We start from the raw sequence: 57,671 nt of genomic DNA on the forward strand, positions 1-57,671 counted from the left end.
CTGGGGGGGGGCGGCCCCCGGGGGGGGGCCCGGGCCCCCCCCCCCCGGGGGCCCCGGGCGCCCCGGGGGGGGGGGGGGGGGCCCCCCCCGCGGGGGGGGGGGGGCCCCCCGCCCCCCCCCCGCCCGGGCCGTTCGGCCCGAGCCGCCCCCGACACCCGCGCCCTAAGCTGGCGGTATGGACGGCGACCGGCGACCACCGATGCACCTCACACCGCGGACCACTCCCGACCGGGACGCGCCGCCCCCGCACACCGCGCCGCCGGCCGCCGGCCGCGCCGACATCGAAACCCGCGCCGACATCGACGCCCTGCTCCGCCGCTTCTACGGCGCGGCCTTCGCCGACCCGGTGATCGGCGCCTACTTCACCGAGATCGCCGGCACCGATCTGGACGCACACCTGCCCCGGATCACCGACTTCTGGGAACGCGCCCTGCTGCGCACCGCCGACTACCGCGGCGACGCGTTCGCCGTGCACCACGCACTGCACCGCGCCGAACCGCTGACCGCCCGACACTTCGGCCGCTGGGTTCAGCTCTGGCGGGCCTGCGTCGACGGCGGCTACGCCGGACCACGCGCGGAACGCGCCAAGGCCCAGGGCGAACGCATCGCCCTGGCCATGCTGCGCCGACTCGCCGGCCCCGACGCCCCCGCCGAGCCCGGCCCCGGCGGCTTCATCCCACTCGCGACGCTGGAACTGCGCCGCCGCTCGGCCTGAACACCCGCAGGGCCGCGCCCCGAGGCCGACAGGGCAGGGGAAGGCCCGGCCGGCGGCACCGCAGGCCGGCGACGGCCCACGCACCCCGCCCCGCGACCACCGGACCGGCGCCCCGCGCCTCCTCGCGCCGGGTGATCAGCCCTCCGGCTGATCACCCTTGCGCTTGAGATACCGCTCGAACTCGGCCGCGATCGCATCGCCGGACGCCTCGGGCAGGTCCTCGGTGTCGCGCGCGGCCTCCAGCGAGCGCACGTACTCGGCGACCTCGGTGTCCTCGGCCGCGAGCTGATCCACCCCCACCTGCCACGCCCGCGCGTCCTCGGCCAGCTCGCCCATCGGCACGGTCAGGTCCAGGAAGTCCTCCAGCCTGCGCAACAGCGCCAGCGTGGCCTTCGGCGAGGGCGGCTGCGCCACGTAGTGCGGCACCGACGCCCAGAACGTCAACGCGGGCATCCCCGCATGCGCGCAGGCCTCCTGGAACACGCCCACGATGCCCGTGGGCCCCTCGTACCGGGACTGCTCCAGGCCCACGTTCGCGGCCACCACCGGGTCCGACGTGGTGCCGTTCACCGGGACCGGCCGCGAGTGCGGCGCGTCGCCCAGCATCGCACCCAGCACCACCACCGTCTCCACGCCCAACTCGTGCGCGAAGCCCAACAGTTCGTTGCAGAACGAGCGCCAGCGCAGATTCGGCTCGATGCCGTGCACCAGCACCAGGTCCCGGCGCGGCTCGGCCAGCCGGACCACCGAGAGCCGGGTCGTGGGCCAGGTGATCCGCCGGGTGTCCCCATCCAGCCATATCGTCGGACGATTCACCTGGAAGTCGTAGTAGTCCTCGGCATCCAGGGCCGCGAACACCTCGCCCTTCCAGACCCGGTCGAGGTGCTCGATCGCGGCGGAAGCGGCATCGCCCGCGTCGTTCCACCCCTCGAATGCGGCCACCATGACCGGGTCGATCAGCTCGGGCAGGTCGTCGAGCTCGATCACCCAGTGCCTCCTTCCGGCCGGGGCCGGGATCCGTGCGCCGCGGGCACCCGTCCCCGGGGCCGCGAGAGCTGTACGGTCCCCACATTACGGGTTGAGGCACCCTCGGCCAGACCCGCCCGCGTCGACTTCGCCCACAGTGAAATCCGGGCGCCGCCGGGCAACCGAACCGCAAACACACCCCGAACGCACGGGTGAGCACGAGTGAGCATTCCGTGATCAGTGGGCGACGTCACCCGCGCGCCACCGGGCTCCGCGCGCGGATCGCATTAAGCTGGCGCTCTGGCCCGAGCCGTCTCGGCGGCCCCGGGCAAGCCGACAGCCGTCGCACCCATCGGAGACGCATTCTCATGACAGCCACCCCGCAGCAGCTTCGCGAAGCACTCGCCACCCGCGTCGTCGTCGCCGATGGAGCAATGGGAACCATGCTCCAGGCTCAGGACCCGAGCCTGGACGACTTCCAGGGCCACGAAGGCTGCAACGAAATCCTCAACGTCACGCGTCCCGACATCGTGCGCAACGTGCACAAGGAATACTTCGACGTCGGCGTCGACTGCGTCGAAACCAACACTTTCGGCGCCAACCTCGGCAACCTGGGCGAGTACGACATCCAGGACCGCATCTACGAGCTCGCCGAAGCCGGCGCGCGGATCGCCCGTGAAGTGGCCGACGGCTACTCCACCCCCGACCGCCCGCGCTGGGTGCTCGGCTCGATCGGCCCCGGCACCAAGCTGCCCAGCCTGGGCCACGTGCCCTTCGCCACCCTGCGCGACGCCTTCGAGGTCAACGCGGCCGGCCTGATCGACGGCGGCGCACACGCCCTGCTCATCGAGACCAGCCAGGACCTGCTGCAGACCAAGGCCTCGATCATCGGCTCGCAGCGCGCGCTGAAGAAGGCCGGCGTCGACCTGCCGATCTTCGCCCAGGTCACCGTCGAGACCACCGGCGCGATGCTGATGGGCTCCGAGATCGGCGCCGCGCTGACCGCCCTGGAACCGCTGGGCATCGACTTCATCGGACTCAACTGCGCCACCGGCCCGGTCGAGATGAGCGAGCACCTGCGCCACCTGGCCAAGCACGCCGGCATCGGCGTCACCGCCATGCCCAACGCCGGCCTGCCGATCCTGACCAAGGACGGTGCGCACTACCCGCTCAGCCCCGAGGAACTCGCCGACGCGCACGACAGCTTCACCCGCGAATACGGCCTCGCCCTGGTCGGCGGCTGCTGCGGCACCACGCCCGCGCACCTGAAGGCCGTGGTCGAGCGCGTGCACGGCCGCGAACTCACCCCCCGCAACCCCCGGCACGAACCCGCCGCCGCATCGCTCTACCAGTCGGTGCCCTTCCGCCAGGACCTGTCCTACCTCTCCATCGGCGAGCGCACCAACGCCAACGGCTCCAAGGCGTTCCGCGAGGCCATGCTCGAAGGCCGCTACGACGACTGCCTCGACATCGCCCGCGACCAGACCCGCGACGGCGCACACATGCTCGACCTGAACATCGACTACGTCGGCCGGGACGGCGTCGCCGACATGAAGGCCCTGGCCGGCCGCCTGGCCACCGCCTCCACGCTGCCGATCATGCTCGACTCCACCGAGCCCGAAGTGCTCGAAGCGGGCCTGGAACTGCTCGGCGGACGCGCCGTGGTCAACTCGGTCAACTACGAGGACGGCGACGGACCCACCTCGCGTTTCCGCCGGATCATGCCGCTGGTCAAGGAACACGGCGCCGCCGTCGTCGCACTGACCATCGACGAGGAGGGCCAGGCCCGCACCGCCGAATGGAAGGTCCGCGTCGCCGAACGGCTGATCACCGCCCTCACCGGCGAGTGGGGGATCAAGGTCTCCGACATCATCATCGACGCGCTCACCTTCCCGATCGGCACCGGCCAGGAAGAGACCCGGCGCGACGGCATCGAGACCATCGAGGCCATCCGCGAGATCAAGCGCCGCCACCCCGACGTACAGACCACCCTGGGCCTGTCCAACGTCTCCTTCGGCCTCAACCCGGCCGCGCGCATCGTGCTCAACTCGGTCTTCCTCAACGAATGCATCGAAGCCGGCCTGGACTCGGCGATCGTGCACGCCAGCAAGATCCTGCCGATGGCGCGCATCCCCGAGGAACAGCGCGAGGTCGCCCTCGACATGGTCTACGACCGCCGCCGCGAGGGCTACGACCCGCTCCAGCGCTTCCTGGAACTGTTCGAGGGCGTCGACGCCAAGTCGGTGCGCGCCACCCGCGCCCAGGAACTCGCCGCGCTGCCGCTGAACGAGCGGCTGGAGCGCCGGATCATCGACGGCGAGCGAGCCGGCCTCGAAGAGGACCTGGACGAGGCACTGCGCGAGCGCAGCGCCCTGGTGATCATCAACGACACGCTCCTGGCCGGCATGAAGGTCGTCGGCGAACTGTTCGGCTCCGGCCAGATGCAGCTGCCCTTCGTACTCCAGTCCGCCGAAGTGATGAAGTCCGCCGTCGCCCACCTGGAACCGCACATCGAAAAGGTCGAAGGCGAGGACGGCAAGGGCACCATCGTGCTGGCCACCGTCAAGGGCGACGTGCACGACATCGGCAAGAACCTGGTCGACATCATCCTGTCCAACAACGGCTACAACGTGGTCAACATCGGCATCAAGCAGCCGGTCTCGGCCATCCTGGAAGCCGCCGAGGAACACCGCGCCGACGTGATCGGGATGTCCGGCCTCCTGGTCAAGTCCACCGTGATCATGAAGGAAAACCTCCAGGAACTGAACACCCGCGGCCTCGCCGCCGGCTACCCGGTCATCCTCGGCGGCGCCGCCCTCACCCGCGCCTACGTCGAAGAAGACCTCTACGACATCTACGCCGGCGAGGTCCGCTACGCCCGCGACGCCTTCGAGGGCCTGCGCCTGATGGACGCCCTGATGGGCGTCAAGCGCGGCGTGCCCGGCGTGGAACTGCCCGCGCTGCGCCGGCGCAAGGTGGCCGCCGCCAAGGTGATCGAAACCGAACCCGAGGAAATGCCCGCCCGCTCGGACGTGGCGATCGACAACCCCGTGCCCACCCCGCCGTTCTGGGGCGACCGCGTGGTCAAGGGCATCCAGCTCAACGACTACGCCTCCTGGCTGGACGAACGCGCCACCTTCATGGGCCAGTGGGGCCTCAAGCCCACCCGAGGCGGCGACGGACCCTCCTACGAAGAACTCGTCGAGACCGAGGGCCGCCCGCGGCTGCGCTACTGGCTGGACCGGATCGTCACCGACAACCTGCTCGACGCCGGCGTGGTCTACGGCTACTTCCCGTGCGTGTCCAAGGGCGACGACCTGATCGTGCTCGACGACGCCGGCAACGAGCGCACCCGGTTCAGCTTCCCGCGCCAGCGCCGCGACCGGCACCTGTGCCTCGCCGACTTCTTCCGCCCGGAGGAATCCGGCGAGATCGACGTGGTCGGCTTCCAGATCGCCACCATGGGCCCGCGCCTGTCCGACGCCACCGCCAAGCTCTTCGCCGACAACGCCTACCGCGACTACCTCGAACTGCACGGCCTGTCCGTGCAACTCGCCGAAGCACTGGCCGAATACTGGCACGCCCGGGTACGCGCCGAACTCGGCTTCGCCGGCGAGGACCCGAACGACCTGGACGGCATGCTCAAGCTGCACTACCGCGGCGCGCGCTTCTCGCTCGGCTACGGCGCCTGTCCCGACCTGGAGGACCGGGCCAAGATCACCGAGCTGCTGAAGCCGGAGCGGATCGGCGTCGAGCTGTCCGAGGAGTTCCAGCTGCACCCGGAACAATCCACCGACGCGATCGTGTTGCACCACCCCGAGGCGAACTACTTCAACGCCCGCTGACCCACCCCACCCATCCGAACCGGCCACGGCCGGGGCCACACCCGCCCCGGCCGCACCGGCGGCACGAACGAGGCACATGCTCGGCGACGTCGTGGAAACCCTCGCCTGCCCGCACTGCGGCGCGGACCTGGCGGGAGACACAGCCGGCCTGCGCTGCGCCGCCGGACACACCTTCGACATCGCCCGCCAGGGCTACGTCAACCTGCTCACCGGGACGGGCTCGGTGGGCACCGCCGACACCGCCGCCATGGTCGCCGCCCGCGTCGACTTCCTCGGCGCGGGCCACTACGACCCGATCGCCGACGCGCTGACCGCCGCCTGCGCCGACGCCGCCCCCGGAACCCTCGTCGACGTCGGCGCCGGCACCGGACACCACCTCGCGCGCGTGCTCGACGCACTGCCGGGCCGATACGGACTGGCCCTGGACATCTCCAAATACGCGCTGCGCCGGGCCGCCCGCGCCCACCCGCGGATGGGCGCCGCCGTATGCGACGCGTGGCGCCCCCTGCCGGTGCGCACCGGCGCCGCGGCCCGAGTGCTCAACGTGTTCGCCCCGCGCAACCCGCCCGAACTGCACCGGATCCTGGCCCCCGAAGGCACCCTCGTGGTCGCCGCACCCACCACGGGCCACCTGGCCGAGCTGGTGCCCGCACTCGACCTCCTCCAGGTCGACGCCGACAAGCAGACACGCATCGACGCCAAGCTCGCGCCGTGGTTCACCCTGCGCGCACGGCAGAGCGTCACCTTCACCATGGCCCTCGACCACACCGCGATCGCCGGCGTGGTGGCGATGGGCCCCAGCGCCTGGCACACCGACCCCGACCGGCTGCGCTCCGCCATCGCGGACCTGGCCGACCCACTCGCCGTGACCGCTTCGGTCACCGTTTCCGCATACGACCCCGTTCGGCGGTTGCCCAATCCCTGACGGCGCCGCACAATCGAGGACCCGCCGGAGCCAACCGGCGGATCCGACCCCATGGAGAACCCGCGTGAGGAGATTCACCCACCCCATCCACACCACGATTTCCCGTACCGGGGGAGAGGCGGCCACACGATGACGGCAGCGCTCACGACCACGACCGGATCACGCCCGGGCCACGGCCTCGCGGCGGTCCTGTTCGACATGGACGGCACCCTGGTCGACACCGAACGCAACTGGTTCGCCACCGAGACCGCCGTCATGGCCGACCTCGGCTTCACCCTCACCGCGCAGCACGCCGAACACCTCCTCGGCAGCCCGATGGAGACCGCCGTCGCATACCTGCTCGCGGTCTCCGGCCTCGACGTCGCCCCCGCCGAACTCGAACGCCGGATCAACGCCGGCATGGTCGCCGCGCTGCGCGACGGCGTGGACCTGCGCCCCGGCGCCAAGCGGCTGCTCGCCGAGGTCGACGAGGCAGGCGTGCCCTGCGCACTGGTCACCGCCTCCCAGCGGGTGATCGTGGACGCGGTGCTGCCCTCCATCGGCGCCCACCACTTCCGCTTCACCCTGGCCGGCGACGAGATCGCCCGCACCAAGCCACACCCCGACCCGTACCTGACCGCGGCCCGCCGGCTCGGCGCGCAGCCGTGGGCCTGCGTGGTCGTCGAGGACTCGCCCACCGGCATCGCCTCCGGCGAGGCGGCCGGCTGCGCCGTACTCGCGGTGCCCAGCATGACGCCGATCCCGGCCGCGCCGACGCGCACCGTCGTCGAATCCCTCGAAGAGGTCGACCTGGACTTCCTGGGCGACCTGGTCCGGGCCCGCGTGGCACGCTGAGCCCGCGCCCCCCGGGGCCACCCGCCGCCGGTCGACCGGCACAAACGGGTGGGAGCGGACGGGCCCGAAGGCCCGCCCGCTCCCACATCCCCGTGCTTCCCCCGTACTGCGTTTTCCCCGTGTACTGCGTTACCGCGTTTCCCCCGTGCCGGAGCCCCCGTGCTCCGACCCGTACTGCATCCCCGTCGGTCCTGCTCGACCTCCCGGCGGCGGTTTCCCCCGTCCCCGTGACCGCCGAGAGGTCGGCCGTGCTCCGCCCGAACCCCGAAGGGCTCGGACCCCCGTACTACCCCCGTAGTACATCCCCGGGATTCCCGTTTCCGGGTTCCCCGTGTGTTGTCCAGTGTTGGCGATCGGGAAGACCAGGGCTTCAGGGAAGTCCCTCGTGTTCTCCGCACCCCCTCGCCCCTCCCGCCAGACCGTTGAGTACGGACCGCGGCTCCGCCCGCAGGAGGAGATCGGCCCACCGCTCCTCCCAGGGGACGAGACCGGGCCCCCAGGGGGTCAAAACCCCCGGCCGGGGGCCCTACCGTAAGGGTGTGCGCGCAGTGACCCCCGACCCGGACACCCCCGCCGGGACCCCAGCCCCACCCGCAGCCGGCGAATGCCTGCCCGGGCTCGCCCGAGCACGCGCCTGCCTCGCCGACATCGTCCGGGAACTCGGCCGCGACGCACGCCAACCGTGGCCGCGCCCCACCGTGCTCGACGTGGCCCTGGTACTGCTCCTGGCGGTCTTCGCCGTGGGCGGCCTGTACTTCCACGAACTGGGCATGCGCGACGTCCGCGAACCCGACGTGTGGGGCGTCCTGCTCGCGCTGCTCACCGCCTTCCCGCTGCTGTGGCGCAGTGCCCACTCGCTGCGCGTGCTGATCTGGGTCAGCGTCGCCGGGCTGATCCTGGCCGGCTCGCACTACGAATCCGCCGGCGCCGGGCTCGGCCAGATCGTCGCGCTGTACGCGGTCGCGGTCGGCCGCTCCCGCGTGCCCGCCGCGGTGGCACTCGCCTTCACCGAGAGCGCCACCGTCGTATGGCTGCTGATGCGCAACAGCGACATCGTCTTCCTCGACCTGGTCGCCAACCTGGCCGCGATGTTCGCGGTCTGGGCATTCGCCCGCAGCGTCGGCTTCCGACGCGCCTACACCGCCGAGCTGGAAGCCCGCGCCGACCGCCTGGAGCGCACCCGCGAGGCGGACACCCGGGCCGCGATCGCCGAGGAACGCGGCCGCATAGCCCGCGAGCTGCACGACGTCGTCGCGCACCACGTCTCGGTGATGACCGTGCAGGCCTCCGCCGCGCAGCGCATGGTCGCGCGCAACCCGGACCGGGCCAAGGAGGCGATGGCCGCGGTCGAACAGACCGGCCGGGGCGCACTGGTCGAGATGCGCCGCCTGGTCGGCATCCTGCGCGACACCACCGACGCGGTGGGCGGCCCCAACGAAGGCCACAACGCGCCCCAGCCGGGCCTGGACCAGCTCGACACGCTGGTCACCCAGGTCCGCGAGGCCGGGCTCCCGGTCGAGCTGTCCCTGGAAGGCGCCCCCTGCGCACTCCCACCGGGCATCGACCTGGCGGCCTACCGGATCGTCCAGGAAGCGCTCACGAACACGCTCAAGCACGCCGGCCCCGCCGAGGCCCGGGTACTGCTGCGCTACAGCCGCAGCGAACTGCTCGTGCGCGTCGCCGACGACGGCCGGGGCGGCAGCACCGTGGCCACCGGCGACCGCACCGGACACGGCCTGCTCGGCATGCGTGAGAGGGTCTCCCTCTACGGTGGACGCCTGTACGCGGGACCACGGGCCCAGGACGGCTTCGAGGTCCTCGCGCGCATCCCCCTGTCCACCACGAACACCGCCGACACCGCCGCCCCGCCGGACGGTGCCGCCCCCGACCGACTGGAGCAGACCCGCCCATGACGATCCGCGTCATCCTGGTCGACGATCAGCCACTGCTGCGCACCGGCTTCCGGATGATCCTGGAGGCCGAGCCCGACATCGCCGTCGTCGGCGAGGCCGCCGACGGCGAACAGGCCGTCGAACAGGTCCGCGCCCTACAGCCCGACGTCGTGCTGATGGACATCCGCATGCCCCGCATGGACGGCGTCGAGGCCACCCGGCGGATCGCCGGCTCCGGCCGGGACGGGGAGAACACCGCACGCGTGCTCGTGCTCACCACGTTCGACCTGGACGAGTACGTGGTCGAGGCGCTGCGCGCGGGAGCGAGCGGCTTCCTGCTCAAGGACGTGCCCGCCGACGACCTGGTCACCGCGATCCGGGTGATCGCCGAGGGCGAGGCGCTGCTCGCGCCCAGCATCACCCGGCGGCTCCTGGACATGTACGCCGCGCGCCTGCCCTCCGCCGAGGACCCCACCCCCGACACGCTCGCGATGCTCACCGAACGCGAGGTGGAGGTGCTGCGGCTGGTCGCCCGCGGCATGTCCAACGCCGAGATCGCCGCCGAGCTCTACGTCAGCGAGACCACGGTCAAGACCCACGTCGGCCACGTCCTGACCAAACTGGGCCTGCGCGACCGGGTCCAGGCCGCCGTCTACGCCTACGAGAGCGGCCTGGTCCGCCCCGGCGCGATCTGACCGCCGCCGGGCCGCCGGCGGGAGAGCGGCGCAGGGGGACCTACGCCGGCACCACCGGCAGCGGATACACCGGGGGTGTGCCACCGAACTCGGGGCACACCTCCCGGTGATCGCACCACCCGCACAACTTGGACTTCCGAGGCAGCCACTCACCCGTCCGGGTGGCCAGGTCGATCGCCTGCCACAGCGCCCGCAACTTGCGCTCCACCGCCAACAACTCGCCCTCGTCCGGGTCGTAGGTGATCACGTCGCCGCTGCCCAGATAGACCAGCTGCAACCGACGCGGCACCCGCCCGTGTTGCCGCCACAACACCAGCGCGTAGAACTTCATCTGGAACAGCGGCTTGTCCTGGAACATCGGCGACGGCGCCTTGCCCGTCTTGTAGTCCACCACCCGCAGATCGCCCGCCGGCGCCACGTCGAGCCGGTCCACGATCCCGCGCAGCACCAGGCCGTCGTCCAGCGTCGTCTCCACATACAGCTCCCGCCGGGCCGGCTCCAGCCGGTTGGGATCCTCCAGCGTGAAATAGCGCTCGACCAGCTTGTCCGCGTCCTGCAACCACGTGCCCAGGCTCGCGGCATCCGCGCCGAACAACTCCGCCAGCTCCGGCCGCTCGGCCAACAACTCGTCCCACGCCGGCCGCACCATCGCCAACGCCCGCTCCGGGGTGCGCTCGCCGCTGGGCAGGTCGAACAGGCGCTCCAGCACCGTGTGCACCACCGTGCCGCGGGTGGCCGCCGCACTCGGCTTCTCCGGCAGCTTGTCGATCACCCGCAGCCGATACAGCAGCGGACACTGCATGAAGTCCGCGGCCCGGGACGGCGACAACGACACCGGAGGCCGCGGCGCCCGCTCGCCGGCCGGAGCGGGCACCACGACGCTCGTGGTCTCGACCGCGGGTCCGACGACGGAGGATTCCTCGGCGGAGGTGGTTTCGGAGGGGCTGACGTTCATGCCGACCACCCTAAGCGCGTGGGGCGACACCCTGTGCACCCGAGGGGCCGCGCGCCCCTGTCAATCGCCGCTACCGCTCAGTAGAGTCCCGGCACCGCGAGTCCCAGGCACCCCCTTCCGCACCTCGACGGAGGCCCCATGCGTGTCCTCACCCGCCCCCGCACACACGCCGCCGCGATCGCCGCCGGCCTGCTCCTGGCGAGCCTGCCCGCGCCCGCATACGCGCACGGCGACCGGCACGGCCGCACACCGGACAAGGTCACCGTCGGCGACCGCACCTTCATCGCCGACGAGCACGGCCGGGCGACCCAGTGGCGCGGCTTCAACATCGGCGACAAGGACCACCGCGGCACGGACGCGTTCAAGAACGTCACCGAGACCCAGTTCCGCGAACTGTCCGAACGCGGCTTCAACCTGGCCCGCGTGCTGTTCTTCTGGGACGACCTGGAACCGCGCCCGGGCCGGTACAGCCGCGACTACCTGGCCCGGATCGAGCGGATCCTGGGCTGGGCCGACAAGTACCGGATCAAGGTCGTCCTGGACGCCCACCAGGACATCTACGGGCCGTACTTCAACGACCACCGGGGCAACCCGGAATGGACCACCCGCGACGAGGGCCTGCCGTACGAGCCGGTCCCCGGCGACTGGTTCGCCGAGTACTACACACCCGGCGTGCAGGCCGCGTTCGACCACCTCTACGCGGACCGCGACCTCCAGCGCGCGCACGCCGCGATGTGGATCAAGGTCGCCGCGGCCTTCGGCCGACACCCCGCCGTGCTCGGCTACGACCTGATGAACGAACCCATGGGCCGTTTCCGTGACGGCGAGGACATCCCCACCGCCGCCGCCCGGCTCGAATCGACGCAGATCACCGACACGTGGAACCGGCTCACCGACGCCATCCGCCTGGTCGACCGACGCAACTGGATCCTCGTCGAACCCACCCCCGTGGTCGGCCTCGGCCTGCCCACCGCGCTCGGCCCGATCACCGACGACAAGGTCGCCTACGCCCCGCACTTCTACGAGAGCGCGATGGAGACCGGCGCCGACTACGACCCCGACGGCGGCTTCATCGAGAACTACGAGGCCGCGATCAGCGCCTACCCGAAGGCGAACAAACTCCCGGTGATCGTGGGGGAGTGGGGCCCGCCCGACCAGTCGCTGCCCAACATCCCGCTGTTCTACAAGCGGATGACCGCGGCCATGGACCGATTCGGCAGCGGCTGGGCCGGCTGGCAATGGTGCAACGGCGGCGGCTACTGCACCCTGGACGCCGCCGGCCGAATGAAGCCCAACAACAAACTTTTGGTACAGCCCTACGCGCGCGCCGTGGCCGGCAACCCGGAGAGCTACCGCTACGACCCGGACACCCGCACCTACACGCTGACCTTCACCACCCGCCGAGGCGCCGACGGCCCCACCGAGATCGTCCTCCCCAAGGACGTCTACGCCAAGCCCCCGACCATCCGCGTCACCGGCCCCGGCCACACCCGCACCGACACCCGCGACAACACGGCCCGCATCACCACCACGAAAGAGGGCCGCTACACCCTCACCATCACCCCACCCCCCTGACCCCGAGCCCCTACCGAACACACCACCGAGCCCGGCCGGGCAAACCCCTCAGCCCGCCGGGGCTCGAGGCCAAGGAAAGCCAGGCACCACTCACGCCAACAGCAAAGAGGTGCCCGGCAAACCATCCAGCCCGGCCGGCGCTTGAGGCCAACGATGGCCCGATACCACTCACCGCAAGAGTGAAGACCTGCCGCGCAAACCCCTCGGCCCGGCCGGCGAATCAGGCCGAAAGCCCCGCCCTCAACCCCGCATCATGGCCAAAAACGCATGCTCGACATCCGTCCGGGAAAGCACCCCGTACACCCCACCGTCCGGCTCCACCACCAGGTACTCACTCGCCGGCGCCGCCCGCATCGCCACCAGCAGGTCCTCCCCGGCCAGATCCGCGCCCACCTTCATCCCCGGCACCAGATCCCGCGCCAACGGCCCCACCGCCACCCACGGTCGGCGATGCTCCGGCGTCGCCAGCACCGCGGACTCGCGCACCAGGGCCACCGGATCCCCACCGCGGTCCACCACCACCAACCCGCGCGCACCCTCCTCGTGCGCCCGCCGCAGCGCCTCCGACAACGGCACATCCGCCGCCACCGGAATCGCCCGCCGGGTCAACAACCGCACCCGCAACTCCGGCAACCGCTCCCGAAGCCGCTCCGCGCGCAGCGACTGCACCGCGCCCGCCCACATGAATCCGGCCACCAGAGCGCCGAAGATCAACGTGTACGTGCGCGCCCCCGCGTCCGCACCCAGCGACCACAACACCGCCGCGATCAGCACCACCACGGCCAGCACCCGCCCGGCCCAGGACGCGGCGATCGTGCCGGCCAACGGCCGCCCGCTGACCCGCCACACCACCGCCCGCAACATCCGGCCACCGTCCAACGGCAACCCGGGCAGCAGATTGAACGCCGCCACCAGCAGATTGGACACCGCCAGCAACGCGACCATGCGCCCCGCCAACGTGTCCACGTCCAGGGCCAGGCCGATCACCCAGAACCCGCCACCGAGCGCAAGCGACAGCGCCGGACCCGCCGCCGACACCAGGAACTCGTGCCGGGCCGTCTCCGGCTTGTCGATCTCGGACACCCCGCCCAGGAACTGGATGGTGATCCGCCGCACCGGCAGGCCCAGCCGCAGCGCCGTCACCGCGTGCGCCAACTCGTGCACCAGGACCGACACGTACAACAGCACCGCGAAGCCGAACGACAACACGAACCGCCACGGACCCAGATCCGGGAACAGGCTCTCGAACGTCGGCGCGAACAACACCGTGATCACCGCGGCGATCACGAACCACGTCGGCGCGACATAGACCGGCACCCCGAAGGGGCGCCCCATGAGCAGGCCACGCCTCGGTTCCCGGCGCGGGGCCTCGCCCTGCCGCATCCTGCGTCCCTGCGGCCTGCTCGAATCAGTCACGTCCAAGATGCTATGCAACCGAGTCCGGGTTTGACCCCCACGGGCCCGCACCCACGCGTCGGAGCGTCGCCCCCGACCGACTAGGCTGACCCCCATGTCCGAACCGACCGGTGCCGCGCGCAGGCGCGGACCCTTCCAGGTCGGGGACCAGGTTCAGCTGACCGATCCCAAGGGCCGCCACCACACCTTCACGCTCGAAGCGGGCAAGGCGTTCCACACCCACAAGGGCTCGTTTCAACACGACGCGCTGATCGGCGCTCCCGAAGGGACCGTCGTACGGTCCACCGGGAACACCGACTATCTGGCGCTGCGACCTCTGCTCCCCGACTTCGTCCTGTCCATGCCCCGCGGTGCCGCGGTGATCTACCCGAAGGACGCCGGCCAGATCCTCGCGATGGCCGACATCTTCGCCGGCGCCCGCGTCGTCGAGGCCGGCGTCGGCTCCGGCGCGCTGAGCACCTTCCTGCTCCGCGCCATCGGCGACACCGGGCAGCTCGCCTCCTACGAACGTCGACAGGACTTCGCGGACATCGCCCGCAAGAACGTCGAGCGCTACTTCGGCGCCCCGCACCCCGCGTGGAAGCTCACCGTCGGCGACCTCCAGGACAACCTCGTGGAGACCGACGTCGACCGGGTCATCCTCGACATGCTCGCGCCCTGGGAATGCCTGGACGCGGTCTACAAGGCACTCGCCCCCGGTGGCCTGGTGTGCTGCTACGTGGCGACCACCACGCAGCTCTCGCGCACCGTGGAGACCATGCGCGTGATGAACTGCTTCACCGAGCCGCAGCCGTTCGAGTCGATGGTCCGCTCCTGGCACGTCGAAGGCCTCGCGGTCCGCCCCGACCACCGGATGATCGGCCACACCGGCTTCCTGGTCACCGCCCGACGCCTCGCCGACGGCGTCGAGCCGCCGCTGCGCCGGCGCCGCCCGTCCAAGGGCTCCTACGGCGACGACTACGCCGGCCCGGGCGCGGAAGCCGGAGCCCCGCTCGAATCCTGACCCATCGTCAGGCAATGGTTGAGACAAGGCGGGCCGGGGACCCTGTTCCAGGACCCGGCCCGCCGCATAGGGTCGTCCACCGTGGCGGACGATCACTTCGAGACCCGGCCCGCGCGCGGCGACAGTACCCGCGGGCTCGTGACCACCGACGCACCACCCGACACCTCCGTGCCCAGGCACGTCGAGGTCCCCGACGTGCGCAACGGCATCGCCTTCGCCGCCGCGGCCGTCGTGTTCGTCTTCATCGTCGGCACCGGCCTGGTGATCTGGGCCGCGGCCTCGCTGGACGGCGGCATACCCGGCGTCACCGCACCGGCCAGGCACCGCCCCAACCAACAGGACCCACCGGCCGCGCCGCGCACCATCCAACCGGGCGAGCACACCGCGAACACGTCGAACCAGGGCCTATCGGTGGGCCCCGCCCCCGAAGCCGCGCAGACCGTGCCGCTCGCCGGCAGCCGCAGCCGAACCGACGCCGGCCCCACCGAGGCGGAGCTTGCGAACATCGCGTTCCCGCTCGACTGCCCGGGCGTGGGCACACGGATCAAGACCGTGCTGACCGACCCCACCGGTCCCACCGTGGTCGGGGTCGAGTGCGCAGCCGGCTCCGGCAGCCCGCCCGCGGCGCTGCTGGCCTACGGCGACGCGGACACCGGCCCACCGCGATTGGTGGCCACCCTGCTCGACATCGACGAGGGCCTCCTGGTGAGCGATGTCACCCGCAGCGGCGACACGATCACCGCCCGCACCCGGGGCTGGTCCGTCCCCGACGGGCCCCGCTGCTGCCCCGATCTGGACGGAACGCTTCGTTGGCGACTGACCCCGCTCGGTGCCCAGCGGATCTGACGCGTCGCCAGACACCGGTGTACGAAGCGGAATTCAGGCCACGTCCGGGCCAAACACCTCGACGCCGTCGGAAATCCGGCGCATGTGGATGCACTCGCCCGGGCACTTGCGTGTGGCGTCGATCACTTCCACGAGCAGCGACCCGGGCACCGGAACCACCGCTCCAGGTTCGGTGCGCAGCTCGTCGTCGGCACCCTTGACGTACGCCAGCCCGTCGATGTCCAGCTCGAAAACCTCTCGCGCGTATTGGACGCAGATGCCGTCCCCGGTGCAGAGATCCTGATCGATCCAGACCTCGAGGGGTTCGTTTTCTGCGGACATGGGGCCTCACTCTTCACCGATTCGTATCGACACGCGCTCGACAGACCCTACTCGCGCCTGCTTCCCGAGGTGATGAGGTGGGTATCTGATCCTCACAAGCGTGGGGGCAATCGCACGGGTGAAGATCGGACACGCCCGGACAGTCTTGCTGATCAAGGGGTTTCAACCCCTCCTGCCGTAGGTAGGGTCGGAGACGTCGCAGCTCCCAGGAGGAGGTGAGGGCCGTGGCAGTCCACGACGACGACATGAACCGTGGTGGTGGGAGGCCGGCTCGGGGTACGGACGACCTCGTAAGCCAGGTTTCTTTTCTAGAGCAGGAAGTCGCCGTCCTGCGTCGCAAGCTCGCCGACTCACCGCGCCAGAGCCGTTTGCTCGAGGAGCGGGTCGTCGATCTCCAGACGTCCTTGGCCGGCATGACCACACAGAACGAGCGATTGGTCGCGACCTTGAGGGAGGCCCGCGACCAGATCGTGGCCCTCAAGGAGGAAGTGGACCGACTCGCCCAACCCCCCTCGGGGTTCGGCGTGTTCCTACAGGCCAACGAGGACGGCACGGCGGACATCTTCACCGGCGGGCGCAAGCTCCGGGTGAACGTCAGCCCCAACATCGAACTCGACGAACTCCGGCGTGGCCAAGAGGTCATGCTCAACGAGGCCATGAACGTGGTCGACGCGATGGAGTTCGAGCGCGTCGGCGACGTGGTGATGCTCAAAGAGCTGCTGGAGGACGGCGAACGAGCGCTGGTCATCGGGCACACCGACGAGGAGCGCGTGGTGCGCCTCGCCGAACCGCTCCTGGATTCCCCGCTGCGTGCGGGGGACTCGCTGCTGCTCGACTCGCGATCGGGCTACGTCTACGAGCGGGTTCCCAAGAGCGAGGTCGAGGAGCTGGTCCTCGAAGAGGTCCCGGACATCGACTACACCAAGATCGGCGGTCTGCGGAACCAGATCGAGATGATCCGGGACGCGGTCGAGCTGCCCTACCTGCACCCCGACCTGTTCAAGGAGCACGAGCTCCGCCCGCCCAAGGGCATCCTGCTCTACGGCCCTCCCGGCTGCGGCAAGACGTTGATCGCCAAGGCGGTCGCCAACTCGCTCGCGAAGAAGGTCGCCGAGGCCCAGGGCAACGAACAGGGCAAGAGCTACTTCCTCAACATCAAGGGCCCCGAGCTGCTCAACAAGTACGTCGGCGAGACCGAGCGGCACATCCGCCTGGTCTTCCAGCGGGCCCGCGAGAAGGCCAGCGAGGGCACACCCGTCATCGTCTTCTTCGACGAGATGGACTCGCTCTTCCGCACCCGAGGATCGGGCGTCAGCTCGGACGTGGAGAACACCATCGTCCCCCAGCTGCTGTCCGAGATCGACGGCGTGGAGGGCCTGGAGAACGTCATCGTGATCGGCGCCTCCAACCGCGAGGACATGATCGACCCGGCCATCCTGCGACCGGGTCGGCTCGACGTGAAGATCAAGATCGAGCGTCCGGACGCCGAGGCGGCCAAGGACATCTTCGCCAAGTACCTCAAGGTCTCGCTGCCCCTGCACGACGACGACCTGGTGGAACACGGCGGCAACCGGGCCGCCACCGTCACCGGCATGATCCAGGTCGCCGTGGAGCGGATGTACTCCGAGAACGACGAGAACCGCTTCCTGGAGGTCACCTACGCCAACGGTGACAAGGAGACCCTGTACTTCAAGGACTTCAACTCCGGCGCGATGATCGAGAACATCGTGGGTCGCGCGAAGAAGATGGCGATCAAGGACTTCCTGGAACACCGCCAGAAGGGCATCCGGGTGGCCCACCTGCTCGCCGCGTGCGTCGACGAGTTCAAGGAGAACGAGGACCTGCCCAACACCACCAACCCCGACGACTGGGCGCGGATCTCGGGCAAGAAGGGCGAGCGGATCGTCTACATCCGCACTCTGGTCTCGGGCAAGCAGGGCGACGAGGCCGGGCGCTCCATCGACACCGTGGCCAACACCGGTCAGTACCTCTGATCCCGATCGAGTACCGATTGACCACCGATGCCGCGGCCCGTGTTCAGGTCGAACACGGGCCGCGGCGCCGTGCCGGGACGACATTTCCGCACAGGGCAATAGTTCCGGCCGTATCCCCAAGGCAATCCGACGGCAATAGGCTCGGCAGCATGACCAGGGTGTACCCGGATCACGGTGAGTGTGGATCGGGTACCGGCCGGGTGAGGGACGAGGGGGTCGCATGACCGTCCGGCGTGTGATGGGCATTGAAACCGAGTACGGGATCTCCGTACCCGGACATCCGAACGCCAACGCGATGTTGACGTCTTCCCAGATCGTGAACGCGTACGCCGCAGCGATGCAGCGGGCCCGCCGGGCCCGCTGGGACTTCGAGGAAGAGAATCCGCTGCGCGACGCGCGCGGGTTCGACCTCGCGCGCGAGCTGGCCGACTCCAGCCAGCTGACCGACGAGGACGTCGGTCTCGCCAACGTGATCCTGACCAACGGTGCTCGGCTCTACGTCGACCACGCCCACCCGGAGTACAGCGCGCCCGAAACCACCAATCCCCGCGACGCGGTGATCTGGGACAAGGCCGGCGAACGCATCATGGCCGAGGCCGCACGGCGGGCCGGCGAGCTGCCCGGCGGGCAGCAGATCCTGCTGTACAAGAACAACACCGACAACAAGGGCGCGTCCTACGGCACGCACGAGAACTACCTCATGCAGCGCGCCACGCCGTTCGCCGACATCGTGCGACACCTGACCCCGTTCTTCGTCTCCCGGCAGGTGATCTGCGGCGCGGGCCGGGTGGGCATCGGCCAGGACGGCTCCGCGCACGGCTTCCAGATCAGCCAGCGAGCGGACTACTTCGAGGTCGAGGTGGGCCTGGAGACCACGCTCAAGCGGCCGATCATCAACACCCGCGACGAGCCGCACGCGGACGCCGAGAAGTATCGGCGCCTGCATGTGATCATCGGTGACGCCAACCTCTCCGAGGTGTCCACCTACCTCAAGCTCGGTACCACCGCGCTGGTCCTGTCGATGATCGAGGATCGTTTCCTCGGCAACGACCTGACCGTGGACCAGCCCGTGCGCACGCTGCACGAGGTCTCCCACGACCCCACTCTCAAGCAGCTGATCACGCTGCGCAGCGGTCGCAAACTGACCGCGATCCAGCTCCAGCTCGAATACCTGGAGCTGGCCCGCAAGTACGTCGAGAACCGGTTCGGCAAGGACGTCGACGAGGACACCACCGACGTGCTCGACCGCTGGGAATCGGTGCTCGCCCGGCTGGAAACCGATCCGATGTCGCTCGCGCGCGAGCTGGACTGGGTGGCCAAGCTCCAGCTCCTGGAGGGCTACCGCCAGCGCGACGCGCTGGACTGGGACGCGCCGAGGCTGCACCTGGTCGACCTCCAGTACGCCGACGTACGGCCGGACAAGGGCCTGTACAACAAGCTGGAGGACCGCTTCGAGCGGATCGCCGGCGAGGCCGAGGTGCAGCGCGCCGTGCACCTGCCGCCGGAGGACACCCGGGCCTACTTCCGCGGTCGATGTCTGGAGCAGTACGCCGACGAGGTCGCGGCCGCGTCGTGGGACTCGGTGATCTTCGACGTCGCGGGTCACGACTCGCTCCAGCGGGTACCCACCCTGGAACCGCTGCGCGGGACGAAGGCTCACGTGAAGGACCTGCTCGACCGCTGCCGCACGGCCGAGGATCTGGTCCGCGCCCTCACGGGTGGGTGACCTCGTTCGTTCGCGGGAACAAAGCGAATGAACGGATAAATCCCGTTCCGGAACACCTGGCATCCGACACTCGTTGGCACTTACACCCCCGATCCTTCGGGATCGGGGGTGTGGATGCTCCGAGGAATGGATAGGCACCGGTTCAAGGAAATGATCACAAGGTGGGGTGAGTGTCATGGCCACTAAGGACAGCGGCGGTCAACAGCGCGCGACTAAGCGCTCGGAAGAGGTCGAGGAGACCACTGCCGAGACTCAGTCCGACGTGCAGGAACGCCACGAGAAGTTGACGGATGACGTCGACTCGGTATTGGACGAAATCGACGAGGTGCTCGAGGAGAACGCTGAGGAATTCGTTAGGGGATTTGTCCAGAAGGGTGGTGAATAGGGGTAAATGTCCGATTTGAAATCGGGCAAGAATTGCCCCGACTGTAAGGAGTGGAAGCCTGCTCAGGACTTCGGGTCCAACGCAACGAGTCCTGACGGGCTTTCATTCTATTGCCTTGCGTGCAATCGAAGGCGTGCGGCGATTTCGTATCGTGCCCGCAGGGAGCGCGCGGGTTTCAAGGTGCGTCCCAAGATCGATGTGCCGGACGGCCACAAGCGCTGTCCGAAGTGTGAACAGATTAAACCGCATTCCGAGTGGCATAAAAGTTCGCGACAATGGGACGGCCTCGCGGCACGCTGTAAATCCTGTCGTAAAGTCGACGGCCGAGCCGGATACTTCATGCGCAAATACGGCCTCACCGAGGCCGACCTGCAGCGCATGCTCACCGACCAAATGGGCGTATGTCCGATCTGTGTGGCCACCAGGCCCGAACACGTCGATCATGATCACGAAACCGGTAAGGTCCGAGCCGTACTCTGCTTCAACTGCAATGCCGCACTGGGCATGTTCAAGGATCGACCCGACGCGTTGCGCCGGGCCGCAACCTATGTGGAAGGGATCGTGTGGAAGCCAACACTCGTGGCACCGGGCGTCTACCGGCTGCCTTCCTGACCCCCGGGTCGTCCTCGTTCGCCGAATTTCTCGACGCCTACCGGCCCGAACTGTTGCCCGCGCGTAGGACGCCTCCGGTGCAGCCCGTGACGATCGAGGCGCCGCACGGCACGACGATCGTGACCGCGACGTTCGACGGTGGCGTGGTGATGGCCGGCGACCGGCGGGCCACGATGGGGAACCTGATCGCACAGCGGGACATCGAGAAGGTGTTCCCGGCCGACGAGTACTCGGTCGTGGGCATCGCCGGCACCGCCGGCCTCGCGGTCGAGATGGTTCGGCTGTTCCAGGTCGAGCTGGAGCACTACGAGAAGATCGAGGGCACCACGCTGTCCCTCGAGGGCAAGGCCAACCGGCTGTCGCAGATGATCCGCGGCAACCTCGGGATGGCCATGCAGGGTCTCGCGGTGGTGCCGCTGTTCGCCGGCTTCGACGTGGACGGCGGAATCGGGCGGATCTTCAGCTACGACATCACCGGCGGCCGATCCGAGGAGCACGGCTTCCACTCGGTGGGCTCGGGCTCGCTGTTCGCCCGGGGCGCGCTGAAGAAGCTGTACCGCCCCGGCCTGGATGCCGACGGCATCGTGACGGTGTGCATCCAGGCGCTCTACGACGCGGCCGACGACGACTCGGCCACCGGCGGGCCGGACCTGACCCGGCGGATCTTCCCGGTGGTGACCCTGGTGACCGAGGACGGCATCCGCCGGCTCTCCTCGGAGGAGGTCGGCCGGATCGTCCGCACCGTGGTCGACGCCCGGATGGACAACCCCAACGGCCCGACCTCGCCGCTGACGTGACCCCGATGTCGAGGACCCGACCAGCCGACCCTTCGAGACCGGCTCCGACGAAAAGGACTCCACGGTGACGACGCCCTTCTATGTGTCGCCGCAGCAGGCCATGGCGGACCGGGCCGACTATGCCCGCAAGGGCATCGCCCGCGGCCGCAGTGTGGTCGTGCTGACCTACGCGGACGGCATCCTGTTCGTGGCGGAGAACTACTCTCGCGCCCTGCACAAGATCAGCGAGATCTACGACCGCATCGCGTTCGCCGCGGTCGGCAAGTACAACGAGTTCGAGAACCTGCGGATCGGCGGCGTGCGCTACGCCGACATCCGCGGCTACTCGTACGCGCGCAACGACGTCACCGCCCGCGGATTGGCGAACGTGTACGCGCAGACGCTGGGCACGATCTTCTCCAGCGGCGGCGAGAAGCCGTACGAGGTGGAGCTGATCGTCGCCGAGGTCGGCAGCGCCCCCGAGGACGACCAGATCTATCGGCTCACCTACGACGGCTCGGTGGCCGACGAGCACAACTACGTCGCCATGGGCGGCAACGTCGAGCAGATCACCGAGCAGCTCAAGCGCCACCACCGCGAGGGGCTCACCCTCGAAGCCGCGCTCAAGGTCGCGGTCGACGCGCTCTCGCGCGACGGCGTCGGCGAGAAGCGCTCGATCACGGCCTCGCAGTTGGAGGTCGCCACGCTGGACCGGACCCGGCCCCAGCAGCGCAAGTTCAAGCGCCTGGTGGGCGGTCAGCTGACCCGCCTGCTCGGCGAGGCGGAGCCGGCGGGCGAGGGGGCCGTCGAGGTCGTCGAGGAGGGAGCGGCCGAGACCGCGCCCGAGGCCACGCCGGAGACCGGCGAGGAGTAGTCACGCGCACGTCACAGGGCCCGCGTACCGCGTCGGTACGCGGGCCCTGACGCGTGTCGGGCCTCGGCGGCGGGTTCAGCCGCACGCCGGGGGTGCGGTCGAGCCGCGGACCAGCAACTCGCCGGGCAACACCACGTCCGGGCCCGCGTCGCCGGTGTCCAGCAGGTCGAGCAGCGCGGTCATGCCGCGTGCGCCCAGTTCGACGGCGGGCAGGCGCACGGTGGTCAGCTCCGGCTCGACCACGCGTGCGTAACGCAGGTCGCCGAAGCCGGTGACGGACACGTCCCGGGGCACCCGGCGACCGAGCGCGCGGGCCGCCTTGTAGGCGCCGGCCGCCTGGAGGTCGTCGTCGCACACCAGCACCGTGGGCCGGGCGGGCGAGGCGAGCAGCGTCAGGGCTGCTGTGCGCCCGCCGTCCAGGGTCAGTGGCGCGGTGGCCTCGGCGACCACCTCTGCGGGTCCGAGCGCGGCGCGGAAGGCGGCGTCGCGGGCCCGGAAGGTCCAGGTCTGCACGGCGGAGCGCAGTCGGGCGACCCGGCGGTGGCCCAGGTCGACCAGGTATTCGGCGAGAGTGCGCATGCCCTCGGCGACGTCGTCGTTCACGGTCGGCACGCCGCGCCCGGGTTCGCTGTCCAGCATCACCAGTGGCAGGTCCTCGGTGCCGGGTCCGGCCGAGCGCAGCACGTCCAGCGGCTCGGCGGCCATCGAGGAGGCCAGCACGCCGTCGATGGCGGCCGAGGAGAACGGGTTCGGGGCCAGGTCGACGCCGTCCCGGGTGGGGTAGACCACCACGCCGAAGTCGCGCTCGGCCGCGACCTGCGCGGCCCCGGTGTGCACGGCGCCGAAGAACGGCGAGGTGAGCACGGGCACGACGAGCATCACGGTGTGTGTGCGGCCCAGGCGCAGCGAGCGGGCCGAGCTGTTGGGCCGGTAGCCGAGCGCCGCGACCGCCTCGCGGACCGCCTCGACGGTGGCGGGGGAGACCCGGCCGCGCCATTTCTCGGCGAGCACCAGGGACACGGTGGACTGCGACACGCCGGCGTGTTTGGCGACGTCCTTGCTGGTCGGGCGACCGGCGGGGGGCTGGGGCGACGGCAAGGGGACCTCGGGCGGTGTCGGCGGACGGTGCGGGCCAAGCGTAGAACCCGCTTGCCATCGTGTCGGCTCGGCGGCACAGTGGTCTTCGGGAGTCATACGTATGACTTGGGGTGCTGAGAGCGTGCCGGCCGCGGCACGGGAGGGCGGTACCGCGGATGCGGACCTATCTGGACCTGCTTCGGGTGCCGTACGCGGCGCGGCTGCTCGGCGGCACGCTGTTCGGCCGATTGCCCAACGGCATGGGTGCGTTGGCGGTGCTGTTGCTGGTGCGCGCGGACGGCGGCGGCTACGGGCTCGCCGGCGCGCTGTCCGCGGTCTACGGCCTGGCCAGTGCGGCCGGGCAACCGGTGCTGGGTCGGTGGATGGATCGTCGTGGACAGACCGGCGTGTTGCTGGGCTCGGCGGTGGTCTCGGCGCTGGCCTACGCGGTCTTCGCGCTGGTGGGTGCGTATCCGCTGCCGCTCGCGGTGGCTTCGGTGCTGGTCGCGGGCTTCACCACGCCGCCCCTGGAGGCGGGGCTGCGCGCGTTGTGGCCCTCGGTGCTCACTCCCGAGCGGGTGCAGGCGGCGTACGCCCTGGACGCCGCCGCGCAGGAGATCCTGTTCACCGTGGGGCCGCTGATCGTGGTGGTCGTGGTGCAGGTGGCCTCGGCGCAGCTGGCCGTGCTGTTGACCGGGCTGATCGGGGTCGCGGGCACCGTGATCGTGGCCACCGCGCGGCCGTCCCGGGTCTGGCGCGGCGAGCAGCACACCCCGCACTGGGCGGGCGCGCTGCGCTCGGCGGGCCTGCGCGTAGTCCTGGTCGCATTCACCCTGGCGGGCATCGCGTTGGGTGTGCTCAGCGTCGCGGCCGTGGCCTACGCGGATCACGAGGACTCCGGCGCGCTGTCCGGGGTGTTCCTGGCGGCGATGTCCTTCGGGGCGCTGCTGGGTGGTCTGGTGCACGGGGTGCGGGCCTGGCGGACCCCGCCGGCCCGGCGGTTGTTGTGGTTCATGGGGTGGCTGACGGTGTGTTACCTGCCCCTGATGGCGGTGCCCGGGCCGTGGGTGATGGTGCCGCTCGCGGTGCTCTCCGGGGTGTTCCTGGCGCCGGCGATCGCCTGCGTGTTCACCCTGATCGACGAGCTGGCGCCGCGCGGCACGGTGACCGAGGCGTTCGCGTGGCTGGTGGCGGCGATCGGGGCCGGTTCGGCGCTGGGCATGGGGCTGGCCGGCTGGGCCGGTGAAGTGGCCGGCGCGCGGGGCGCGTTCGCGGTCGCGAGCGTCGGCGCGGGGCTCGGATTGCTGGTATTGCTGGCCGGTCGGGGCCGGCTGATTTCAAACGTGATCCATTTGGTGGAAACCACCGACGCGGAGTTGTCCCGGAACGGCACGTCGTCGGCGTAATGTTGCCGCATGGACCGCCGCATCTTCGGGCTGGAGAACGAGTACGGCGTCACCTGCACGTTCCGGGGGCAGCGCAGGCTCTCCCCGGACGAGGTGGCGCGCTACCTCTTCCGCCGAGTCGTTTCGTGGGGCCGAAGCAGCAATGTCTTCCTACGCAATGGGGCCCGGCTGTATCTCGACGTGGGCAGCCACCCCGAATACGCGACGCCCGAGTGCGACTCGGTGCCGGAACTTGTCGTGCACGACAAGGCCGGTGAGCGCATTCTCGAGGGCCTCCTCGTCGACGCCGAACGGCGGCTGCACGAAGAGGGCATCGCGGGTGACGTGTATCTCTTCAAGAACAACACCGATTCCGCCGGCAACTCCTACGGTTGCCACGAGAACTATCTGGTGGCGCGGCACGGGGAATTCTCCCGGCTCGCCGATGTGCTCATCCCGTTCCTGGTGACCCGTCAGATGTTGTGCGGCGCGGGCAAGGTGCTGCAGACGCCGCGTGGTGCGGTGTACTGCGTCAGCCAGCGTGCCGAGCACATTTGGGAAGGCGTCAGTTCGGCCACGACCCGTTCCCGTCCGATAATCAACACGCGCGACGAACCGCATGCCGACGCCGAGCGCTATCGGCGGTTGCATGTGATCGTCGGCGACTCCAACATGGCCGAGCCCACCACGCTGCTCAAGGTCGGTTCCACCGACCTGGTGTTGCGGATGATCGAGGCCGGGATCGTCATGCGGGACCTGACCCTGGAGAACCCGATCCGGGCGATCCGCGAGGTCAGTCACGACATGACCGGCTCGCGCAAGGTCCGGCTCGCCAACGGCCGCGAGGCCAGCGCGCTGGACATCCAGCGGGAATACCTGACCAAGGCCCAGGAGTTCGCGGACCGCCGGGGCATCCGCACCGGCACCGTGGAGAAGGTGCTCGACCTGTGGGAGCGCACGCTCGACGCGATCGACTCCGGCAACCTGGACCTGGTCGGGCGCGAGATCGACTGGGTGATCAAGTACCAGCTGATCGAGCGGTATCGGGCCAAGCACAACCTGCCCATGTCCTCGCCGAGGGTCGCCCAGATCGACCTCGCCTACCACGACATCCACCGGCGCCGCGGTCTCTACTACCTGATGGAGAGACGCGGGCAGATCGAGCGGATCGGCAACGATCTGAAGATCTTCGAGGCGAAATCGTTGCCGCCGCAGACCACTCGCGCGCGACTGCGCGGCGAGTTCATCAAGAAGGCCCAGGAGCAGCGGCGCGACTTCACCGTCGACTGGGTGCACCTCAAGCTCAACGACCAGGCGCAGCGCACCGTGCTGTGCAAGGACCCCTTCCGATCCGTGGACGACCGGGTGGAGAAGCTGATCGCCAGCATGTGAGGCGTCCGGCAGGTGAGCCGCCCCGGCGGGTGGCTCGCCGGCACCCACAGGCCACCACCCCGTAGGTGAGCACAGCACCGACGGTGAATGTCGGTCGGCGTTCTCGACCCGCGCCGGCCGGCATGTGAGACGAAGCGCTCGCCCGCCCCCTCCCGATGCCGGGAGCGGGCGGGCGAGTGGCATGCTGGCTCGATGGTCGATACACCTACATGGGACATCGCTCCACCCGTCTTCGAGCTCGACGCGGTGGATGTGTGGGCGCACGGGCCCGGCGGGCGCACGGACATGCTCGTCGGCGTGGACTGGACGGTCCGCGAGGGCGAGCGCTGGGCGCTGCTGGGACACAACGGCGCGGGCAAGAGCACGATCCTGGCGCTCGCCGGCGCGCTGCGCTTTCCCGGCAACGGCTCGGTGACGGTGCTGGGCAAGCAGCTGGGCCGGGTGGACGTGCGTGAGGTGCGGGCCCGGGTGGGCGCGGTCAACGCGGCGCTGCGCATCCCCGAATACCTGACGGTGACCGATTACGTGCTCACCGGGGCGAGCGGCACGGTGCAGCCGCTGTACGGCAAGTACGGGCCGGCCGAGCGGGGCCGGGCCGCCGAGCTGATCGCGCTGCTGGGCCTGGAGCGGCTGGCGGAGCGCGAGATCGCGGTGTGCTCGCAGGGCGAGCGCGGCCGGGCCCGGATCGCCCGCGCGCTGATGCCCGACCCGCGACTGCTGCTGCTGGACGAGCCGGCCAACGCGCTGGACCTGCCCAGCCGCGAGGAGCTCCTGGAGGCGATCGACTCGCTCACGCGGGAGTACCCGCGGCTGACCCTGGTGATCGTCACCCATCATCTGGAGGAACTGCCCAGCGCGGTGACGCATGCGCTGTTGCTGCGCCGCGGCGCGACCGTTGCGGCCGGGCCGGCCCGCGAGGTGATGACGGACGCCAACCTGAGCGAGTGCTTCGGCATCCCGCTGTCGGTGCGCAGCGAGGACGGGCGGTGGGCCGCGCGGCTCAAGCGACCCGGCCGCGAGGTTGCCTGAACGCGGTTGTCGTCTTCACGTCGTCCTGACATCCGGGTCCCATAGAGTGTCCCGGTCCTTGTCCATCTCAGCAGAGGAACATCGTGCGCCGTCTCGCTGCGCTCCTTCTGGTCCCCGCACTGGCCTTCACCGCGGTCGCGTGTGGCGATGACGACGGAGGAAAAACCGTTAAACCGGTCGTGACCGGAGCCTTCGGCCAGAAGCCGGATATCAAGATCCCCAAGGGGAAGTCGGGCGACAAGACGACGTCGACGATCCTCATCGAGGGCACCGGCGACGTGATCAAGAAGGACGACTACGTCGTCGCGGACACCGTCGGCAAGAACTGGGACGGAACGGACGCGGGCAACTCGTACGACACCAAGACTCCCGAGGTCTTCCAGGCCGGCAGCCAGGAGCTCCTGAAGGAGATCGGGCAGGGGATAATCGGCAAGAAGGTCGGCACCCGGATGCTCGTGGTCGTACCGGCCAAGGTCACCCAGGAGAAGCAGGCCGTCGTGCTGATGCTGGACCTGAAGGCGACCAAGACGATCGACGCCAAGGCGGAGGCCAAGGGCACCGCGGTGACCCCGCCGGCCGGCCTGCCCGTCGCCAAGGTCGAGTCCGGCAAGGCCGCGGAGATCACCATCCCGCCGGGCACCGCCGCGCCGACCAAGCTGACCGTGCAGCCGCTGATCGAGGGCACCGGCCCGGTGGTCCAGAAGGGCCAGACGCTGGTCGCCCAGTACACCGGCGCCCTGTTCGACAAGGGCACCAAGTTCGACTCGTCGTGGGACCACGGCGGCGCGACCGCGTTCAAGATCGGTGTCGGCCAGGTCGTGCCCGGGTGGGACGAGGGTCTGGTGGGGCAGAAGGTCGGCAGCCGCGTGCTGCTGGTGCTGCCCGCCGACAAGGGTTACGGCGCCGAGGGCAAGCCGCCGACAATCCCGGCCAACTCGACGCTCGTGTTCGTCGTCGACATCGTCGACGCGCTCGGTGGCACGGCCGCCTGACGGCGGTCGGATGACCGGATCGGGCGACCGGCCCGGTACGTTGGAACCGCATTCAGCACTCGAACGGATACGGATACAGCTGTGAGCGAGCTTACGAAGCCCGAGATCGACTTCCCCGAGGGTGGCGTGCCCGCCGACCTGGAGATCACCGAGATCTGGGAGGGCGAAGGCCCGGTCGCCCAGGCGGGTCAGAACGTCAGCGTGCACTACGTCGGTGTCGCGTTCTCCTCCGGCGAGGAGTTCGACGCGTCCTGGAACCGCAATGCCCCGCTCGACTTCCGGCTCGGTGTCGGCCAGGTCATCGAGGGCTGGGACAAGGGCGTGCAGGGCATGAAGGTCGGCGGCCGACGCAAGCTGGTCATCCCGCCGCACCAGGCCTACGGCGACCGCGGCGCGCCCGGCGCGATCGCGCCCGGTGAGACGCTGATCTTCGTGGTCGACCTGATGAAGGTCGGCTAGTCGGATTTCACTCGGCCCCGGTTCGCGCTTCCCGCGCGGATCGGGGCCTTCGGCGTTCCCGGGCCGTCTGCGGCCCGAGGCGACCTCGGCACGCCGGACGGGCCGAGAGTGCCGCCCGACCCGGCCGGTCCGGATTCGAAGACGACGAACCGAGCCGCCCGACCCGGCCCGTCCGCTGTTCGAGGACGAGCAGGCCGCAGGCGGGTCAGTCCGGGAGCAGGTCCGCCGCGAAGCGGCCCGCGGCGGCGGCGGCGAGGAAGTAGGCGTGGTCCGCGTCGAGGCCGCGGCCCATCGTGGACAGCCGGGCGGGGCTCGTGCGCAGCGCGGCGTCCAAGCCGTCGACGGACACCGTGTGCACGTCGTGCCCGACCCGCAACGGCTCGACGTCCGCCGCGACCCGATCTGCCAGCGCCGCCGGCAGCGCGGGCACGATCACGTCGGCCCGGGCCAGTGCGACCCGGCCGTACGCGGTCAGGCAGTGGTGCGAGACACCCTGGTGGCGTTCGCGCCCGTCCGCGTCGGAGATCCGCAGCGAGGCCACCGGCCGGCCGCCGAGTGTGGCGATCGCGTTGATCGCCTCGCCCGCCGCGACGCCGGAGAAGCCCCACGGCGTACCCGTGCCCAGATTGCCCGGTCCCTGCGCGACGATCGCCACGTCCGCGCCCTGGACGTGCCGGGCCGCGAGCAGGCCGGTGTGCAGGGTGACCGCCTCCAGATCGCCGCCGAGCGCTTGGCCCACCGTCACCGAGCCCGCCAGCCAGCCGTGTTCGCGGAGCGTGTCGACGGTCATCGAGAACCACAGCGGCAGCGTGCCGCCGTCGGTCATCACGTACACCACCCGCGCGTGCGGGCGCGCGACTCGGATGCCGGCGCAGATCGCGGGCAGCGCGGAGTGCAGGTCGGCGACCACGACCGGCATGCCGTCCAGCGAGTCCGCGTCGCGCAGTGTCGCGTGGTGCGGCGAGTCCTGCTCGTCCACGCCGAGGACGACCGCCTGCATCGGGGTGTAGCGGGCCTTGACCACGTGCCCCGGTCCCGGCGGCGGGTCCGCGGGCAGGCGATCCGGCAGCGCCACCACCAGTGCGTAGCCGCCGGTGCCCAGGCCCATGTCCTGGGCGGTGGTGTTGAGCAGTACGGTGTCGCCGACCACCGGGGTGCCGGTCAGGTGCGGGTACGCGATCGCGCGCAACTCCCGTGCGGGGGTGGGCTCCGGGACGGCAACGGTCAGCTCGACCGCCCCGCGCCAGGCCCGTCGGATCGCCGTCACTTCGCCGCGTCGCCAGGAGATCACGGTCCGGCAGCCTAACGCCGGCGGGGGGCGTGGGGCGAACCGGAGGACCAGATCGACGGCCGGGACCAACCGATGCGCCGAACGCGGTACGGTCGGGGCTGCGCCTTGTGGGAGGGACTGGGGATCTGATGGCGATTCCGAAGCAGGAGCGGTTGGTGAGCCTGGTGATGTGCCTGCTCGCCGCCCGTCGCTACGTCACGAAGGAAGAGCTGCGGCAGTCGATCGAGTCGTATCGGCTGTGCACGTCCGACGAGGCCTTCGACCGCATGTTCGAGCGGGACAAGGACGACGTACGCGAGCTCGGCTTCATCGTCGAGACCGGTGCCAACGACCCGCTGATCGAGTCGGCGGACGGCTACCGGATCCGCCCCGAGAAGAACGCGCTGCCGCCGGTGGAACTGGACCCGGAGGAGGCCGCCGCGCTGGCGCTGGCCGCCGGCGCCTGGCAGCAGTCCGCCCTGGCCGGAGCCGCGACCGGCGCGCTGTACAAGCTCAAGGCCGCCGGCGTCGAGATCGACTCGGCGCCGCTGACCAGCGTCGAGCCCCGGGTGACCGCGCGTGAGCCCGCCTTCGGGCCGCTGTTGGACGCGCTGCGCACCCGCCGCCCGATCCAGTTCGCCTACCGCCGCTCCGGCGCCGCCGAGGCCACGCCGCGCGTGGTCGAGCCGTGGGGGATGAGCTGCTGGCGCGGCCGGTGGTATCTGGTGGGCTTCTCCCGGGATCGGCAGGAGCAGCGCGTGTTCCGGCTCGACCGGATCGCCGACAAACCCAAGCCGAAGCCGCTCAAGGAGCAGTTCCAGGCCGAGGTGCCGCAGAAGGTGGACGTGCGCGGCCAGGTCGCGCGCTTCGCCGGCGAGGGCGGCGAGGGCATCGCCCGGATCCGGGTGCGCACCGGCGCCGGGTTCCCGCTGCGCGCCCGGGCGAGCGCGGTGGTGCCGGCCGGCGACGGCTGGGACGAGTTGGAACTGAGCCACGGACACGGACTGCACCACTGGCTCGCCGAGTTCGGCCCCGACGTGGTCGTGCTGGAGCCGCCCCATCTGCGCGCCGCCGTGGTCGCGCAACTGCGCGAGGCCGCCGGAGAGGCGACGGGACAGGTGAAGGTCGGATGAGCAACGCGATCGACGACACCCGGCGGCTGTTGTCGCTGGTGGCCTACCTGCGCGAGCGCCCCGGCACGCATCTGGACGACGTCGCGCGGGCGTTCGGCCTGCCGGTCGCACAGGTCGAGGCGGACTTGGGCACGCTGCACATGTGCGGCACCAGCTTCATGGCCGACGACCTGCTGGAGCCGCACGTCGACTTCGAGGGCCGGGTCTTCCTGGACAACGCCGACGCCCCGGTGCGCCCGGTGCGCCTGGCCCCGCACGAGGCACTCGCCCTGCTCGTGGCGCTGCGCGCGCTGGCGGGCCTGTCCGGGCTGCGCGAGCGGGACAAGGTCGCGCTGGGCCGGGTGACCGCCAAGCTGGAGGACGCCGCCGGCGAGGCCGCCCGTGCGGCGGAGGGGGTGACGGTCGAGTTCGAGGGCGACGACGCGGCCCAGGAGTCGGCGTTCGCCACGATGGACCGCGCGGTGAGCGAGAAGCGCCGGCTGCGGCTGCGCTACTACGTGCCGCGCCGGGACGAGATCACCGAGCGCGAGGTGGACCCGATCCGGCTGGTCCTGGTCGACGGGCACACCTACCTGGTGGCGTGGTGCCGACAGGCCGAGGGTCGCCGGTTGTTCCGGCTGGACCGGGTCGCCGAGGCGGTGCTGCTGGACGAGGCATCCGAGCCGCAGCCGATCGAGCCGCTGGACCTCGCGGACGGTTTCGCGCCCACCGCGGCCGACGGCATCGAGGTGGTGCTCGAACTGGGGCCCGGCGGGCGCTGGGTCACCGAGTACTACCGCTACGACAAGATCGAGGAGCTGGCCGACGGCGGCCTGCGGTTGACCCTGCGCACGCCCGACCCGGCCGGGATCCGGCGCCTCGCGCTGCGGTTGGGCGGGCACGGCAGGGTGATCTCCCCGCCGGAGCTGGTGGACGATGTACGACGGACCGCCTCGGCCGCGCTCGCGGCCTACGCGGACCAGGCCGGCTGATTCGCCGCGGCCGGCGGCGATTGTCAAAAAACGGCACATGCCCCCGACCGCGGCTCAGCGGCACCTCCGGTACCACCGACGACAACCTTCCCGAGAATGCGAGGAGGCCCACGGTGTCGACGTTCACGGCGCGCTGCCCGGTTTGCGGACGCGTCGAGCTGACGGCGGATCAGCTACGGCTGGTGGTCCGACCGAACAAGTCCTTCTACCTGTTCCGCTGCCCCACCTGCGCCGACTCGGTACGTCGGCCGGCCGGTGAGCGGATCGTCGAACTGCTCACCGACGGCGGGGTGTCGTCGATGCAGGTCGCACGCTGAACGGGGGCGCGGCGGCGGGTGCGGGGGCTGTTAGGGTCGCCGCATGTTGCCGTGGGTCCTTGTCTTCCTCGTGCTCGTCCTCGCCGGACTCGGCGTCATCGGCTGGTTCGCCTGGCGATTGTTCGGTGACGTGCGTCACCTCGGAGCGGCCGTCGCGGACGCCTCGACCCGGCTGTCCGAGGCCGCGGCCGAGCTGGACGCGGCCGGCGGCCCGTCCCTGCGGCGCGATTCCGTACCGCACCCCCGCCCCACGGCCGCTCACCGACAGTGATCCGCATACGTGACCCCTGGGGGTTACGTCCGGTGCAGTTGTTCGCCACCATTGCGTTGCACGTGTGTCACACGCACCGGCGTACGATCGAACCCGTAACCCCCCGGCCCCGGCAATGAGGTACTGACTATGTTTGGCAAGCTCGGTTGGCCCGAGATCATCCTGATCCTGGTTGTCGTCGTGCTGCTGTTCGGCGCCAAGCGTCTGCCGGACACGGCGCGTGCGCTGGGCCGTTCGCTGCGCATTCTCAAGAGCGAGACCAAGGCGATGAAGGAGGACGGGACGGCCGAGGCCCCCGCGTCCGACAAGACCGCCAAGTCCACCGAGACGCCGCCGCGCACCATCCAGGCGGCTCCGGGCGACGTGAGCGAGGCGCGGCCGGTCGGCGAGCCCGATCACAACCGTCGCTGAATCCGCGCGCGCCTTTTAGGAGTCGGCCCTCAAGGTGCTTGACAAGGCAGGGCGCGGACGAGTGTCCGGCCCGAAACAAAAGAAGATCAAGGACGCCGAGGGGCGCATGCCCCTGATGGAGCATTTGCGCGAACTGCGCAATCGGCTCGTCAAGGCGCTCCTGGCCATCATCGTCGTGACCATCGTCGCCGCGTTCTTCTACGAGGACATCGGCGCGTTCCTGGTCGACCCCGTCTGTGATCTCAAGAACGTCAAGGGCACCGGCGTCACCAAGTGTGGTCAGGGTGTCCTGGTCCAACAGGGCGTGCTCTCGCCGTTCTCGATGGCCCTGAAGATCTCGCTGGCCACCGGCATCATCGCGGCCTCACCGATCTGGCTCTACCAGATGTGGGCCTTCCTGGCGCCGGGGCTGCACAAGAACGAGAAGAAGTACTCGCTGGCCTTCGTCGGCGTGGGCGTGCCGCTGTTCCTGGGCGGGGCCTACTTCTCGTACTGGATCCTGCCGCACGCCCTCCAGGTGCTCCTGGACTTCACGCTCACGGACGCCAGCAACCAGATCCAGCTGGACGACTACCTCAACTTCGTCATCCGCATGGTCGTGGTCTTCGGCATCGCGTGCGAGCTGCCGCTCGTGCTGATCATGCTGAACTTCGGCGGGGTCGTCACCGCGAGGCAGCTCGCGGGCTGGTGGCGCTGGGTGGTGATGGGCATCTTCGTCTTCGGCGCGGTGGCCACCCCCACCACGGACCCGCTGACGATGATCCTGCTGTCCATCCCGATCACGATCCTGTACGGGATCGCGCTGATCGTGGCCTGGCTCAACGACCGGCGGCGCGGCAAGCGGCGCGCGGAAGTGTTCGGCGCCGACCTCGACGACGACGAGGCGTCGGTCCTGGACACCTCGGTACGCCCGGTCGACCGCCCGAGCGCCGTCGCCGACGAGCCGGACCCGGGGCCTTCGGCCAGGGTGGACGACATCACCTGAGGTCCGGTGGGCTAATCTCGCGCCTTGTGTCTCGGGAGATAGCGGTATTCGTCAACCCCACCGCGGGCCGTGGTCGCGGCCTGAAGGCGGCGTCGGTCGCCGCCGACCTGCTTCGCGAGCGGGGGCTGACACCGCATCAGGTGTCCGCCCCCGGTGCCGCGGAGGGGATCGCCCGACTGCGCGCGGTGGTGCGTCGTGGCGTGGATGCCGTGGTCGCGGTCGGCGGCGACGGCACGGTGGCGGCCGCGCTGCAGGCGGTGGCGGGCACGAGTACGCCGCTGGGCGTGGTGCCGATCGGCTCCGGGAACGACTTCGCGCGTGCTCTGGACCTGCCCGTGGGCGATGTGGCCGCCGCCGCGCGGGTGGTGGCCGACCTGCACGCCCGGCCGGTGGACCTGGGCCGGGCGGGCGAGCGCTGGTTCGGGACCATACTGTGTACCGGCTTCGATTCGCGGGTCAACGAGCGCGCCAACCGGATGACCTGGGCGCGCGGGCGGACCCGCTACAACGCCGCTTTGCTGGGCGAGCTGAGCGCGCTGAAGCCGATCGCCTACGAGCTGGAGCTGGACGGCAAACCCTTCGAGGTCGAGGCCACCCTGATTGCGGTGGGCAACGGCCGCTCCTATGGCGGCGGCATGCGGATGTGTCCCGACGCCGACCTCGCCGACGGCCTGTTCGACGTCACCGTGGTGGCCGGATGCGGGCGGGCCGAGTTGTTGCGGGTGTTCCCCAAGGTCTACAGCGGGAAGCACGTGAGCCACCCGCTGGTCACCGTGCACCGCGCCGCGAGCGTGTCGCTGAGTGCGCGCGGGCTCAGCGGGTGGGCCGACGGCGAGCGGCTGGGCGCGTTGCCGCTGACTGCGGACTGCATACCGGACGCGGTCCGGGTACTGACTCCCGCGGCGCGCGACTGAGCCGGGGGCCGCGCCCGGGCGGCATCGCGCGATCGGGCGGCGTCCCCTGATCGAGCCGCCGTCGTGATGGAGCCGCATGTCATGATCGAAAAAAGGTGATCACAGCCGTCGGTCCCGGCCGGTAGTCTGCTTGACGAGATGCCTCTCGATCCTTCACGCGGCACGGACCGCGACACCCAGATGTCCCCCGCCGAGCGCTACGCGGCCTCGCGCCGCCAGGCCGCCGACGAACGGACGAGTCTGCACGCGTTCCGCGAGCAGTACCCCTTCGGCCTAGACCCCTTCCAGGTCGAGGCGTGCCGCGCGTTGGAAAGCGGCAAGGGGGTCCTGGTCGCGGCGCCGACCGGTTCGGGCAAGACCGTGGTGGGCGAGTTCGCCGTGCACCTCGCGCTCGAACAGGGCCGCAAGTGCTTCTACACGACGCCCATCAAGGCGCTGTCGAACCAGAAGTTCGCCGACTTCCAGAAGCTCTACGGCGCGGCGAACGTGGGCCTGCTCACCGGGGACAACTCGGTCAACAGCGACGCCCCGGTGATCGTGATGACCACCGAGGTGCTGCGGAACATGCTCTACGCGTCCTCGAACGCGTTGAACGGCCTGGGCTACGTGGTGATGGACGAGGTGCACTACCTCTCCGACCGCTTCCGCGGCGCGGTGTGGGAAGAGGTGATCATCCACCTCTCCGAATCGGTCACCCTGGTCTCGCTCTCGGCGACCGTCAGCAACGCCGAGGAGTTCGGCGACTGGCTGGGCACCGTGCGCGGCGACACCGCCGTCGTGGTCTCCGAGCACCGCCCGGTGCCGCTGTGGCAGCACGTGATCGCGGGCAACCGCACCTACGACCTGTTCACCGACGAGAACCGCACCGAGGTCAACCCCGAGCTGATCCGGCTGGGCCGGATGGAGAGCGAGCGGGCGGGCCGACCGCAGGACCGTTACCGGCGCAACCGCGGTCAGGAGACCCGGCCGGTGCGCAGCCGGATCTGGACGCCCAGCCGGGCCGACGTGATCGACCGGCTCGACGCCGAGGGCCTGCTGCCCGCGATCACCTTCATCTTCAGCCGCAAGGGCTGCGAGGCGGCGGTCCAGCAGTGCCTGCACGCGGGCCTGCGGCTCAACGGCGAGGCGGAGCGGGCCGAGGTGCGCGCGATCGTGGAGGCGCGCACCACCGGGATCCCGGACGAGGACCGGCACGTGCTGGGCTACCACTCGTGGCTGGAGGCGCTCCAGCGCGGGATCGCGGCGCACCACGCGGGCATGTTGCCGACCTTCAAGGAGGTCGTCGAGGAGCTGTTCGTCAAGGGCCTGGTCAAGGCGGTGTTCGCGACCGAGACGCTGGCGCTGGGGATCAACATGCCCGCCCGCTCGGTGGTGTTGGAGAAGCTGGTCAAGTGGAACGGCGAGACGCACGCCGACCTGACCGCCGGCGAGTACACCCAGCTCACCGGGCGCGCCGGGCGCCGCGGCATCGACGTGGAGGGCCACGCGGTGGTGCTGTGGCACCAGGGCTTCGACGCCGGCCACCTGGCCGGCCTCGCGGGTACCCGCACCTATCCGCTGCGCTCGTCCTTCAAGCCGTCCTACAACATGGCGGTCAACCTGGTCGGCCAGGTCGGCCGGCACCGCTCGCGCGAGCTCCTGGAGACCTCGTTCGCGCAGTTCCAGGCGGACCGCTCGGTGGTCGGGCTGACCCGTCAGGTGCAGCGCAACGAGGAGGGGCTGGCCGGCTACCACGAGGCGATGACCTGCCATCTGGGCGACTTCGCCGAGTACGGGCAACTGCGCCGTGCGCTCAAGGACCGCGAGACCGAGCTGGCCCGCGAGGGCGCCTCGCAGCGTCGGGCGCAGGCCGCGGCGTCCCTGGAGAAGCTCAGGCCGGGCGACATCATCGTGGTGCCCACCGGCAAGTACGCGGGCCTCGCGGTGGTCCTGGACCCGGGCACCGACCAGGGTCCGGAGGGGCCGCGCCCATTCGTGCTCACCTCGGACCGGCAGGCCCGCCGACTGGCCGGGATCGACTTCCCCGTGCCGGTCGCCGCGATCGACCGGCTGCGCATCCCGCGCTCGTTCAACGCGCGCAATCCGCAGTCCCGCCGTGACCTGGCGTCCTCGCTGCGCAGCAAGGCCGGCCACGTGGACCAGCCGCGGGCCCGCAAGCAGCGTTCGCCGGCGGCCGACGACCCGGAGATCACCCGGCTGCGGCAGGCCATCCGGCAACACCCGTGCCACGGCTGCGACGAGCGCGAGGAACACGCGCGGTGGGCCGAGCGCTACTACCGGCTGCTGCGCGATACCCAGGTGATCGAGAATCGGATGAAGGGCCGCACGCACACCATCGCGCGCACCTTCGACCGGGTCTGCGCGATGCTCACCGACCTGGACTACCTCGAGGGCGACACGGTCACCGAGGACGGGCGCCGACTCGCGCGGATCTATGCCGAGCTGGACCTGCTCACCGCCGAGTGCCTGCGCGAGGGCCTGTGGGAGGAGCTGACCCCGGCCGAGTTGGCCGCGTGCGCCTCCGCGCTGGTGTACGAGTCACGGCAGCCGGACGACGCGATGGCCCCCAAGTTGCCGGGCGGCGCGGCGCACGCCGCGCTGGCCGACATGGTGCGGCTGTGGGGTCACCTGGACGCGCTGGAGGGGCAGCACCACCTCGACTTCCTGCGCGAGCCGGACCTGGGCTTCGCCTGGACGGCGTACTCGTGGGCCTCGGGGCTGAGCCTGGACGCGGTGCTCGGCGAAGCGGACCTGCCGGCCGGTGACTTCGTCCGTTGGATCAAGCAACTCGTCGACGTGCTGGGCCAGATCGCCGCCGCGGCCCCCGACGACAGCAAGGTCGGCGGGACCGCGCGCAAGGCGGTCGAGGGGCTGCGCCGAGGCGTGGTCGCGTACTCGTCGGTGGGCTGAGCAAACGACCGCGCGGCACCTTCGGTGACCGGTGCGGGGCCGGTCGCGGTGCCGCGCGCCGGATTTTGCCGATCCGCCCACGGGGCGGACGGCGCCGGGCAACCGTCGCGTACGGTGCTGGGCGGACGTGTTCACCAGCGCTGGAGGTCGTGCCGTGCGGATCGACGAGTATCAGTCCTATGACGCCACCGGGCTCGCGGGCCTGATCGCCCGCGGCGAGGTGACCGCGGACGAGGTGCTCGACGTCACCTTCGAGGCGATCAAGGAGCGCGAACCGGCCCTGGGCGCGGTGGTCGCGTTGTGCGAGGAGCAGGCCCGGGCCGCGGTCGCCGGGTTGCTGCCGGGCGTGCTGGCGGGCGTGCCGTATCTGATCAAGGACCTCGAATGCGACGTGGCCGGGATGACCACGAGCAACGGGTCGCGGTTGTTCGCGGGTTCGGTCGCCGCGCGCGACAGCACGCTGGTGACCCGGTTGCGGGCGGCCGGTGTGCTGATCGTGGGCAAGACCAACACCCCCGAGTTCGGGCTCGGTACGAGCACCGAGTCCGGCCTGTTCGGGCCCGCGCACAACCCGTGGCATCTCGACCGCAGCGCGGGCGGCTCCAGCGGCGGGTCGGCGGCGGCGGTCGCGGCGGGCATGGTGCCGGTCGCGCACGCCACCGACGGTGGCGGTTCGATCCGGATCCCGGCCGCGTGTTGTGGGGTGTTCGGGCTCAAGCCGAGTCGCGGCCGGGTCACTCCCGGCCCGGAGCACGGCGAGTCGTGGGGCGGTCTGGCGGTCGCGCACGCGGTCACCCGCACGGTGCGCGACAGCGCGACGCTGCTCGACGTCACCGGCACCCCGGAGCCGGGCGACCCGTATCACGCGCCGCCGCCGGTGGGCCCGTACGCCGCCGAGGTGGGCGCGGATCCCGGGCGGCTGCGGATCGGGCTGATCCTGACGCCGGTGGACGCGGACGTGCTGGTGGACCCCGAGTGCGTGCGGGTCGCCGAGGAGGCCGCCGCGCTGTGTGTCGCACTGGGGCACGACGTGGAGCCGGTGACCTGGCCGGACACGCTGACCCGGCCGGGCGAGGTGATCGCGCCGATCAGCGCCGCGCACATGGCGCGCATGGTGGATCTGCGCCTGGCCGAGCTGGGGCGCGAGCTTCAGGCGGACGATCTGGACGGGGCCACCCGGCTGATCGTGGACAAGGGCCGCGGTTTGTCGCTGGCCCGCTACCTGGCCGCGGTCGACAAGATGCATGCGATCGGGCGGGCGGTGACCCGGCTGACCGGGCGCTTCGACGTGCTGCTGACCCCGACGATGGCGGTGGTGCCGCCGCCGCTGGGCGAGTTGGACCCCAATCGCGATCCGCGGGCCGCGCTGAGCGGTATGCGTGGGATGGCCGCGTTCACGAGCCTGTTCAACGTGACCGGGCAGCCGGCCATGTCGGTGCCGCTGGGGCACACCTCGGACGGGCTGCCGCTGGGCGTGCAGTTCGCCGGCCGTTACGGCGACGAGAGCACGCTGTTCCGCCTCGCCGGACAACTGGAGGCGGCGGCCCCGTGGGCGGGCACCGCGGGCGCGGTGAACTAGACCGGGTTTCGGGGGTCAGCGCCGGCACAGCGTGTAGTGCGAGCCGTTCTTGCCCCGGACCTCGGTGCACTCGGCGGTGGAGCCGGGCCGCATCAGGGGTGCGGCCAGTGCGCTGGGCACGGTGATGGTCGGGTTCTCGCACCATTTGCCGGCGCCGTTGTCGCATTTGAAGCCGACCTTGCCGTCGTCGGCGCGGAACTCCTTGTTGTCGGCCACCAGGGTCGGACCCGACCGGGTCGGCTTGGCCCTGGTCGGGGCGGGCCGGGTCGGCGGGTACTTGGTGGGCGTGGGTCGGGGCGGCGGCGGGGTCGCGGCCGGCTCGGCGGAGGGTTCGGCGGCCGGCTCGACCTCCGGCTTGGGCGGCGAGGGTTGCGGGGGAGGCGTCCGGGCGATGGACGGTGCGGGCAGGGGGGCGGGCGCGGAGGCCGCCGCCGGCGGAGCGGGGTGCTTCGGCTTGGGCTTGTCGGTGTCCACGAGGGCGAAGGCGGCCACCGCCACGGCCACCACCACGCCGCCCGCGATCAGCGACGAGCGGCCGGCGGTCCGGCCGGCCTGGCTCGCGCCCTTGGCCGCGGCCGTGCCCACGCCCGCGCCGGCTGCCGCGCTCCCGGCCGCGCCCGCGGCCACGCCGCTTGCGACGCCGCCCGCGCCGGAGGCGCCCACGGCCAGGCCCATGCCGCCGGCCACGGCCGTGGCCGCCGCGGCGGTGCCCGCGGCCACGGCGGTGCCGCTGAGGAAGATCGGCGCGGTGATGCCGATCAGTGCCAGCGCGATCGGCCCGTACCGGTCGCGGACGTCGACCATCTCCGCGTAGGTCTCGTTGCACCGGCTGCACTTCTTCAGGTGCGCGTCGATGCTTTCCCGGCGCTTCTGGGAGTCCATCCGGTTGCGGATGTGCCGGCCGTAGTGCCGGGTGAACTTCTTGCAGTTCTCGTCCCTGACGCCGCCGGTGGCGAACGCCACGAAGTAGTTGTCACGCAGTTCCTGGCGGGCCCGCTCGAGGATCTTGCGCACGTTGTCCGGGTTTTCGCCGACCAGCGGGGCGACCTGGACGGCCTGCTCGCCCTCGATGTCCACGTGCCACAGCACCATTCGGGACCGCTCGGGCAGGTCCTGGAACGCCTGGAGCGCGAGCCGGGCGTCGTCGGCCTTCACCATCCGGTCCTGGTTCTCCCAGGCGGACTCGAAGACGGTGAAGTCCTCGGTGAGCCATTCGCGGCGGTTGCTCCTGGTCCAGTCGCCGGCGACGTGGCGCACGGTGGTGAGCAGGTAGGCCCGGAACGCCTCCGTCGGCCCCTGGCCCGAGCGCAACGCCTGGAGCGTGCGGGCGAACGCCTCGGCGCACAGGTCGTCGGCGGCCTCGGGGGTGCGGGTGCAGGTGCGGGCGAAGCGGCGGACCGAGCCGACGTGGCGCTGATAGAGCAGGCCGTAGGCGTCGCCGTCGCCGGCGCGCACCAGGTCGGCCAGTTCGCCGTCCGGGGGGCCCTCGGGGGTGGGCGCCCGGCCGGTGTCGGCGTCCGGTGCCGGGTCGGGGTGCAGGCCGCCCCGGCCGGTCGCGAAGGGGTGGGGCGCTGCGGCGTCGGCCGGCCGGGGCTGGGCCGGTTCGGCTGCGGTCGGCTCGGGCCGGAACTCGCCGTCGTACACCCGAGGGTGATGCACGCCGCGCTGACCGGGGACGAACGGGGGACGTGCGCCCGAGCCGGTCGCCTCGGCGGCGGCGCCGTTCCCGTCGCCGCTGGGGTCGGGGGTCGCCGCGTCGTCCTCGCGTGCCACCGTTTGCCCCCTTGTTCCCGTGCCGTACCCGATCGTCCGGACAGCATCGTGACCATCCGGACACGGTCTGTCCAGAAGCGGTGGGGCCCGGCAAGGCACCCGGAGTGCGCTCCGGCGCGGGTGGTGTGGCACGGGCGCGGGGGCAGAAGGCCCGCGCCCGTGCCGGTGGGTGGTGCGCAGCGGGTGTGACGCTGCGTCATTCGGGTGACGAACGTGCGTACGTAGAGCCGGTTCATCGTGTGCTACCGGCCCGTCGTGCCCGGCGCGATGGTCAAACGCACGCTCGAACGCGGGATGCGCGGGGCGCCGCCGGGCACTCCGCCGGGGCCGTCCAGCGGGTCCACCGGTGCCCGGCACAGCCGGTCCAGGCGGTCCGGCAGCTCCGGGTCGTCGCCGTCGAGCAGGGCCATCAGTCGCCCGGGCGGCACCGCGTGGGCCTGGTCGCCGAGTGCGCGTTCCAGGTGTCGGGCGGTCAGCAGCAGGTGGCGCAGGTGGCCCCACAGCAGCGACTCGGGCACCTCCAGGCGCACCACCACGATCCGTACGTGCTCGCCGGCGGCGGCGCGCCGGGCCAGTCGTTGCTGGAGGAGTGCGGCGGAGGGGAGTTCGGTGATCGGGTCGGTGCCGGGCGGCAGGGTGCCGGGCGGGTTGGCCCGGGCGCGGGTGCTCAGGTAGGCCTGCACGAGCGGGCCGGGGGTGCCGTGGGCGAGGCCGCACAGGAACAGTGCGTCCAGTTCGGCCAGCGCCACCTCCAGCGGGATCTCGGCGGCGGCCCGGTCGCGGGCCAGGGCCAGGCACGCGGAGTGCAGGTGGTCGCCGTGGACGAAGGCGTCCAGGCATTGCTCGACGGCGTCGCTGTGCCAGGCGACCCGGGCCGGCCACCCGGCCCGCAGGGTCACCCGTTGCCACTCGCCGCGGAGCCGATCGCGGTCGGGTTGGGCTGTAATCGTGGAGTCACACTCGGTACGCATGCCTGGGGAGACATGCCTTCACTGCGAACGTGACAGATTCGCTGGAACTTTCCGGTGTGACCTGGGTCACATTGCCGCTCGTGCGCCCGGCGCGTTCGGGAGCGACCCTTTCGAGTGGCCGGCCGCCGTCCTCAGGTGGAGATTCCGGGCATCACCGACGGGGGGCGAGCACCTCGAGCAACCGGTGTACCGGACCGCTCAGGCCCCACTGCCGGCGCAGCGCGTCGAGCGCGACCGGGTCGGCCGGCTCGGTGGGCAGCGGCCGATCCCAGGCGGCCGGCGGCGGCAGCGGCACGTCCCGCACCACCCGCACCACGCCCGGGGCCACGTCCAGGTAGTCGCCCGCCTCCAGGATCCGGGCCCGCCGCGCCGGGGTCAGCCTGGCCGCCGGGTCGGCCGCGGCCGCGCGCACGCCCGCCAGGTCGCCGTACTCGCCGATCAACTGCGCCGCGGTCTTGTCCCCGATGCCCTTGACCCCGGGCAGCCCGTCGCTGGCGTCGCCGCGCAGCGTGGCGAAGTCCGCGTAGGCCGAGGCGGGTACGCCGTAGCGGGCGAGCACGGCGGCCTCGTCGATCACCTCGTGCGCGGCCACCCCCTTGACGGTGTAGAGCACCCGGATCGCGCGTGCGTCGTCGACGAGTTGGAACAGGTCCCGGTCGCCGGTGACGATGTCCACCGCGATGCCCGCCCGTTCGGCCAGCGTGCCGATCACGTCGTCCGCCTCGAAGCCCGGCACGCCCACGCGCGGGATGCCCAGCGCGTCCAACACCTGTTCGATCACCGGCACCTGGGGGGCGAGCGTGTCCGGGATCTCCTCCTCGTCCGGCCCGGCCTCCTCGGCGACCCGGTGCGCCTTGTAGGAGGGAATCGCGTCGACCCGGAACTGTGGTCGCCAGTCCGCGTCCATGCATGCCACCAGTCGGGTGGGCCGGCGGTCCTCGACCAGGCGTGTGATGAAGTCGACCAGGCCGCGCACGGCGTTGACCGGTGTGCCGTCGGGAGCCTTGACCGATTCCGGGACGCCGAAGTAGGCGCGGAAGTACAGGGACGCGGTGTCGAGGAGCATCAGGCGTTCAGTCACCCGCCCGATCATGCCGCACCGGACCGACGCCGGCCCGCGCGCGGGACCGTGCTCAGTCGGCGAACTCGTCGAGCACTTCCTGCAGGGTGTCCCGCACGCCCAGCACATCGATCAGGCCGGTCATCCGCAGCGTCGCGCGGACGTTGCGATCGGGTGCGGCCAGGCGCAGTTCGCCGGAGAAGGCGTGCATCGACTTGAACGCGTCTATCAACACACCCAGGCCGACCGAGTCGCAGAAGTTCAGCCCGGTGGCGTCCACGACCACCCGGCGACATCCGCCGTCGATCAGCTCGATCAGCGTGCGATGCAGCAACGGGGCGTTGTGCAGGTCCAGTTCGCCGGCCAGGTGGACGACCGCACAGCCGCGCCAGATCGTCACTCCGGTGACGGGGTGTTCCTGCCCGAGCGTGCCCAAGCGCGCGATCATGGCTGCGACCTTTCAGCGGCCGGACGTACCGCCGCGCCGATACGGCGCCGGCAAGGGCATTGTGGGCCATCCGCGGTGGTGCCGGACAGCCCCTCGACGGGTCGTTTTTTGCGCGGTGGGCCGAACGGGTGGGTCTTGTCCGGGTAACGGCCGGTCGGTTCCCGTCGCCGCCGCACGCCACGCGCCCCCGCGGTCACCGGAAGCGGCCCCGTGGTCACCGCGAGAGGCCGGCGCGGGACCGCCCCGTGTCCACCGAGGCGGTGGTCGCGCACCGGGAACCGCCCGGTGGTCACCGGAGAGGGCGGGCGCCCACCGGAAGCCGCTTGGTGCTCACAGGAACGTGTGGCCCTCGCCCCGGTAGGTGGGCACCGTACGCACCACCCGATCGCCCTCGACCAGATGCAACGCGTCGAAGCGCTCGCACAGTTCGCCCGCCTTGGCGTGTCGGAACCACACCGAGTCGCCGATCCGCAGGTCGTCCGCCGGCGCGCCGCGCAGCGGCGTCTGTACCTCGCCCGCCGCCTCCTGCGGCTGGTACGACAGGCCCTGCGGCAGGTACGGCTGGGGCAGCCGGTCGGCCGCGGGCACTCCCGACGCCGGGTAGCCGCCGCCGAGCACGGTCACGCAGCCGTGTCCGGCGCGGCGCACCACGGGCAGTGCGAACAGCGCGGCGGGGCGGCCCCGGAAGCAGGTGTAGTGGTCGAACAGGCGCGGTTGGAAGAGCCCGGACCCGGCCGCGACCTCGGTGATCGAGGACTCCGCGGCGGTGCGCTCGACGCTGCCGGTGCCGCCGCCGTTGACGAACTCCAGCGGAGCGATCGCGCGCACCGCACGGACGATCTCGGCCCGGCGCCGGCTCAGTTCGGCACCGGCCCTGGCCTGCATCGCGCGCAGGATCCGGCCGTAGAGCGCGCGGCCCTCGGGCGCGTCGCCGACGCCCGCGATGTGCGCCTCGTAGGCCATCAGCCCCACGAGTCGAAAGCCCGGCCGGCGGGTGACCGCCTCGGCGACCGCGACCACCTGTTCCGGCGTGTGCAGCGGCGAGCGGTGTGCCCCGATGTGCACCCGGCCGCCGAGCGGTTGCCAGGAGGTGTCGATGTCCACGCACACCCGCAGCTCGGCGCGGGGCCGCACGTCCGCGATCGCGCGCTCGATCAGGTCCAGTTGGGCCGGGTCGTCGATCATGATCGTCACCCGCGCGGCGGCCTCGGCGTCCGCCGCCAGCCGGCGATAGCCGGCGCGGTCCGTCGAGGGATAGGCCACCAGGATGTCGGTGATTCCCTCGCTCGCCAGCCACAGTCCCTCGGGCAGGGTGAACGCCATCACGCCGCGAAAGCCGTCCAGCGCCAACACCTCGTGCAGCAGCGGCAGGCAGCGCACCGACTTGCTCGCCACCCGCACCGGCGTGCCGCCCGCGCGGCGCACCAGATCCGCGGCGTTGGCCCGGTAGGCGGCCAGGTCCACGATCGCGAACGGCGCGTCCAGGTGCGCGGTGGCCCGGTCGTAGCGGGAACGATCGGCGCCGAGGGTGGGCGGCGCGGCGGGAGCGGGCGCGGGCGGCGCGGCGGTGAGAGGAGCCATTCCCGCAGCCTGCCAGATCGGCGTACCGACCGGTAGGACTCATCGGCGGCGGGTGAACGTTGCCGGGTGTGGCATTAGCTTGATCGTATGAGTCACCCCGAGCGAGTGCGGGCCCTCGATCTGATCGAACGTGTCCTGGATCCGGGCAGTTTCCGGGCCTGGAACGACCCGCTGCCCACGCTCGCGGCACCGGATCCGGCGTACGCGGCGGAGTTGGCGGCGGCCCGCGCCCGGACCGGCCTGGACGAGGCGCTGGTCACCGGGGAGGGCCGGATCCACGGCCGCCGGGTGGCGGTGGCCGCATGCGAGTTCGACTTCCTGGCCGGCTCGATCGGTGTGGCGGGCGCCGAACGGCTCACCCTCGCGGTGGAGCGGGCCACCGCCGAGGGCCTGCCGCTGGTCGCCTCGCCCACCTCCGGCGGTACCCGCATGCAGGAGGGCACGGTCGCGTTCCTGCAGATGGTCAAGATCTCCGCCGCGGTGGCCGCACACCGCGCCGCGGGCCTGCCCTACCTCGTCTACCTGCGCCACCCCACCACGGGCGGCGTCTTCGCCTCCTGGGGCTCGCTCGGGCACGTCACCGCCGCCCAGCCCGGCGCGCTGATCGGCTTCCTCGGCCCGCGCGTGTACGAGGCGCTGCACCAGCAGCCGTTCCCGACCGGCGTCCAGGTCGCGGAGAACCTGTACGAACACGGTCTGATCGACGCGGTCGTGCCGCCGGAGGAACTGCGTCAGGTCGCGATCCGGGTCTTCGACGTGCTCGACTCGGGCACGGCGGCGTCGGGGCTTTCGGCCGGTGCGCGGGCGTGGGGCCGGCCGGTCGGTACCGCGGCGGCCGGGGGTGCGCCGTCGGGCCCGTTGCCCGGTACCGCGGCGTCCGGTGGAGGGCCGCCCGGTGCTGCGCGGTCCGGTGCCGCGCCGTCGGGCCCGCTGTCCGGTGTCGCGCCGTCCGGGACCGCGCTTTCGGGGCCGCCGTCCGGTGGCGTGGCGTTCGATACCGCGCCGGTGCCGCCGGGCGAGCCGGCGGTCGGTTCGGCGCTCGGTACGCAGCCGGGGCCGGTGCCCGAGGACCGTGTCGGGCCGCCGACCGACGTGCCGGCGTGGACGTCGGTGGAGCGGTCGCGCGATCCGCGCCGTCCGGGGCTGCGCACGCTGTTGCGGCACGGCGCGCGCTCGGTGACCCCGCTGCGTGGGACCGGCGAGGGGGAGAGCGAGCCGGCGCTGCGCCTGGTGCTGGCCCGGTTCGGGGCCGGTCCGGGACCCGGCGCGCCGTGCGTGGTGCTGGGCCAGGACCGTACCCGGCAGAGCGAGCACGGTCCCTTCGGCCCGGCCGGGCTGCGTCAGGCCCGGCGGGGCATGCGGCTGGCCGCCGAATTGGGGTTGCCGTTGGTGACGGTGGTGGACACCGCCGGCGCCGCGCTCTCGCGCGAGGCCGAGGAGGGCGGTCTGGCCGGCGAGATCGCCCGCTGCCTGGCCGAGTTGGTGCTGTTGCGCGCGCCGACCGTGTGCCTGCTGCTCGGCCAGGGCTCCGGCGGCGGTGCGCTCGCGCTGCTTCCCGCCGACCGGGTGATCTGCGCGCGGCACGGCTGGTTGTCGCCGCTGCCTCCGGAGGGCGCGGCGGCGATCCTGTACCGCAGCACCGAGCGGGCCGCCGAGATCGCCGGGCGCCAGGGGATCCGCTCCGCCGACCTGTACCGGGACCGGATCGTGGACCGGGTGGTGCCCGAGTACCCGGACGCCGCCGAGGAGCCCGAGGCGTTCGTGCGCCGGGTGGCGGCCGTGCTCGACCACGAGCTGAGCACGTTGCGGGCCCTGGACGCGGACGAGCGGCTGGCCGCGCGGATGGCCCGCTATCGGCGTCTCGGCCTCTCGTGAGTGATCCGGGTGTCACTCGAACGGGTGAGCTTGCTGGGAGTCCCGGACGGCAAATCCCGCCGGTTCCTACGCTGAACCCGGTTCGGGAACCGGACCGGTCACAGCCCACCCGTCCGAGCACGGGCCAGGACGGGCCGGCTCGGCCCGGCGCTCGGCCCGTTCGGGACGCGACGCCTCGAGGAAGCCGTCGTGGCTCGATCCGGTTCGGGCGAGCCGGACCTCGGTAGGGGTCGCGGGTCGGCAAGTGGTCGTCGACCCGCGTCCTTACCGTGGCGGTGCGGCAGCGGCGGGACGGGAGGCCGGAGCGGTATCGGGGCCGGGCGTTCGAGGGGTGTGATCGGGGGCGGGGTGGACGCCTCGCGGGATGAGCTTCGTCTGGGGCGGCACTAGAGTCGACGGGTGGATTTCAGCGGCAAGAGCATTCCCGACACCGGTTTTCCCGACGACGACGGCAGCGCGGATCCGGCGCTGGCCGAGGCCCTGGCGGCTCGGGAGGTGGACGACGAGGCGGTCTCGCTGGCGTTGCGCGAGGCGCGGCTGCTGGTACCGGTCGTGGCGATCCTGACCGAGGAGGAGGACGTGGCGCCGGGGGAGCTGCGCCGGGAGAAGTCCAGCGACATGGCGGTGCCCACGATCCAGGGGCCGGACGGGCGCCGGGCGCTGCCCGCGTTCACCTCGGTGGCGGCGCTGGCCCGCTGGCGGTCGGACGCGCGGCCGATCCCGGTCGAGGCCGCGCGCGCCGCGCACGCCGCGTACGCGGAGGAGGCGGACACGCTGCTGCTGGACCTGGCCGGGCCGCATCCGTACGAGCTCAGCGGGAGTCGGCTGCGGGCGGTGGCCGAGGGGCGCGCACACGTGGCGCCGCATCGGGATCCGGACGTCCTGGGCGCGGTGCGGGCGGCGGTGGTGCCGGAGGGGGCCGTCTCGGCGGTCTACCTGACCGAGGGCGGCGGACACGAGCTGACCCTGAGCCTGGTCGCGGCGGCCTCACCGACCGAGGTCACCGAGGCCGCGCGGCGGATCGTGGGACGACTGGCCGAGGACGACGTGGTACGGGCGCGGTTGGACCGCGGCCTGGACCTGGAGATGTTGCCTCCCGGCAGCGCACTCGACGTGGAACCGCTGTACGTGCGCTGAGCACTCGGGCACTCGTGCGCGGAGCGCGCGGGTGGTGACGGACCGGCCCGGAGCCCACATGTGTCGGATGAGCCGGGTCGGGCCGACCCGGCCTGCGGCCTGCTTGTCCGCAAACGCCGGACGGGCTGGGTGGCCCGGATTGCTTTTGGATCGGGCGTATGGCTCCGGGCCGGGGCGGATGGCTTCGAACCGGCTGCATGATCTCGGATCGGGCCTACGGTTTCGGGTCGGGCGGCGCCGGAGGAACTGTCGGATGGAACCGCCATCCGGGTGTTTCTCCGGCGCGCCGAGCCGGGGCACCGGGGGACGCGATCCGAGGCACCCGGAGTCGCGAGAGCGGATCAGGCGTGGACCGGGCCGGTGAGTTTTTCGCCGGGGCCCTTGCCTGCCTGGTCGGGGTGTGTGGAGGCCTCGCGGAAGGCGAGTTGCAGGGTCTTCAGGCCGTCGCGGAGCGGGCCCGCGTGGTAGGAGCCGACTTCGGGGGCGGCCGCGGTGACCAGGCCCGCGAGGGCGGTGATCAGCTTGCGGGCCTCGTCCAGGTCCTTGTGCGCCTCGCCGTCCTCGGCCAGGCCGAGTTTGACCGCCGCCGCGCTCATCAGGTGCACGGACAAGGTGGTGATGACCTCGACGGCCGGCACGTCTGCGATGTCCCGGGTCATCGTCTCGACCCCATCGGGGCGGTCGGCGACGTCGTCGGAGGGGTCGGGTGACAGGGGTGGGGCGCTCTCGCTCATGTGCCCAGTCTCGGGTATGCCCCGGAATCGGGGAACAACGGGGCCCTTCGGCATGTTCGAGCCAGTGGTAGAGTGGTGTATCGACCGACCGGGCATCTGCATGCCCGGCCTGCAAGCGGAGGCTCCGTCTCCCACCCGATCGACCTCACGGACGACGGGTACCGGTCCGGCGTGACGCACTTCGTGTGCGTTCGTTTCACGTTCGCCGCCCTTGGGCGGCTTCGTTGCCGGTGGTGGAGCCTCGCATGCAACCGTGCGAGGCTTTTTCGCGTTGCCTGGATGGCTTTGCGAGGGTCTGGCTCGGGGGGAAGTTACACCGAGACAAATGTGGCCGCTTCGCCCGCGGTCGCTTCAGGTATGAGGAGGCCCCATCAGCGCCGAGCCCCGCATCAACGACCGGATTCGCGTCCCCGAGGTGCGACTCGTTGGTCCTGGCGGCGAGCAGGTCGGAATCGTCCCGCTGGCCAAGGCCATGGAACTTGCCCAGGAGTACGACCTCGACCTCGTCGAGGTCGCGGCCAACGCCCGGCCGCCGGTCTGCAAGCTCATGGACTACGGCAAGTTCAAGTACGAGTCGGCCATGAAGGCCCGTGAAGCGCGCAAGAACCAGGCGCACACGGTCATCAAGGAGATGAAGCTCCGGCCGAAGATCGACCCGCACGACTATGACACCAAGAAGGGTCACGTCGAGCGGTTCCTGAAGCAGGGCGACAAGGTCAAGATCACGATCATGTTCCGTGGTCGCGAGCAGTCCCGGCCCGAGTTGGGCTACCGACTGCTGCAGCGCCTCGCGACGGACGTCCAGGACCTCGGGTTCATCGAGTCGAACCCGAAGCAGGACGGCCGCAACATGATCATGGTTCTCGGCCCGCACAAGAAGAAGACCGAGGCCATGGCCGAGGCCCGCGAGGCCCAGGCGGCTCGCAAGGACGCTCGCCGTGTTGCCGTCGAGGCCGGGGACGATCACCCCGACGAGACGGAAACCGCGGACGCTCCCGAGGCTGCCGAAGCCGAGGCCGCCCCGGCCGAAGCCGCTCCGGCCGCCGAGGCCCCCGTCGCGAGCGACGCGGAGCCGAAGGCCGACGAGCAGGTCTGACCCGGAACGGGTCGCCCCGCGCCCGATATGCACACACACCTGTGCCTGCCCGGTCCCCACCGGGCGGGTGCGGCACGACGAGGAGACTGCGGCGACATGCCGAAGAACAAGACCCACAGCGGTGCCAGCAAGCGCTTTCGTATCACCGGCTCCGGCAAGGTGCTGCGTCAGCGTGCGGGTCGCCGTCACCTTCTCGAACACAAGCCCTCGACCCTGACCCGGCGGCTCGCCGGTGTCGTCGAGGTGGCCCCGGCCGACGCCAAGAAGATCAAGAAGCTGCTCAAGAAGTAGTAGGCAGCAGTCGTCGCACCGGCTGACGAGAACCCACCGGTCGGCGACCGGCGACGGTCCCAGACTTACCCGGGCCGCGGTCGATACACCGCGGTCTGACATCAAGGAGTTCATCAAGTGGCACGCGTCAAGCGGTCAGTCAACGCCCACAAGAAGCGTCGCGTCATCCTCGAGCGGGCGTCCGGCTACCGCGGCCAGCGGTCCCGTCTGTACAGGAAGGCCAAGGAGCAGGTCACCCACTCCATGGTCTACAACTACAACGACCGCAAGAAGCGGAAGGGGGACTTCCGTCAGCTGTGGATCCAGCGCATCAACGCCGCTGCCCGCCTGAACGGAATGACCTACAACCGCTTCGTGCAGGGCCTCAAGGCCGCCGGTGTGGAGATCGACCGCAAGATGCTCGCCGAGCTCGCGGTCAACGACGCCCCGGCGTTCGCCGCCCTCGTCGAGGTGGCGCAGAAGGCCCTCCCGGCCGATGTCAACGCGAAGAAGGAAGACGCCGCGGCCTGATCGTCGACTCACGTCGTCGATGTCGCGGTACTTCTTACGTCGTTACAGGCCGAGAGCAAAGAACGGTAACGCGATGGCGAGCCCCGAGCTGACGTCCACCCGATCACCACGAGTGGCGGCGGCCCGGCGGCTCGCCAAACGCGCTTTCCGGGCCCGTGAACGCCTGTTCCTGGCCGAGGGGCCGCAGGCGGTCCGCGAGGCGGTGGCGCTGCCCGGGACGTTGCGCGAGCTGTACATCACCCCCGAGGTGGCCGAGCGCTACCCCGATCTGGTCGCGGGCGCGCACGAGGCCCGCGTCCCGGTGTTCACCGCCACCGACGAGGTGGTCGCGGCGATCAGCCAGACCGTGACGCCGCAGGGCGTGGTCGCGCTGTGCCGGTTCGTGGACGTGCCGCTGGAGAGCGCGATGGCCGCGCGGCCGGAGCTGGTCGCGGTGCTCGCGAACGTGCGCGACCCCGGCAACGCCGGCACCGTGCTGCGCGCCGCGGACGCGGCCGGCGCCGAGGCGGTCGTGCTCACCGACGCTTCGGTGGACCCGTACAACCCCAAGGCCGTGCGTGCCTCGGTGGGCAGTCTCTTCCACCTGCCGGTGGTCACCGGCGCCCGGATCGAGGACACCGTCGCCGCGCTGCGCGCCGCCGGGTTGCGCATCCTGGCCGCGGACGGCGCCGGAGACGCGGACCTGGACGGGGAGTTGGACGCGGGCGGCCTCAGCGGGCCCACCGCGTGGATATTCGGCAACGAGGCGTGGGGGCTGCCCGAGGAGACCCGGGCGCTGGCCGACGCCGTGGTGCGGGTGCCGATCCACGGGCGGGCCGAGAGTTTGAACCTGGCGACCGCCGCAGCCGTGTGTCTGTACGCGTCCGCCCGCGCGCAACGCGGGCACGGGGGCTGTCGCTGCGGCGCGCGAAGCGCACGATGACCCCGGCGCACCCGGCTTGACCACCGGTGGCCGGGGAACGAGTCCGTTGCGTCCGCCGCATCCGGACGGCACGTCGTGCGTTGGGATAGTGTGTCCGGCCCGGAACTCCCTCGGGCCCGAAACGGGAAGGGGGCCGATGGACGCCGACATGCTGCCCGACGGCCTGGTGATCGCGGACGAGAACGGCACGGTGGTCACGTTCAACACCGCCGCCGCCCGGATCACCGGGACGCGTCCCGAGGACGCGCTCGGCAAACACATCGCGGACGCGCTGCCGCTGGAGGACCTCGAGGGCAGACGCTGGTGGGTGTGCACCGACCCGTACGGCGGCCTGGGCACCCGGACCCGGCAGCCGGAGCGCAATCTGCTCCTGGCCGGCCGGGAGATCCTGGTCACCGCGTCCTTCGTACGCACCGACGGACCGCACAGCCCGCTGGCCAGGCTCGTGGTGTCGCTGCGCTGCACCGATGCGCGCAGGCGGATCGAGCGCGGCCACTCCGATCTGATCGCCACCGTCGCGCACGAACTGCGTTCGCCGCTGACCTCGGTCAAGGGCTTCACCGCGACGCTGCTGGCCAAGTGGGAGCGGTTCACCGACGAGCAGAAGCGGCTGATGCTGGAGACGGTGGACGCGGACGCGGACCGGGTCACCCGGCTGATCACCGAACTCCTGGACATCTCCAGGATCGACGCGGGCCGGCTGCAACTGAACCGGCAAGTCGTCGACATGGAGGAGGCGGTCCACCGGCACCTGCGCGCGATGGAGTGCAACGGGCTGCCCGACGAGCGGTTCGTGGTCGTGGTGGACGGGCCGCTGCCCAGCATGTGGCTGGACGCCGACAAGCTCGACCAGATCCTCGGCAACCTGCTGGAAAACGCGGTGCGCCACGGCGCCGGAACCGTCACCATCGAGATGCGCGCGGTCTCCATCGGGTCCGCGCCCGGTGCGCAGGGGACGGAGATCACGGTGAGCGACGAGGGCCCGGGCATCCCGGACGAACTCCTCGACCGCGTCTTCACCCGTTTCTGGCGCGGCAACCGCCGCGGCGGCACCGGCCTGGGGCTGTACATCGTCAAGGGCCTGGTGCAGGCACACGCGGGCAGCATCGGCGTGGATCGCGCCGAGTGCGGCGGGGCCCGATTTCGATTCACCCTGCCGGCCGCGATGCCGGACGTCCTGATGTAGCACGCCGCCGAAGCGGCGAGCCGGGACGCTCCACCACACGTCGTCGCGGTCCGGCCGAAACACGCACGCCCATGCGGCGTCAGTAAACTCGGAGCGCGGACGTCGCAGGACGTCGTTGCCGCCTCCACCACCGGCGGATCCCCCACAGGAGCACTGGACACAGATGTCGGCACCGAACAAGTCGTACGACCCGGTCGAGGTCGAGGCGTTGAAACCAGAGGAAGTCGAGCGGGCCCGCGACGCGGCGCTCGCGGCGGTCGCCGCCGCGAGCGATCTCGCCGAGCTGCAGGAGGCGAAGGTCGCGCACACCGGCGACCGATCGCCGCTCGCGCTCGCCAACCGCGAGATCGGCGCGCTCCCGCCGCAGGCCAAGGCCGAGGCCGGCAAGCGGGTCGGGCAGGCGCGCGGCGCGGTGAAGAAGGCCCTGGAGCAGCGCCAGGTCGAGCTGGAGGCCGAGCGTGACGCGCGCGTGCTGGTCGAGGAGGCGGTCGACGTCACGCTGCCGTGGGACCGCGCCCCGCGCGGCGCGCGGCACCCGCTGACCACGCTGTCCGAGCGGATCGAGGACCTCTTCGTCGCGATGGGCTACGAGGTCGCCGAGGGCCCGCAGGTCGAGGCGGAGTGGTACAACTTCGACGCCCTCAACATCCTGCCGGACCACCCCGCGCGGACCATGCAGGACACGTTCTTCGTGCGCGCCGAGGACGGCTCGGCGGATTCGGGTGTGGTGCTGCGCACGCACACCTCGCCGGTGCAGATCCGCACGATGCTGACCCGGACCCCGCCGATCTACGTGGTCTGCCCGGGCCGGGTCTACCGCACCGACGAGCTGGACGCCACGCACACCCCGGTCTTCGGTCAGATCGAGGGCCTGGCCGTGGACAAGGGCCTGACGATGGGCGACCTCAAGGGCACGCTCGACCACTTCGTGCAGGCGATGTTCGGCGAGGGCATCGTCACCCGGCTGCGCCCGTCGTACTTCCCCTTCACCGAGCCCTCCGCCGAGCTCGACCTCAAGTGCTTCGTGTGTCGCGGTGCTTCGGTGGGCGACCCGGAGCGGCCGTGTCGGACCTGCCGGTCCGAGGGCTGGATCGAGTGGGGCGGCTGCGGCATGGTCAACCCGCGCGTGCTGATCGCGTGCGGCATCGACCCCGAGGTGTACAGCGGCTTCGCGTTCGGCGTGGGCCTGGAGCGTGCGCTGATGTTCCGGCACAACGTCGAGGACATGCGAGACATGGTCGAGGGTGACGTCCGGTTCACCCTTCCGTTCGGGATGGAGATCTGATGCGGGTCCCGCTTTCTTGGCTGCGGGAGTACGTCGACCTCCCCGCCGGCGAGTCCGGGCGCGACGTCGCCGACAAGCTCGTGGCGCTGGGCCTGGAGGTCGAGACGGTCGAGCAGCTCGGCGCGGACCTCAAGGGTCCGCTCGTGGTCGGCCGCGTGCTGGAGATCGAGGAGCTGGAGGGCTTCAAGAAGCCGATCCGGTTCTGCAAGGTCGACGTCGGCGACGCCAACGGCACCGGTGAGCCGCAGGAAATCGTCTGCGGCGCGCGCAACTTCGAGGTCGACGACAAGGTCGTGGTGATCCTGCCGGGCGGGGTGCTGCCCGGCCCGTTCGAGATCGCCGAGCGCAAGACCTACGGCCACGTCTCGCGCGGGATGATCTGCTCGGCCCGTGAACTGGGCATGGGCGACGACCACGACGGCATTATCGTGCTGCCGATCGAGGCCCAGGTCGGCGCGGACGCGATCGAACTGCTCGGCCTGATCGACGAGGTGCTCGACATCGCGGTGACCCCGGACCGGGGCTACTGCCTGTCGATGCGCGGCGTCGCCCGCGAGGCGGCGATCGCCTACGGGCAGCCGCTGCGCGACCCGGCGTTGCTGGACGTGCCGGACGCGAACTCGTACGGCTACCCGGTCCTGGTCGAGGACGCGGCCGGCTGCGACCGGTTCGTCGCGCGCACCGTGGTCGGCATCGACCCCGAGGCGCCGTCCCCGCTGTGGTTGCAGCGCCGGGTGCAGATGGGCGGCATGCGGCCGATCTCGCTCGTCGTGGACGTCACCAACTACGTGATGCTCGAACTGGGCCAGCCGCTGCACGCCTACGACCGGTCCCGGTTGCAGGGCGCGATCGTGGTGCGCCGCGCGCACGAGGGCGAGACGCTGACCACGCTCGACGACGCCGAGCGCAGGCTCGACCCCGAGGACCTGCTGATCTGCGACAACCGTGGGCCGATCGGCCTCGCGGGCGTGATGGGCGGGGCGAGTACCGAGATCGGCGAGGACACCGCCGACATCGTGATCGAGGCCGCGCACTTCGACCCGGTGGCCATCGCGCGCACCGCGCGCCGGCACAAGCTGGGTTCGGAGGCGTCGCGTCGGTTCGAGCGCGGGGTGGACCCGGAGGCGGCCCGGGCCGCGGCGCAGCGCGCGGTGGACCTGCTGGCCGCGCTCGGCGGCGAGCGGGCGCAGGCCGAGGCGGGCGTGACCGAGGTGGACGCGCCGCGCGAGGTGGTGCGGATCGTGCTCGCGGCGGACCACGCGGCGAAGGTCGCGGGTGTTCCCTACCCCCGCGAGACGGTCGCCCAGCGGTTGCAGGAGGTGGGCTGCTCGGTCGAGGGCATCGACGAGCTGACCGTGGTGCCGCCGACCTGGCGGCCCGACCTGACCGACCCGAACGACCTGGCCGAAGAGGTCATCCGGTTGGAGGGCTACGAGCAGGTTCCCTCCACGCTGCCGCAGGTGCCGGCCGGTCGCGGGTTGACCGTCGACCAGCGGCGCAGGCGTCGGATCGGGCGCGGGCTCGCGGGCGCGGGCTACACCGAGGTGCTCGACTACCCGTTCGTGGGGCAGGGCGCGTTCGACGATCTCGGGCTGGCCGAGGACGACGCGCGGCGGCGCACGGTGGTGCTGGTGAACCCGATCTCCGAGGAGGAGCCGGCGCTGCGCACCACGCTGCTCCCGGGGCTGCTCGGGACGCTGCGCCGCAATCTCGGGCGCGGCAACGGCGACCTGGCGCTGTTCGAGTCGGGAGTGGTCTTCCTGCCGAACGCCTCGACTCCGCGCGCGCCGCAGCTTGCCGTGGATCGGCGGCCGACCGACGAGGAACTGGCTTCGCTGGCGGCGGCGTTGCCCGATCAGCCGCAGCGGGTCGCGGTGGTGCTGGCCGGGGAGCGCGAGCACTCCGGCTGGTGGGGCAAGGGTCGGCCGCAGAACTGGGCGGACGCGATCGAGGCCGCACGGGTGGTCGCGGACGCCGTCGGTGTCGAACTGACGGTGCGCCAGGACCAGTACGAGCCGTGGCATCCCGGGCGCTGTGCGGCGCTCGTGGCGACCGCGCCGGACGGCACCGAGCGGGTCGTGGGGCACGCGGGCGAGCTGCACCCCCGGGTGCTCAAGACGCTGCACCTGCCCGAGCGCGTGTCCGCGATGGAACTGGACCTGGATCTGCTGACCGCCGACCTGGAGGGGGAGCACCTGCCGCAGGCCGGGCACATCTCCTCGTACCCGGTGGCCACGCAGGACGTCGCGTTGGTCGTGGACGCCTCGGTGCCGGCCGCGACGGTGGAGGAGGCCCTGATCGAGGGCGCGGGCGCACTGTTGGAGTCGGTGCGACTGTTCGACGTGTACACCGGCGCGCAGGTCGCGGAGGGCCACAAGTCGTTGGCCTACGCGCTGCGTTTCCGGGCGCCGGACCGCACGCTCACGGTCGAGGAGGCGACGGCCGCGCGCGACGCGGCGGTGGCGCTCGCGGCCGAGCGGACCGGGGCGGTACTGCGCGGGGCGTGACGCCCGATCGCATGTCGTCAGGCTGCGGCCCGCACACCTTCGGGGGTGCGGGCCGCAGCCGTGTCAGGGCAGGGGATCCGGGGCCGGGGCGGGATCCAGGGCGGGATCCGGGGCGGGCGCGGTGGGCAGCACGCCCGGTTTCAGGACGTCGACGCCGCAGATCTGTCGGGCGGCGGCGATCGGGTCGTTGGGGAAGCGGAAGGCCGTGCGGTCCAGGGCGCCGATCAGGTTGGCGGTGAAGCGCCGCCAGGACATCGGGGCGTGCACCGAATCGCGCAGTTCCTTGAGTCGACCGCGGTCGGTCGGGCCGCAGGTGAGTGTGTAGCGGGCGGCGGCGATCCGGATCGGGTCGATGCCCGGGGGCGCCGGCGCGGCCGGGTCGGCGTACTCGGCGAGTACCCAGGCCGGGTCGATCCGCTTCTCGTGTCCGGGTCGGCCGCGGGTGGTCAGCCGGATGTGTGCACCGAGTGGGTAGGCCAGGCCCAGGTCGTCGATGGCGATCCCGGTCGTCGGGGTGGCCACGCCGTTCGTGCCCAGCGAGGACCACATCACCACGATCGGCGCGTGCAGGTCCGGGCGCAGCGGAACCACGAAGGAGTGGGTCGTCGATCGGTCGACCAGGGTGTGGCGATATGCCGGGTGCGGGCCCCGGATCATCGTCGGGAAGCCGGGGGAGCCGTTGACGAACGCGTCGGCGGTGACCGGGTTGGCCACGCCCAGGGCCGACGTGTAGAAGCCGCGTTCGTCGGCGATGCCGCGCGGGCCGATGCCGGCGTAGGGCACCCGGAAGACGACCGCGGTCAGCAGCGACCAGGCCAGCAGCGCGCCCACGGCGGGCACCGCGA

At 71.4% G+C, this 57,671-nt stretch carries 51 protein-coding genes (1 of these 51 only partly in view); 38 read left to right on the top strand and 13 right to left on the bottom strand.

Annotated elements, in window-relative coordinates; all coding sequences use genetic code 11:
• The first annotated feature begins 175 nt into the window (after positions 1–175).
• Complete coding sequence (locus tag ACFZBU_RS04335; protein ID WP_391581956.1) at positions 176–715, top strand: group III truncated hemoglobin; 540 nt, start codon at positions 176–178, stop codon at positions 713–715.
• Positions 716–850: 135 nt separating this feature from the next.
• On the opposite strand, the gene ACFZBU_RS04340 is transcribed toward ACFZBU_RS04335, so the two are convergent.
• Positions 851–1,702 carry a PAC2 family protein gene (locus tag ACFZBU_RS04340; RefSeq protein ID WP_391581957.1) on the bottom strand — a complete coding sequence of 284 codons (852 nt, stop codon included), beginning with the start codon at positions 1,700–1,702 and terminating at the stop codon, positions 851–853.
• 347 nt (positions 1,703–2,049) lie between these two features.
• Between ACFZBU_RS04340 and metH the strand changes: the two genes are divergently transcribed.
• The 5 genes from metH to ACFZBU_RS04365 all read left to right on the top strand — a co-directional run bounded on the left by metH (position 2,050) and on the right by ACFZBU_RS04365 (position 9,872).
• Positions 2,050–5,526 carry a methionine synthase gene (gene metH / locus ACFZBU_RS04345; RefSeq protein ID WP_391581958.1) on the top strand — a complete coding sequence of 1,159 codons (3,477 nt, stop codon included), beginning with the start codon at positions 2,050–2,052 and terminating at the stop codon, positions 5,524–5,526.
• Positions 5,527–5,602: 76 nt separating this feature from the next.
• Positions 5,603–6,451, top strand: a complete 849-nt coding sequence (locus ACFZBU_RS04350) for a putative RNA methyltransferase (protein WP_391581959.1) — start codon at positions 5,603–5,605, stop codon at positions 6,449–6,451.
• A gap of 129 nt (positions 6,452–6,580) precedes the next feature.
• Positions 6,581–7,285, top strand: coding sequence for an HAD family hydrolase (locus ACFZBU_RS04355; protein WP_391581960.1), 705 nt, complete (start codon positions 6,581–6,583; stop codon positions 7,283–7,285).
• A 539-nt stretch (positions 7,286–7,824) separates the two neighbouring features.
• A complete protein-coding gene (locus ACFZBU_RS04360; protein WP_391581961.1) occupies positions 7,825–9,198 on the top strand; it encodes a sensor histidine kinase in 1,374 nt (457 codons plus the stop codon).
• The gene (locus ACFZBU_RS04365; RefSeq protein ID WP_020552051.1) at positions 9,195–9,872 is read left to right on the top strand and encodes a response regulator transcription factor; all 678 of its coding nucleotides are present in this window, start codon (positions 9,195–9,197) and stop codon (positions 9,870–9,872) included. Before ACFZBU_RS04360 ends, ACFZBU_RS04365 begins: the two co-directional genes overlap by 4 nt.
• 40 nt (positions 9,873–9,912) lie before the next feature.
• On the opposite strand, the gene ACFZBU_RS04370 is transcribed toward ACFZBU_RS04365, so the two are convergent.
• Positions 9,913–10,827 carry a RecB family exonuclease gene (locus ACFZBU_RS04370; protein ID WP_391581962.1) on the bottom strand — a complete coding sequence of 305 codons (915 nt, stop codon included), beginning with the start codon at positions 10,825–10,827 and terminating at the stop codon, positions 9,913–9,915.
• Between the two features lie 138 nt (positions 10,828–10,965).
• Between ACFZBU_RS04370 and ACFZBU_RS04375 the strand changes: the two genes are divergently transcribed.
• Entirely contained in the window at positions 10,966–12,402 is a 1,437-nt protein-coding gene (locus tag ACFZBU_RS04375) for a cellulase family glycosylhydrolase (protein WP_391581963.1), read from the top strand.
• Positions 12,403–12,642: 240 nt separating this feature from the next.
• On the opposite strand, the gene ACFZBU_RS04380 is transcribed toward ACFZBU_RS04375, so the two are convergent.
• Positions 12,643–13,818 carry a M50 family metallopeptidase gene (locus ACFZBU_RS04380; protein ID WP_391581964.1) on the bottom strand — a complete coding sequence of 392 codons (1,176 nt, stop codon included), beginning with the start codon at positions 13,816–13,818 and terminating at the stop codon, positions 12,643–12,645.
• A gap of 94 nt (positions 13,819–13,912) precedes the next feature.
• Between ACFZBU_RS04380 and ACFZBU_RS04385 the strand changes: the two genes are divergently transcribed.
• On the top strand, positions 13,913–14,821 hold the full coding sequence (locus ACFZBU_RS04385; RefSeq protein ID WP_391581965.1) for a tRNA (adenine-N1)-methyltransferase: 909 nt from the start codon (positions 13,913–13,915) through the stop codon (positions 14,819–14,821).
• Positions 14,822–14,902: 81 nt separating this feature from the next.
• Positions 14,903–15,667: a hypothetical protein gene (locus ACFZBU_RS04390; RefSeq protein ID WP_391581966.1), complete on the top strand. Its 765-nt coding sequence runs from the start codon at positions 14,903–14,905 to the stop codon at positions 15,665–15,667.
• 33 nt (positions 15,668–15,700) lie between these two features.
• Here the strand turns inward: ACFZBU_RS04390 and ACFZBU_RS04395 are convergent, their stop codons facing one another.
• Positions 15,701–15,988 carry a ferredoxin gene (locus ACFZBU_RS04395; RefSeq protein WP_391581967.1) on the bottom strand — a complete coding sequence of 96 codons (288 nt, stop codon included), beginning with the start codon at positions 15,986–15,988 and terminating at the stop codon, positions 15,701–15,703.
• Between the two features lie 224 nt (positions 15,989–16,212).
• Between ACFZBU_RS04395 and arc the strand changes: the two genes are divergently transcribed.
• The 6 genes from arc to prcA all read left to right on the top strand — a co-directional run bounded on the left by arc (position 16,213) and on the right by prcA (position 22,355).
• On the top strand, positions 16,213–17,982 hold the full coding sequence (gene arc / locus ACFZBU_RS04400) for a proteasome ATPase (RefSeq protein ID WP_391581968.1): 1,770 nt from the start codon (positions 16,213–16,215) through the stop codon (positions 17,980–17,982).
• Positions 17,983–18,202: 220 nt separating this feature from the next.
• Entirely contained in the window at positions 18,203–19,708 is a 1,506-nt protein-coding gene (dop, locus tag ACFZBU_RS04405; protein WP_391581969.1) for a depupylase/deamidase Dop, read from the top strand.
• A gap of 175 nt (positions 19,709–19,883) precedes the next feature.
• The gene (locus ACFZBU_RS04410; RefSeq protein ID WP_391581970.1) at positions 19,884–20,093 is read left to right on the top strand and encodes a ubiquitin-like protein Pup; all 210 of its coding nucleotides are present in this window, start codon (positions 19,884–19,886) and stop codon (positions 20,091–20,093) included.
• A 6-nt stretch (positions 20,094–20,099) separates the two neighbouring features.
• Entirely contained in the window at positions 20,100–20,705 is a 606-nt protein-coding gene (locus ACFZBU_RS04415) for an endonuclease VII domain-containing protein (RefSeq protein ID WP_391581971.1), read from the top strand.
• Positions 20,657–21,502, top strand: coding sequence for a proteasome subunit beta (prcB, locus tag ACFZBU_RS04420; protein ID WP_391581972.1), 846 nt, complete (start codon positions 20,657–20,659; stop codon positions 21,500–21,502). The genes ACFZBU_RS04415 and prcB overlap by 49 nt, the downstream gene beginning before the upstream one ends.
• A gap of 64 nt (positions 21,503–21,566) precedes the next feature.
• The gene (prcA, locus tag ACFZBU_RS04425; RefSeq protein WP_391581973.1) at positions 21,567–22,355 is read left to right on the top strand and encodes a proteasome subunit alpha; all 789 of its coding nucleotides are present in this window, start codon (positions 21,567–21,569) and stop codon (positions 22,353–22,355) included.
• 75 nt (positions 22,356–22,430) lie between these two features.
• Here prcA and ACFZBU_RS04430 read toward each other — a convergent pair whose 3' ends face one another.
• Complete coding sequence (locus tag ACFZBU_RS04430; RefSeq protein WP_391581974.1) at positions 22,431–23,453, bottom strand: LacI family DNA-binding transcriptional regulator; 1,023 nt, start codon at positions 23,451–23,453, stop codon at positions 22,431–22,433.
• Between the two features lie 155 nt (positions 23,454–23,608).
• Here ACFZBU_RS04430 and ACFZBU_RS04435 point away from each other — a divergent pair, with 155 nt between their 5' ends.
• The 5 genes from ACFZBU_RS04435 to ACFZBU_RS04455 all read left to right on the top strand — a co-directional run bounded on the left by ACFZBU_RS04435 (position 23,609) and on the right by ACFZBU_RS04455 (position 28,689).
• Complete coding sequence (locus ACFZBU_RS04435) at positions 23,609–24,838, top strand: MFS transporter (RefSeq protein ID WP_391581975.1); 1,230 nt, start codon at positions 23,609–23,611, stop codon at positions 24,836–24,838.
• Between the two features lie 9 nt (positions 24,839–24,847).
• Entirely contained in the window at positions 24,848–26,209 is a 1,362-nt protein-coding gene (pafA, locus tag ACFZBU_RS04440) for a Pup--protein ligase (RefSeq protein ID WP_360306344.1), read from the top strand.
• Positions 26,210–26,401: 192 nt separating this feature from the next.
• Positions 26,402–27,238, top strand: a complete 837-nt coding sequence (locus ACFZBU_RS04445) for an ABC transporter ATP-binding protein (protein ID WP_391581976.1) — start codon at positions 26,402–26,404, stop codon at positions 27,236–27,238.
• Between the two features lie 83 nt (positions 27,239–27,321).
• The gene (locus ACFZBU_RS04450; RefSeq protein ID WP_391581977.1) at positions 27,322–28,230 is read left to right on the top strand and encodes an FKBP-type peptidyl-prolyl cis-trans isomerase; all 909 of its coding nucleotides are present in this window, start codon (positions 27,322–27,324) and stop codon (positions 28,228–28,230) included.
• An 81-nt stretch (positions 28,231–28,311) separates the two neighbouring features.
• Positions 28,312–28,689 carry an FKBP-type peptidyl-prolyl cis-trans isomerase gene (locus ACFZBU_RS04455; protein ID WP_391581978.1) on the top strand — a complete coding sequence of 126 codons (378 nt, stop codon included), beginning with the start codon at positions 28,312–28,314 and terminating at the stop codon, positions 28,687–28,689.
• Between the two features lie 205 nt (positions 28,690–28,894).
• On the opposite strand, the gene ACFZBU_RS04460 is transcribed toward ACFZBU_RS04455, so the two are convergent.
• Positions 28,895–29,980, bottom strand: coding sequence for a DUF3866 family protein (locus ACFZBU_RS04460; protein ID WP_391581979.1), 1,086 nt, complete (start codon positions 29,978–29,980; stop codon positions 28,895–28,897).
• Positions 29,981–30,108: 128 nt separating this feature from the next.
• On the opposite strand from ACFZBU_RS04460, the gene ACFZBU_RS04465 reads away from it, so the two are divergent.
• From ACFZBU_RS04465 to ACFZBU_RS04505, 9 genes are all read left to right on the top strand, one after another.
• Positions 30,109–31,092, top strand: a complete 984-nt coding sequence (locus ACFZBU_RS04465) for a helix-turn-helix transcriptional regulator (protein ID WP_391581980.1) — start codon at positions 30,109–30,111, stop codon at positions 31,090–31,092.
• Positions 31,089–32,063, top strand: coding sequence for a helix-turn-helix transcriptional regulator (locus ACFZBU_RS04470; RefSeq protein ID WP_391581981.1), 975 nt, complete (start codon positions 31,089–31,091; stop codon positions 32,061–32,063). Before ACFZBU_RS04465 ends, ACFZBU_RS04470 begins: the two co-directional genes overlap by 4 nt.
• A 113-nt stretch (positions 32,064–32,176) precedes the next feature.
• A complete protein-coding gene (locus ACFZBU_RS04475; RefSeq protein ID WP_020552029.1) occupies positions 32,177–32,380 on the top strand; it encodes a hypothetical protein in 204 nt (67 codons plus the stop codon).
• Positions 32,381–32,423: 43 nt separating this feature from the next.
• Entirely contained in the window at positions 32,424–32,651 is a 228-nt protein-coding gene (locus tag ACFZBU_RS04480; RefSeq protein ID WP_391581982.1) for a hypothetical protein, read from the top strand.
• Positions 32,652–32,780: 129 nt separating this feature from the next.
• On the top strand, positions 32,781–33,062 hold the full coding sequence (gene tatA / locus ACFZBU_RS04485) for a Sec-independent protein translocase subunit TatA (RefSeq protein ID WP_391581983.1): 282 nt from the start codon (positions 32,781–32,783) through the stop codon (positions 33,060–33,062).
• A 34-nt stretch (positions 33,063–33,096) separates the two neighbouring features.
• Positions 33,097–34,047, top strand: coding sequence for a twin-arginine translocase subunit TatC (gene tatC, locus ACFZBU_RS04490; protein WP_391581984.1), 951 nt, complete (start codon positions 33,097–33,099; stop codon positions 34,045–34,047).
• Between the two features lie 26 nt (positions 34,048–34,073).
• Positions 34,074–34,961, top strand: a complete 888-nt coding sequence (locus ACFZBU_RS04495) for a diacylglycerol kinase (protein WP_391581985.1) — start codon at positions 34,074–34,076, stop codon at positions 34,959–34,961.
• Between the two features lie 180 nt (positions 34,962–35,141).
• On the top strand, positions 35,142–37,871 hold the full coding sequence (locus ACFZBU_RS04500; RefSeq protein WP_391582440.1) for a DEAD/DEAH box helicase: 2,730 nt from the start codon (positions 35,142–35,144) through the stop codon (positions 37,869–37,871).
• 154 nt (positions 37,872–38,025) lie between these two features.
• A complete protein-coding gene (locus ACFZBU_RS04505; protein ID WP_391581986.1) occupies positions 38,026–39,450 on the top strand; it encodes an amidase in 1,425 nt (474 codons plus the stop codon).
• A gap of 15 nt (positions 39,451–39,465) precedes the next feature.
• Here ACFZBU_RS04505 and ACFZBU_RS04510 read toward each other — a convergent pair whose 3' ends face one another.
• The 5 genes from ACFZBU_RS04510 to ACFZBU_RS04530 all read right to left on the bottom strand — a co-directional run bounded on the left by ACFZBU_RS04510 (position 39,466) and on the right by ACFZBU_RS04530 (position 45,283).
• Positions 39,466–41,223, bottom strand: coding sequence for a sigma-70 family RNA polymerase sigma factor (locus ACFZBU_RS04510; RefSeq protein WP_391581987.1), 1,758 nt, complete (start codon positions 41,221–41,223; stop codon positions 39,466–39,468).
• 242 nt (positions 41,224–41,465) lie between these two features.
• Positions 41,466–42,194 carry a hypothetical protein gene (locus ACFZBU_RS04515; protein ID WP_391581988.1) on the bottom strand — a complete coding sequence of 243 codons (729 nt, stop codon included), beginning with the start codon at positions 42,192–42,194 and terminating at the stop codon, positions 41,466–41,468.
• 151 nt (positions 42,195–42,345) lie between these two features.
• Positions 42,346–43,287, bottom strand: coding sequence for a 5'-3' exonuclease H3TH domain-containing protein (locus ACFZBU_RS04520; protein ID WP_391581989.1), 942 nt, complete (start codon positions 43,285–43,287; stop codon positions 42,346–42,348).
• Between the two features lie 40 nt (positions 43,288–43,327).
• On the bottom strand, positions 43,328–43,702 hold the full coding sequence (locus ACFZBU_RS04525; protein WP_020552020.1) for an STAS domain-containing protein: 375 nt from the start codon (positions 43,700–43,702) through the stop codon (positions 43,328–43,330).
• Between the two features lie 330 nt (positions 43,703–44,032).
• A complete protein-coding gene (locus tag ACFZBU_RS04530; RefSeq protein WP_391581990.1) occupies positions 44,033–45,283 on the bottom strand; it encodes an amino acid deaminase/aldolase in 1,251 nt (416 codons plus the stop codon).
• 87 nt (positions 45,284–45,370) lie between these two features.
• On the opposite strand from ACFZBU_RS04530, the gene ACFZBU_RS04535 reads away from it, so the two are divergent.
• Entirely contained in the window at positions 45,371–47,158 is a 1,788-nt protein-coding gene (locus ACFZBU_RS04535) for a carboxyl transferase domain-containing protein (RefSeq protein WP_391581991.1), read from the top strand.
• A 399-nt stretch (positions 47,159–47,557) separates the two neighbouring features.
• Positions 47,558–48,295 (top strand): SseB family protein, encoded by a 738-nt coding sequence (locus ACFZBU_RS04540; RefSeq protein WP_391581992.1) that lies wholly within the window; start codon positions 47,558–47,560, stop codon positions 48,293–48,295.
• Between the two features lie 341 nt (positions 48,296–48,636).
• Here ACFZBU_RS04540 and ACFZBU_RS04545 read toward each other — a convergent pair whose 3' ends face one another.
• Entirely contained in the window at positions 48,637–49,029 is a 393-nt protein-coding gene (locus tag ACFZBU_RS04545) for a DUF1844 domain-containing protein (protein ID WP_391581993.1), read from the bottom strand.
• A gap of 370 nt (positions 49,030–49,399) precedes the next feature.
• Here ACFZBU_RS04545 and infC point away from each other — a divergent pair, with 370 nt between their 5' ends.
• From infC to pheT, 7 genes are all read left to right on the top strand, one after another.
• Entirely contained in the window at positions 49,400–50,125 is a 726-nt protein-coding gene (gene infC, locus ACFZBU_RS04550; protein WP_391582441.1) for a translation initiation factor IF-3, read from the top strand.
• A 96-nt stretch (positions 50,126–50,221) separates the two neighbouring features.
• A complete protein-coding gene (rpmI, locus tag ACFZBU_RS04555) occupies positions 50,222–50,416 on the top strand; it encodes a 50S ribosomal protein L35 (protein ID WP_078978620.1) in 195 nt (64 codons plus the stop codon).
• Positions 50,417–50,533: 117 nt separating this feature from the next.
• Positions 50,534–50,926, top strand: a complete 393-nt coding sequence (gene rplT / locus ACFZBU_RS04560) for a 50S ribosomal protein L20 (protein WP_020552013.1) — start codon at positions 50,534–50,536, stop codon at positions 50,924–50,926.
• A 73-nt stretch (positions 50,927–50,999) separates the two neighbouring features.
• Complete coding sequence (locus ACFZBU_RS04565; protein ID WP_391581994.1) at positions 51,000–51,848, top strand: TrmH family RNA methyltransferase; 849 nt, start codon at positions 51,000–51,002, stop codon at positions 51,846–51,848.
• Positions 51,849–51,984: 136 nt separating this feature from the next.
• Positions 51,985–53,034 (top strand): ATP-binding protein, encoded by a 1,050-nt coding sequence (locus ACFZBU_RS04570; protein ID WP_391581995.1) that lies wholly within the window; start codon positions 51,985–51,987, stop codon positions 53,032–53,034.
• A 163-nt stretch (positions 53,035–53,197) separates the two neighbouring features.
• On the top strand, positions 53,198–54,319 hold the full coding sequence (gene pheS, locus ACFZBU_RS04575) for a phenylalanine--tRNA ligase subunit alpha (protein ID WP_391581996.1): 1,122 nt from the start codon (positions 53,198–53,200) through the stop codon (positions 54,317–54,319).
• Positions 54,319–56,826, top strand: coding sequence for a phenylalanine--tRNA ligase subunit beta (gene pheT / locus ACFZBU_RS04580; RefSeq protein ID WP_391581997.1), 2,508 nt, complete (start codon positions 54,319–54,321; stop codon positions 56,824–56,826). The genes pheS and pheT overlap by 1 nt, the downstream gene beginning before the upstream one ends.
• A gap of 63 nt (positions 56,827–56,889) precedes the next feature.
• Here pheT and ACFZBU_RS04585 read toward each other — a convergent pair whose 3' ends face one another.
• On the bottom strand, positions 56,890–57,671 hold the 3' portion of the coding sequence (locus ACFZBU_RS04585; RefSeq protein ID WP_391581998.1) for a hypothetical protein. 1,105 nt of this gene lie beyond the right edge of the window; only the last 782 of its 1,887 coding nucleotides appear in the window; its start codon lies beyond the right edge, outside the window; the stop codon is at positions 56,890–56,892.

The organism is Embleya sp. NPDC008237, assembly GCF_042956465.1.
GTDB lineage: Bacteria > Actinomycetota > Actinomycetes > Streptomycetales > Streptomycetaceae > Embleya.

What these genes read in the sequence shown, in the direction of transcription:
- pafA (WP_360306344.1), top strand. Translation starts at nt 24,848, where the DNA reads ATGGACCGCCGCATCTTCGGGCTGGAGAACGAGTACGGCGTCACCTGC.
- ACFZBU_RS04350 (WP_391581959.1), top strand. Translation starts at nt 5,603, where the DNA reads ATGCTCGGCGACGTCGTGGAAACCCTCGCCTGCCCGCACTGCGGCGCG.
- ACFZBU_RS04335 (WP_391581956.1), top strand. Translation starts at nt 176, where the DNA reads ATGGACGGCGACCGGCGACCACCGATGCACCTCACACCGCGGACCACT.
- ACFZBU_RS04480 (WP_391581982.1), top strand. Translation starts at nt 32,424, where the DNA reads ATGTTGCCGTGGGTCCTTGTCTTCCTCGTGCTCGTCCTCGCCGGACTC.
- dop (WP_391581969.1), top strand. Translation starts at nt 18,203, where the DNA reads ATGACCGTCCGGCGTGTGATGGGCATTGAAACCGAGTACGGGATCTCC.
- ACFZBU_RS04395 (WP_391581967.1), bottom strand. Translation starts at nt 15,988, where the DNA reads ATGTCCGCAGAAAACGAACCCCTCGAGGTCTGGATCGATCAGGATCTC.
- ACFZBU_RS04535 (WP_391581991.1), top strand. Translation starts at nt 45,371, where the DNA reads ATGAGTCACCCCGAGCGAGTGCGGGCCCTCGATCTGATCGAACGTGTC.
- ACFZBU_RS04355 (WP_391581960.1), top strand. Translation starts at nt 6,581, where the DNA reads ATGACGGCAGCGCTCACGACCACGACCGGATCACGCCCGGGCCACGGC.
- ACFZBU_RS04365 (WP_020552051.1), top strand. Translation starts at nt 9,195, where the DNA reads ATGACGATCCGCGTCATCCTGGTCGACGATCAGCCACTGCTGCGCACC.
- ACFZBU_RS04415 (WP_391581971.1), top strand. Translation starts at nt 20,100, where the DNA reads ATGTCCGATTTGAAATCGGGCAAGAATTGCCCCGACTGTAAGGAGTGG.
- ACFZBU_RS04470 (WP_391581981.1), top strand. Translation starts at nt 31,089, where the DNA reads ATGAGCAACGCGATCGACGACACCCGGCGGCTGTTGTCGCTGGTGGCC.
- pheS (WP_391581996.1), top strand. Translation starts at nt 53,198, where the DNA reads ATGTCGGCACCGAACAAGTCGTACGACCCGGTCGAGGTCGAGGCGTTG.
- tatA (WP_391581983.1), top strand. Translation starts at nt 32,781, where the DNA reads ATGTTTGGCAAGCTCGGTTGGCCCGAGATCATCCTGATCCTGGTTGTC.
- ACFZBU_RS04545 (WP_391581993.1), bottom strand. Translation starts at nt 49,029, where the DNA reads ATGAGCGAGAGCGCCCCACCCCTGTCACCCGACCCCTCCGACGACGTC.
- ACFZBU_RS04570 (WP_391581995.1), top strand. Translation starts at nt 51,985, where the DNA reads ATGGACGCCGACATGCTGCCCGACGGCCTGGTGATCGCGGACGAGAAC.
- ACFZBU_RS04410 (WP_391581970.1), top strand. Translation starts at nt 19,884, where the DNA reads ATGGCCACTAAGGACAGCGGCGGTCAACAGCGCGCGACTAAGCGCTCG.
- ACFZBU_RS04565 (WP_391581994.1), top strand. Translation starts at nt 51,000, where the DNA reads ATGGCGAGCCCCGAGCTGACGTCCACCCGATCACCACGAGTGGCGGCG.
- metH (WP_391581958.1), top strand. Translation starts at nt 2,050, where the DNA reads ATGACAGCCACCCCGCAGCAGCTTCGCGAAGCACTCGCCACCCGCGTC.
- ACFZBU_RS04375 (WP_391581963.1), top strand. Translation starts at nt 10,966, where the DNA reads ATGCGTGTCCTCACCCGCCCCCGCACACACGCCGCCGCGATCGCCGCC.
- ACFZBU_RS04435 (WP_391581975.1), top strand. Translation starts at nt 23,609, where the DNA reads ATGCGGACCTATCTGGACCTGCTTCGGGTGCCGTACGCGGCGCGGCTG.
- ACFZBU_RS04385 (WP_391581965.1), top strand. Translation starts at nt 13,913, where the DNA reads ATGTCCGAACCGACCGGTGCCGCGCGCAGGCGCGGACCCTTCCAGGTC.
- ACFZBU_RS04500 (WP_391582440.1), top strand. Translation starts at nt 35,142, where the DNA reads ATGTCCCCCGCCGAGCGCTACGCGGCCTCGCGCCGCCAGGCCGCCGAC.
- ACFZBU_RS04465 (WP_391581980.1), top strand. Translation starts at nt 30,109, where the DNA reads ATGGCGATTCCGAAGCAGGAGCGGTTGGTGAGCCTGGTGATGTGCCTG.
- rpmI (WP_078978620.1), top strand. Translation starts at nt 50,222, where the DNA reads ATGCCGAAGAACAAGACCCACAGCGGTGCCAGCAAGCGCTTTCGTATC.
- ACFZBU_RS04530 (WP_391581990.1), bottom strand. Translation starts at nt 45,283, where the DNA reads ATGGCTCCTCTCACCGCCGCGCCGCCCGCGCCCGCTCCCGCCGCGCCG.
- ACFZBU_RS04370 (WP_391581962.1), bottom strand. Translation starts at nt 10,827, where the DNA reads ATGAACGTCAGCCCCTCCGAAACCACCTCCGCCGAGGAATCCTCCGTC.
- ACFZBU_RS04520 (WP_391581989.1), bottom strand. Translation starts at nt 43,287, where the DNA reads ATGATCGGGCGGGTGACTGAACGCCTGATGCTCCTCGACACCGCGTCC.
- pheT (WP_391581997.1), top strand. Translation starts at nt 54,319, where the DNA reads ATGCGGGTCCCGCTTTCTTGGCTGCGGGAGTACGTCGACCTCCCCGCC.
- ACFZBU_RS04515 (WP_391581988.1), bottom strand. Translation starts at nt 42,194, where the DNA reads ATGCGTACCGAGTGTGACTCCACGATTACAGCCCAACCCGACCGCGAT.
- ACFZBU_RS04525 (WP_020552020.1), bottom strand. Translation starts at nt 43,702, where the DNA reads ATGATCGCGCGCTTGGGCACGCTCGGGCAGGAACACCCCGTCACCGGA.
- ACFZBU_RS04445 (WP_391581976.1), top strand. Translation starts at nt 26,402, where the DNA reads ATGGTCGATACACCTACATGGGACATCGCTCCACCCGTCTTCGAGCTC.